Origin of the sequence: Vibrio sp. YMD68, assembly GCF_029958905.1 — a bacterium.
In the GTDB taxonomy this organism is placed as follows: Bacteria; Pseudomonadota; Gammaproteobacteria; order Enterobacterales; family Vibrionaceae; genus Vibrio.
In genome coordinates this window covers 57,672-115,342 of record NZ_CP124614.1, presented here as the reverse complement: position 1 = coordinate 115,342, position 57,671 = coordinate 57,672, and the positions used below count along the sequence as shown (strand labels likewise).

Here is a 57,671-nt window from a genome sequence, read left to right as displayed (position 1 = left end):
GATACTAGACGGATTTTCTCACGAATGCCTTTAGCCATTGTTCAATTCCTCTTAAACGTTTTCGCCACGTGCACGGACATCAACAAGTACAGCATCAATGCCTTTCTTATCGATAATACGCATGCCTTTAGCAGTTAGACGTAGTTTAACAAAACGTTTTTCGCTCTCTACCCAAAAACGGTGAGTTTGTAGGTTCGGCAGAAAACGACGCTTGGTAGCATTGCGTGCGTGTGAACGGTTGTTACCCGCTACTGGACGCTTACCAGTTACTTGACATACTCGGGACATGAATGTCTCTCCAAATCGTTTCAGCTCGATATCAACCTTGGTGGCCGAACCTCTCCATCAAAGATGAAATTAGAGGTAAAAACCAAAATGGAAAATCCATTCAAGGCTATCAAAGGTCGCGCATTATACTAACTTGACGTGCATTGCTCAAGACCCGAACAGATCCTTTTTACCGGATTTCGTGATCTTTTTTTGAACATCGCAGCTTATTGAGTAATCGAGGCTGATTTAAGGTTCTAAAATGTGGCGGGAATGATAGCAGATTTTTATCAACTAACAAGCCAAAATGTGATTCAAATCCAACCACGTTCGGCAAAGGAGACCACTTCGCCGTCACCAACCACAAAATGGTCAAGGACTCTGATGTCGACTAAAGACAGCGCATCAGTCAGTTTTCTCGTGATCCGCCTGTCCGCCTGGCTAGGCTCAGCAACGCCTGAAGGGTGATTATGGGCAAGGATTAATGCAGCGGAATTGTGCTCTAATGCTCGCTTTACGACCTCTCTTGGGTAAACCGACGCCGCATCAATGGTCCCCTCAAACAAGATTTCGTCTTTTATTACTCTGTTTTGATTATCTAAAAAGAGCACATGAAAGGCTTCTCGCTGTCGATCTCTCAATATACTCGACAAATAAAGCTTGGTTTGCTGAGGGCTACTCAGTGCATCGCCACGTTTTAACGTTTCGGCTAAGTAGCGTTGTGTCATCTCTAACACCGCTTGAAGTTGAACGAATTTGGCTTCCCCCAACCCTTTGTGATGACAAAACTGATCTTTAGTCGCTGAAAACAGCCCTCGCAGCGATCCCATGTCTTTGAGTAATACGTCAGAAAGTTCGAGAACATTCATGCCTTTGGTTCCCGTTCTGAGAAAGATAGCCAACAACTCAGCATCAGTGAGTGAGCTCGGACCGTTGGCTAATAGCTTTTCTCTTGGCATCGACTCTGCGGGTAATGCTTTAATACTCATAACGACATTCACTTCTATTTATATTGAAATTGAAACTGAAATAACGGATGTCGATACAATAAAAGCCGCGCCACTATTTATCTTGTCTAGCGATGATCGTTGAGAGTGAACGATGACAACCATGCAACTGTGATGTTCATTATTACGCAAGAACAGGACTAGTCACAAAATAGAGCTCCATGTTATCTTAGCGGCAGAATTTTCGAAGGAAAACATCATGCAAACCCTAGCAGGAAAAAAGATTCTATTGGGCATCAGTGGCGGTATTGCCGCGTATAAATGCGCAGAACTCACTCGCCGCCTTGTTGAGCGCGGAGCACAAGTTCGCGTGGTGATGACCAGTGCAGCCAAAGAGTTCATCACACCTTTAACTATGCAAGCCGTCTCGGGTAACACCGTATCAGAAAGCTTATTTGATCCTGCGGCTGAAGCCTCTATGGGCCATATCGAACAGGCGAAATGGGCTGACCTTATCTTACTTGCACCTGCTACCGCCGATCTGATCGCTCGAATAGCGGCGGGCATGGGAAATGATCTTCTCAGTACGTTAGTACTTGCTACGGATTCACCGATTGCCGTATCTCCTGCCATGAACCAGCAGATGTACCAAAATATCGCGACACAAGAGAACATTGCGACCTTAACACAGCGCGGCCTCAATATTTGGGGCCCCGGCTCTGGTGAACAAGCGTGTGGCGATGTTGGCCTTGGCAGAATGTTAGAGCCGATACAGCTCGTTGAACGCTGTGAACAATTCTTTCAGCCTCTATCTCAACCACTGGCTGGGAAATCGGTACTCATCTCGGCTGGACCTACTCGTGAAGCGATTGATCCTGTTCGTTATATTTCCAACCATAGCTCTGGAAAAATGGGCTATGCACTTGCACAAGCGGCAATAAATTTAGGCGCAAATGTGACTTTGGTCAGCGGGCCCGTTTCGCTCGCAGCGCCAGCATCGGCTTCTGTTGTTCAGGTAGAAAGCGCACAGCAAATGTACGATTCGGTGATGAAAAACGCGCCCACTCACGATGTGTTTATTAGCTGCGCAGCCGTGGCGGATTATCGCCCTGAGATCATTGCCGATCAAAAAATCAAGAAAACCACAGACAGCGATAAAATGACCATCTCGATGGTGAAAAATCCCGATATCGTTGCCTCTGTCGCAGCCCTCACTCAAAACCGACCATTTACCGTTGGCTTTGCGGCTGAAACTCAAGAAGTCGAAAAATACGCTCGCGGAAAACTCGTGAACAAAAATCTGGATATGATCTGTGCCAACGATGTGTCAATTTCAGGCCAAGGCTTCAATAGTAACGACAATGCCATTACCGTTTTTGACAAGCAAGGTGAGCATTCACTTCCATTGGCATCTAAGAAACAGCTCGCTGAATCGATTATGATGCTGATCGAGAAAAGCCTCTAATATCACTTTTTTTACTTTTAACCACTGCGTTTTTATTGAAACACTACGAACTCCATTCACTGTTGGTTACACTAAGCAATCTACCAGCAGTGAATTATCGTTACGTTCTATTTCTCAAGTTGTCATCAAAAGGAAAGGGTCATGGCCGGCACAAGAAAATCCAATCGTCGTGAAGAAATACTGCAAGCATTAGCACAAATGCTTGAGTCTACAGACGGAGCATCTCGAATCACGACCGCTAAGCTTGCTAAGCAAGTCGGAGTGTCAGAAGCGGCGCTTTATCGTCACTTCCCAAGTAAAGCCCGAATGTTTGAAGGATTGATTGAGTTTATTGAAGAATCACTGATGTCGCGCATCAACCGAATCTTAGATGAAGAAAAAGACACCCTGAACCGGATTCGATTAGTGATCCAACTCATTTTGGCCTTTTCAGAACGAAACCCTGGTTTAACCCGTATCCTGTCGGGTCATGCCCTCATGTTTGAGAACGAACGTCTACGCGATAGAATCAATCAGCTGTACGAACGCATTGAGTTGTCTCTGCGTCAAATCCTGCGTGAACGCAAGCTACGCGAAGGGAAATCTTTCCCTGTTGATGAAGCGATACTGGCGGCACAACTCCTAGGGCAAGTTGAAGGTAGCCTCAACCGTTTCGTTCGTTCTGATTTTAAATACCAACCCACCGCGAATTTTGAAGAATATTGGGCATTATTAAGTGCACAAATTCAATAACCACCTGATGAAGTCATCACTATGAATAAAAGAACCTACGACAAACCCACTTTTTCAATGGCGCTGTTGCATCCTAAGTATTGGGGCGTATGGCTAGGGTTTGGATTATTGGCCTTGATTGTCCACCTGTTGCCTTACCGACTGTTGCTTCGTTTTGGCCACTCAATGGGGCTTGTTGCGTTGCGGTTTGGCAAAAAGCGGGTTCATGTTGCCACACGAAACCTCGAGCTCGCTTTCCCAGACAAATCACCGCAAGAAATCCAATCGCTGGTCAAAGAAAACTTTAAGAATACCGGTTTAGCGCTGATTGAAACGGGTATTGCCTGGTTTTGGCCCACATGGCGCTTTAAAACACTCATTACCGATAAAGACACAGAAGCGCTAAAACAACATGAAAAAGATGGGAAAGGCGTACTGCTTTGCTGTGTTCATGCACTCAATCTTGAGATCACTTGTCGAGCCTTCGCGGTGATCGGTCTTCCAGGCTCTGGGGCGTATCGCCCACACAATAACCCAGCCTACAATTTTATTCAGTATCGAGGCAGAACCCAAAATGGCAATCGGGCGATAGACCGTAAAGACGTCAAAAGTATGATTCGCGTGCTGCGCAATGGTGAGCGATTGTTCTACCTACCTGACCATGATTACGGGCGCAACAAATCTGCGTTTGTCCCTTTCTTTGCGGTTCAAGATGCTTGTACAACCACTGGAACCAGCCTTTTCGCGTATACCAGTAAATGTGCCATTGTCGTCGGATCTGGATTTAGAAGTGAAGATGGACAATACGAGATATTGGCAAATAAGTCGGTTGAAGAACATTACCCACAAAAAGATGAAAAATCAGCGGCTGCTTATATGAACAAATACGTTGAAGAGATCATCTTACGAGCGCCAGAGCAATGGATGTGGCTGCATAAACGCTATAAAACCATGGAAGATGAAAGCGTAGAGAAAGGGATTCGATACAAATAGACGGTAGACGGTAGACACGGTTTGAAGACAAGCTGACATTCAGGTCTCGGTACGCAAAAAAGAGGCGAGAACATTCTTTGTTCTCGCCTCTTTTTTAGTCTAACTTTTAAATGCCGTACTGCGCGCGATACGCTTTTACCGCTTCTAGATTCGCGGCATCTGTCCCTTTTTCTTCAAGGAAAGTGACTAGATCCGTTAGGCTAACGATGGAAATAATCGCACAGCCAAAGTCGCGTTCAACTTCTTGAATTGCAGACAACTCACCCTTGCCTTTTTCTTGACGGTCTATCGCCACCAACACACCCGCTAAGTCTGCGCCATTCGCTTGAATGATCTCCATCGATTCACGAATCGCCGTGCCGGCTGTGATCACATCATCCACCAACATAATACGACCCGCTAGATCACTGCCAACCAGGTTGCCACCTTCACCATGGTTTTTCGCTTCTTTACGGTTAAAGCAGTATGGCGTATCGATATCATGATGATCCGCTAACGCAACCGCCGTTGTGGTTGCAATTGGAATGCCTTTGTAAGCAGGGCCAAATAGTACATCAAATTCAATACCAGAATCGGCCAGTGCCGCGGCATAGAAGCGACCAAGACGCGCTAAATCGCGGCCAGTATTAAACAATCCAGCATTGAAGAAGTAAGGGCTTGTGCGGCCTGACTTTAAAGTAAACTCACCAAATTTTAATACTTCTTTCTCTAGGGCAAACTCAATAAATTCACGTTGATATGCTTTCATGTTTCTCTCTCATCTTTCAAATAACGGTTTAAACAATGTCTCTCTTACCGCCTCTTTCATTGCAATGAATATTCAACTGCTCTTATGAAAAGGCAAAAAAATAGCCTCTATAAAATAGAAGCTATTTAAATAACTAGTCCGCCTGCGTATCGGCTAAAGCGGCTTTCTGTGCGGCGACAATTTCTCGAATGCCTTTGCTCGCCGACTCCAGTAGCGCCATTAGCTCTTCATGGCTGAACGGTTCGCCCTCAGCCGTGCCTTGAACTTCGATCATCTTGCCATCTTCGGTCATCACCACATTCATGTCGGTGTCCGCTTTTGAATCTTCGACATATTCAAGGTCGCATAAAATGTCTTTGCCCAGAATGCCTACCGAAACCGCTGAAACGTGCCCTTTCATTGGGTTCTTTTTCAGTTTGCCGCTCTCAATGAGAGATTGGAATGCATCCGCCATCGCGACGCTCGCGCCAGAGATAGCCGCAGTGCGTGTTCCGCCATCCGCTTGAATAACATCACAATCGACCGTGATCATGATTTCGCCCATCGCTTTTAAATCCACGACAGCACGTAGGCTACGAGCGATCAAACGTTGGATTTCCATCGTACGACCACCTTGCTTACCACTTGCCGCTTCACGACGTGTACGAGTGTGAGTCGCGCGTGGCAACATACCGTATTCCGCCGTTACCCAACCTTTACCTTGACCTTTTAGCCAACGAGGAACGTTTTCTTCGATCGTTGCGTTACACAAAACTTTCGTATTACCGAACTCAACCAATACAGAACCTTCTGCATATGCGGTGAAATTACGAGTAATTTTAATTGGGCGAACTTGGTCCGCTGCGCGATCGTTTGGACGCATAGGGCATATACCTTTATTTGGATGAGACGGAGTGAATTGGGGCAAGATTATATAGGAAATATGAAAGAAGGAAAAGAAAGGGTAGTAAGAGGAGGTGAAAGAGGGAGATAAGAGGAAGGCAAGAGGATCGAAGAAAAGTCGGTAGGGGGAACAAATTAAATAGAAAAACCTGCTACTATTACGCGGTTAATTTTCACCTAATATTGAGACAGGAAAATTCGATGATTTATAGTATGACAGCTTACGCACGTAAAGAAGTGAAAGGCGAATGGGGCACCGCTGTTTGGGAAATCCGCTCAGTAAACCAGCGTTACTTAGAAACTTACTTCCGCATGCCAGAACAGTTTCGCGGTCTAGAACCCGTACTTCGCGAGCGTTTTCGTAAGCGTTTAGCACGCGGAAAAGTAGAGTGTAATCTGCGTTTTGAAGCAAACCCTGCCGCTAAGGGCGATCTCTCCATCAACCAAGATTTAGCCAAACAAGTCATCAGCGCTGCAAATCAGGTGATGTCACTGACTGGCGAAGAAAGCCGCTTGAACCCGTTTCAAATCATGAACTGGCCCGGTGTGATGGAAACGCCAGAGCAAGACATGAACAGCATCAACAAAGACCTTTTGGTTGGATTTGACGAAGCCATTAAAGAGTTCATCGAAGCGCGTGCAAGCGAAGGCGCCAACATGAAGGCACTGATCGACCAACGCTTGGCTGCGATTACGGAAGAAGTGGTGAAAGTACGCGCTCGTATGCCTGAGATTCTAGAATGGCAACGTGAGCGTCTATTGAAAAAGTTTGAAGAAGCGAACATTGAGCTTGATGGCTCTCGCGTTGAACAGGAGCTTATTCTGTTAGCTCAGAAATCCGATGTGGCCGAAGAGCTGGATCGCTTAGATTCGCACGTAAAAGAAGCCAATGCGGTGATGAAGAAAGGCGGCGCTTGCGGCCGTAAACTTGACTTCATGATGCAAGAATTCAACCGTGAATCCAACACGCTAGCGTCTAAGTCTATCAGCACAGACATTACCGCGTCAGGCGTAGAGCTAAAAGTGCTCATCGAACAGATGCGTGAGCAGATCCAGAATATCGAATAGAATTAATTATTTTGAGATCAAAAAAACCAGAGCCATTTTTTGCTCTGGTTTTTTAATTCTTACTGGGCAGTTAATCGCTTAATTTATAATAGAACCAAGTAAGTCATGAACAATACACACAGCGCATAGATAACTGGGTGGACTTGCTTGCCTTTACCGGCAACCACCATAGTGAATGCGTAGCTGATAAAGCCCATTGCCATACCATTGGCTGGTGAGAAGCTTAATACCGTAAACATGATGGTAAAGAAGGCAGCGATACGTGCCTCTTTCTTTTCCCAGTTAATTTGGCCAAGGCGACCAATCATGTAGATACCAACCACCACCATCGCTGGTGCCACCATTGCGGCTGAGAAAATGGAGAACAGTGGGTATAGAAATAGCGATATTAAGAACAAGCCGGCAACCATCACCGCGGCCAAACCTGTTTTCGCGCCTTGTGAAGAAGCAATACCCGATTCAGAGAATGCGGTAATAGACGTCGTACCTAATACTGAACCAATCACGGTGCCGCCGGCATCAGCAACCAATGCTGAACGTGCATTCGGTACTTTGCCATCTTTATCGATAATACCCGCATCACGGCCAACACCCACAATCGTGCTTAGCCCATCAAAGAAATCGACAATCAAGAAAATAATAACGATGAAAAGCAGATCAAACATCTTCTCTGCGGTAAATCCTGAGAAGTTAAAGATCGCACCAAAACTGCCTTCCATGCTTGGTGGCATAGTGACAAACTGATCTGGAATCGGCGCGTGATTGGTGCCCAAGAAAATATCAGCAAGAATGGTTAAAGCGATCGCTGAAACAAACGAAATGAACGTCGCAAGTTTAATATCACGAACCATACAGCCTAGTGCAATGAAGATACTGATGAAGGCGATCAGCACTTGCGGGTTGGTAATATCACCCATACCGACAAGAACAAACGGATTCGACACAATGATGCCTGCGTTCTTTAAGCCAAGAAAAGCGATGAATAGACCAAGAGAAACGGTAATCGCCAGCTTAAGATCTTCAGGAATCGACTCAATCATCGCTTTACGCAAGCTGGTCATCGAAAGAATAAGATAAAGCACACCCGATAAGAAAATACCAAACAGCGCTTCATGCCATACCAAAGCGACAGAGCCACTGAACAATAGCCCTTTAAAAAAGCCGTTCATGCTCATCCCTGGTGCCAGCATCACAGGGTAATTACCAAACACGCCCATAATCAGCGTTGCAAGCGCAGCCGCCAATGCGGTCGCGGTAAAGATGGCACCGCGATCCATACCAGGGATATCACCTAGAATCGCTGGGTTAACCGCGAGGATGTAACTCATGGCCAAGAAAGTAATAAAGCCGGCATACAGCTCGGTGCCAATGGTGGATTTTCTTTCGGTAATCTTGAAGGTTGATTCAAGAAAAGAATCAGACGCACTATTCTTGATGCTAGTATCGATGCTCACAACGGAACCTTATTCAGTTAATTTAAAAATTCGGTGGGATTATCACGCTGAATATGGGGTTCCGTTTTACAACGACACAACCAAAAATGACTGTAGCAACCGAGTTAGGCTCAGTAGTAGAAACGTTTAGACCAAATCACTAAACATATACAGTGCGATAAAACTTTGGCGCGAATTTTAATCGCTCCGGTGAATAATTCAATGATTTTCGACATGAATGCAGCATAAAAATTACGCTAAAAAATCAAACATTTGACAAATAGGCAAACGATTGCCAGAAACACTCATTGTTCTTCCTTCTTTGCTCTTTACGAATCCGAATCTCTCACTGATACCCACTCATCAAGAGCGATGTAATTGTCCCGACCATTCTCTTGTCCAGAATAGGTAAAACATGCTACTCTTCGCCTCCATTTTTCTGGCCTAAAAAATCACCAATTCCCTCGATAAATCGACAAACGATTTACCCCTAGGTGACGATAATTTGGGTCAGTGCTATCTTTAATAGAAGACGAATCACTTTCGACTTCCATTCAACCAAACGTGGAACAGTACAAATGGGCAAAGGTACTCTATATATCGTATCTGCACCTAGCGGCGCAGGAAAGTCTAGCTTGATCTCGGCGATGCTAGAAACCAATCCAACCTATGCTATGAAAGTATCGGTTTCTCATACGACTCGTGGCATGCGTCCGGGTGAGCAAGATGGCGTTCACTACCATTTCGTACAGAAAGAACACTTTGAAGATCTGATCGGCAAAGGCCAGTTTTTAGAATACGCAGAAGTATTTGGTAATTACTACGGCACTTCTCAGGTTTGGATTGAAGAAAATTTAGAAAAAGGCATTGATGTCTTTCTTGATATTGACTGGCAAGGCGCTCGTCAAATACGCGAAAAAATGCCACTGGCTCGTAGCGTTTTCATTCTACCGCCTTCAAATGGCGAGCTTGAACGTCGCTTAAATGCTCGTGGTCAAGACAGCGATGCTGTGATTGCCAAACGCATGGCAGAAGCAAAAGCAGAGATCTCTCACTACAATGAATACGACTACGTGATCATTAATGATGACTTCGATGCCGCTCTGATGGACTTCAAAGCCATTATCCGCGCCGAAAGATTGAGACAAGATAAACAAGCCGCCAAGTATAAAGGCATGCTTGACGCACTTTTGGCTGAATAGTCAACCTGACTAGCCAAAATACGCGAAATGAATATAACGGCTCTGAGAATTAACACTCACTCTTAGCGCCTTTATTACACAAGATCCTTTAGGATCAAATCTATTTAATCGCTAGAAAGTATTGATATAAGCTTGTATACTTTCTCGTCATTAAAAATTTACGTTAACTAATTGGAGTCCTCATGGCACGCGTAACTGTTCAAGATGCTGTTGAAAAAGTAGGTAATCGTTTCGACCTAGTTCTTATTTCGGCACGCCGCGCTCGTCAAATGCAGACTGGCGGTAAAGATTCATTAGTGCCAGAAGAGAATGATAAGCCAACGGTTATCGCTCTACGCGAAATCGAAGAAGGGCTTATTACTAAAGATGTTCTAGACGCACGTGAGCGCCAAGAGCAACAAGAGCAAGAAGCAGCAGAACTCGCAGCAGTAAGTAGCATCGCTCACACTCGCTAGCTTGTCCGCAAAGAACTTGTCCGTAAAGAACTGGTTCGCGAAGAACTGGTTCGCAAGTAATTTCTTTGCAAAGTAAGTTGCTTATACAATTAAACAACCTGCCGGGCCTATAAATTTGTATCTATTTGATAGCCTCAAAGACGTTGCCCAAGAATACCTAACAGAGCCTCAAATTGAGGCTCTGCGTCAATCTTATGTGGTAGCAAGAGACGCCCATGAAGGGCAAACCCGCTCAAGCGGTGAACCATACATCATCCACCCTGTTGCTGTGTCTCGTATCTTGGCCGAAATGCGCCTGGATATTGAAACCCTACAAGCTGCTCTCCTTCACGATGTCATTGAAGATTGTGATGTCACAAAAGAAGACTTAGAAGCGCAGTTTGGCAATACAGTTGCAGAACTCGTTGATGGTGTGTCTAAGCTGGATAAGCTTAAATTTCGAGATCGCAAAGAAGCTCAAGCTGAAAACTTCCGTAAGATGGTCCTTGCGATGGTGCAAGACATCCGCGTTATTTTAATCAAGCTTGCTGACCGTACTCACAACATGCGTACATTAGGTGCATTGCGCCCCGATAAAAAACGTCGCATCGCTCGTGAGACTCTTGAAATATACTCTCCTTTGGCGCATCGCCTCGGTATCCACAACATCAAAACAGAGCTAGAAGAGCTGGGTTTTGAAGCGCTCTACCCTAATCGCTATCGAGTCCTTCGAGAAGTGGTCAAGGCGGCGCGTGGCAACCGAAAAGAGATGATTCAGCGCATTCACAGTGAGATTGAAGGCCGCCTAGAAGACGTCGGGATTAACGCTCGAGTGCTCGGACGAGAAAAGAACCTTTATTCAATCTACAACAAGATGAAAACCAAAGATCAGCGATTCCATACCATTATGGATATTTACGCGTTCCGAGTGGTCATTGACAGTGTTGACACTTGTTATCGCGTGCTTGGTCAGGTTCATAGCTTGTATAAGCCTCGCCCAGGGCGCATGAAAGATTATATTGCGGTGCCTAAAGCGAATGGCTATCAATCGTTGCACACCTCTATGATCGGTCCTCACGGGGTTCCGGTGGAAGTCCAAATTCGTACCGACGATATGGATCAAATGGCCGACAAAGGTGTCGCAGCCCACTGGTCCTATAAAACCGATGGCGACCGCACAGGCACCACCGCGCAAGTGAAAGCTCAACGCTGGATGCAAAGCCTACTCGAACTTCAGCAAAGTGCTGGTAACTCTTTTGAGTTCATTGAAAACGTGAAATCGGATCTGTTTCCAGATGAAATTTACGTCTTCACACCAAAAGGGCGAATCGTTGAACTGCCCGCAGGGGCAACCGCTGTCGACTTTGCTTACGCGGTGCATACCGATGTAGGCAATATGTGTGTCGGTGCTCGTGTCGATAGAAACCCATACCCACTGAGCAAATCGCTTAAGAACGGGCAAACCATCGAAATCATCAGTGCACCTGGCGCGCGCCCAAATGCAGCCTGGCTGAACTATGTGGTGACCTCTCGAGCCCGCACTAAGATTCGTCAAGTACTGAAAACCATGCGCCGAGAAGAATCGGTCACATTGGGTCGTCGTCTGCTGAATCATGCGCTCGGTGATCAGTCGATTTCCGATGTCAGTGAAGACAATATTCAACAAGTGCTGAGTGACCTCAAAATCCCTACACTGGAAGATTTACTGGCCGCTATTGGTCTTGGTGAACTCATGAGTATCGTCATCGCTCGACGCTTGCTAGGCGATAGCGATGAATTGACCGAGGTGGTGACCAAAGATGGAAAACCTAAGAAGAAACTGCCAATTCGTGGTGCTGAAGGAATCCTGCTGACGTTTGCTAATTGCTGTCACCCTATTCCAGATGATCACATCATTGCGCACGTCTCTCCGGGTCGTGGCTTAGTAGTTCACCGTGAAACGTGTCCGAATGTCCGTGGTTATCAGAAAGAACCGGATAAGTACATGGGCGTTGAATGGACAGAAGATTACGAGCAAGAGTTCATTACCGAGTTAACGATTGATATGCAAAATAGCCAAGGTGCTTTAGCACAATTGACCAACGTTATCTCAAAAACAGGCTCGAATATTCACGGTATTTCAACGGAAGAGCGGGATGGGCGTTTATACACCATCACCATGCTACTAACGACAAAAGATCGGGTTCATCTTGCTGGTATCATGAAAAAAATTCGAGTGATGCCTCAAGCGCTGCGAGTGCGACGCAAGAGAAACTAGCCGATTAGGTACCCAACAACTATGCGCTCTCAATGGGCGCATTTTTATATTATTCAGACCGTAAACTCTGATCATAAGAATCTAAAAACGATGAATTTAGAACGTTACCAGCGCATTCAAGAAGTGCTTAAAGCACGCCAAACCGACCTAACTTTGTGCTTGGAAGAAGTCCATAAGCCCAATAACGTTTCGGCTATTATCCGTACTGCTGATGCGACGGGTATTCACAAAATCCATGCGATTTGGCCAAGTGCTCAGATGCGCACACTCAGCCACACCTCAGCGGGTGCACGAAACTGGGTAGAAGTCGACACACACAATGACATTGTTGATGCAGTCGCCGAATTCAAAGCACAGGGTATGCAGATTCTGGTCACGAACCTATCCGATACCGCGGTTGATTTTCGCGAGATTGATTACACTAAACCAACAGCCATCATTCTTGGTAATGAAAAAGTGGGCGCTTCCAGAAAAGCTCTGGAGCTGGCCGATCAAGACATCATCATTCCAATGATGGGCATGGTGCAGTCACTCAATGTGTCTGTGGCGAGCGCGATCGTCTTATACGAAGCGCAGCGCCAGCGCCAACAGGCCGGCATGTACGATAAAGAAGAAAGCTCTATTCCCGAAGAATCGATTCACCGTACGTTATTTGAACGTGGCCACCCGGTACTTGCGAAAGTCGCGAAACGTAAAAAATTGCCTTACCCACCTCTGGATCACGAAGGACAAATCGTGGCCGATGAAGCCTGGTGGAAAGAGATGCAAAAAGCATAAAAGCTGAGTCGAAAAGAAGCAGATAAGAAGCAGATAAGAAGCAGATAAGAAGCCTAAAATAGGACAGAAATAAGTTCAATATAGGGTAGAAACCGAAGATGGGCCTCTTTTCCACCCTATTACCTAGCTTCTTTATTACCTATTTCCTGCCTTCTCTTTCCATCTTGCTTCCATTTTTGACTGTACAAAAACACAGCCCAATGGTTAACTAGGTTTATCCACCGACGGCTGCCTTATGAGCGAATTTTATGTCCCAACTTCTTTCCGCTATCCCTCTCACTTCACTGTCTGGTGTTGGCGCTAAAGTCTCAGAAAAGCTGGGGAAAGTTGGCTTAAATACGGTTCAAGATTTGCTGTTTCACCTTCCCTATCGCTACGAAGACCGTACACGTGTTTACCCGATTGCAAAGCTTCATGCTGGGTTATGGGCTGCGGTACAGGGCAAGGTAATGTCTGTCGATACCATTTTTGGTAAACGGAAAATGCTCGCCGTTAAAATCAGTGATGGTAATGGCACCATCACTCTGCGTTTTTTTAACTTTACCGCGGGTATTAAAAACAATTTTTCTGAAGGGAAATGGGTTCACGCTTACGGTGAAATAAAACGGGGAGGAATGGGCCTTGAGATCATTCACCCTGATTTTAAATTTTCATCGCCAGAACAGAGCCCAGATAGTGAGCAAACCTTAACACCAGTGTACCCCACCACCGATGGGTTAAGACAATTAACACTTAGGAACATCACCGATCAATCGTTGGCGCTGCTCGACAAAGCGGCCGTACAAGAACTGTTACCAGCAGGGCTGTACGACCACCAACAAACGCTGGCTCAGGCGCTTCATACGATTCATCGACCGCCACCGAGTATCAATCTAGAGCAATTTGATGAAGGCAAGCACCCAGCTCAGGTTCGGCTGATCATCGAAGAATTATTGGCGCAAAATTTATCCATGCTCGCAGTCCGAAGTAAAGGTCAACAAGACCATGCTATCGCGCTACCTCCCGTTGATACGCTCAAGAAACAGCTCCTCGAACAGCTTCCCTTTACCCCAACCAATGCACAATCAAGAGTGGTCAACGAGATTGAACATGACCTGACCTTAAACCACCCTATGATGCGTTTAGTGCAAGGGGATGTGGGTTCCGGTAAAACCCTAGTGGCGGCGCTGGCAGCGGTTCGAGCCATAGAACACGGGTATCAGGTGGCATTAATGGCCCCCACCGAGCTACTGGCCGAGCAGCATGCAATTAACTTTACCCAATGGTTTGAGAAAATGGGCATTCCGGTGGGGTGGCTAGCCGGAAAACTCACCGGAAAGGCCAAACAGACCGAGCTTGCCCGCATTGCCTCTGGTGAAGCAAAGATGGTGGTCGGTACACACGCCCTTTTTCAAGAACATGTTGAATTTCACAACCTGACTCTGGTGATTATTGATGAGCAGCACCGATTTGGGGTTCACCAGCGCTTAGAGCTTCGTGAAAAAGGGGCCAAGCAAGGTGCGTATCCGCATCAGTTAATCATGACGGCCACACCTATCCCTAGAACTCTGGCGATGACCGCTTATGCCGATTTAGAGACATCGATCATTGATGAACTCCCCCCTGGCAGAACCCCAATTCAGACCGTGGCCATCCCAGACACCAAACGAGACGACATTGTAGAGCGCGTTCGAAACGCCTGCCTCACTGAAGGCAAACAGGCTTATTGGGTGTGTACGCTCATTGATGAGTCCGAAGTGTTAGAAGCGCAAGCCGCCGCCGATACTGCTGAAGAGCTTCAACGCACACTGCCCGATGTCAAAATCGGTCTCGTCCATGGCCGAATGAAACCCGCGGAAAAACAAGCGGTAATGCAGGATTTTAAAGACAATAAACTGCACCTTCTGGTCGCGACCACGGTGATTGAAGTGGGTGTCGATGTCCCTAATGCGAGTTTAATGATCATTGAAAACCCAGAGCGCCTTGGATTGGCTCAACTGCATCAGCTTAGAGGTCGAGTGGGTCGAGGTGAAATCGCCAGCCACTGCGTGCTGCTGTACCACGCCCCGCTATCGAAAACAGCGCAAAAGCGTTTAGGGGTACTTCGAGAAAGTAACGATGGCTTCGTGATTGCCCAGCGGGATTTAGAGATTCGTGGGCCTGGTGAACTGTTAGGTACGAAGCAAACCGGAGTAGCTGACTTTAAAATTGCAGATTTAGTGCGAGATCAACGCCTAATTCCAGAGGTTCAACGCATGGCACGTCATATTCATGACCGTTACCCACAAAATGCCGCGGCCATCATAGAACGCTGGTTGGGTGAACGAGACATTTACGCCAAAGCATAAACCAAAGAATAAGCATAACGACGCCCTGACGACACTTTTTACCGCCCGATATTTCACCTTACCCTAGGGCGTGTTGATCTTTCGCGGTTAAATTTTGTTCGAGATAAAATCGTTTTAGGCGCGGCGAGAAGTATGATGCCTAGTTATTCTAAGCAAAGACTTCTCAACAAAGCATAAAACGAGTTTAGCCGAACCCTTCGGGCAGCACTTGTTGGGTATTGATACTGCGTTAGAGGCTTCTCAAGTAAAATAACTACATATCTAAGCCTCTGCCTTGTCTAAATACCCATCAAGTTGCTGCAAAAATCAGCTCGAAAGGTCAACACGCCCTAAAAAGAAAAAAGGCTGACCATTAACTCGTCAGCCTTTCTAAGCTCTATTCTTCAGGTTACTACTGGTTCCAACTTATTTCGTTGGGAAGCTAAGCTGAGCTTTTAACCCACCCTCACTGCGATTATTCACTACCACTGTGCCGTTGTGCTGGCTAATGATACGTTTCACGATCGCCAACCCAAGCCCCGTTCCTTCACTGCCTCTCGCGGTGTCCCCACGCGTAAACGGTTCAAACAACTTCGTCACTTGGTCGGGGTTAATCCCAGGTCCGTTATCTTCTACGCACACCCAGGCCAATTTATTATCTGCCGTCACACCGGTACTGATGCGGACCCAACCATTCCCATAACGCACCGCATTGACCACTAAATTGGTGATCGCACGTTTAATGGCGATGGCGTTGCCAATAGCGGGCTTAACGTCATCGGCCAGTATGGTTTCAATCTCAACGTTCATCTCGGTATGGGTTTCTGCCAAGGCGATCTCATTGGCTATTTCATTCAGATAAACGGCACTAAAAGTCTGTCGATCAACGGGCTTCAAATAATCCATAAACTGGCTAATGATTTCATTACACTCTTCCGTGTCACTGATGATCCCTTCAGCAAGGTAACTCTCTTGTGGCGGCATCATTTCGGTGGCTAATCGAATCCGAGTCAGTGGCGTGCGCAGATCATGGCTTATCCCCGCCATTAATAAGGCACGGTCCTCTTCAAGCGCTTGAATACCTTTGGACATCTGATTAAAAGCACGCGTTACCGAGCGAATTTCAGAAGGACCTTTTTCTGGTAAGGGTGGCGGAATATCGCCTAGTCCAACCCCTTTTGCGGCTTTTTCCAACGCAATCAAAGGGCGGTTTTGCAGTCGGATGAACAACCAGCCCCCCGCTATGACCAAAAATGCCACCATCAAGCTGTTATAAAAAAGAGGCTTAAAGTCATCTTCTTGTAACTCTGAAAGAGGGATTCGTATCAATGAATTGGGAAGAGCATCAATTTGCATCCACAGAACATAGCTGTCATTGACCAATAACATTCGAACTTCTGTCTCAGTATCCAATTCTTGAGTCATATCTTCACTCATTAAATCGATACTCATGGCCCGTTCAAATTCATCAGAAATGGGGCTATCAGAAGAGTGAATCGTCACTCCAAGCTGCTCTAAAACTCGGCGACGCAAAGGGGCATCCATCTCTAATTTTGCCAGTTCGCTGTTCGTCTCATCGAGCATCAAGCGAATTTCAAAACCAATGATTTTATTGAACTGTTGCAAACTCGGCATTAAGGCGTAGTTGAACACGGCGTAGTAAGAATAGACTTGGCTAGCAATGAGCAAGGTAAGAAATAATACGATGGTTTGAGTGAACGAGCTGCGAATGCGCATAATGAGAGCCTTTACTGATCCCTAGCAATGCACCCTAGCTTCTAGAAGAATCGCGCCTCGGTAGGCACTAAAAGCTAGGGAATGCGAGTATAGGAAATGCGATTTGAGTAACGAGGGTTAAGCTTCTTTTCCATCTGGAACAAAAACGTAGCCAAGGCCCCATACCGTTTGAATATAACGCGGCTTACTTGGATCGATTTCTAACATACGACGAAGGCGAGATATTTGCACATCAATCGAACGTTCCATGGCGGAATACTCACGGCCACGCGCCATGTTCATGAGTTTATCACGGGACATTGGCTCACGTGCATTAGTGACCAACGCTTTAAGGACCGCAAATTCACCCGAAGTTAACGGCATCGGCTCTTCACCGCGGAACATTTCACGCGTTCCTAGATTTAAGCGGAATTCACCAAACTCAACCAAAGATTCTTCTGAACTTGGTGCGCCCGGCGCTTCAATCGTTTGACGACGAAGAACCGCCTTAATGCGAGCCAGTAACTCACGCGGGTTAAACGGTTTTGGTAAATAATCGTCGGCACCCACTTCCAAACCGACAATACGATCGACTTCATCACCCTTTGCCGTCAGCATTAGGATGGGTAGCGAGTTGTTTGCGTTTCGTAGACGACGACAGATCGACAGGCCGTCTTCCCCAGGTAGCATTAAATCCAGCACCATAAGGTGAAAATTTTCGCGTGTTAATAGGCGGTCCATCTGCTCACTATTGGCAACACTGCGGACTTGAAAACCTTGCTCCGATAAATATCGCTCAAGTAATGCACGTAAACGAGCATCGTCATCGACCACTAATATTTTGAAATTTTCTTGCATGTAATAATTCCACCTATCAATAAGCTTGCACTCAAAAAGGAGTCGCAGTTAGAAATGTAACACTGTTGCGTGCAATGTGGCGCAAAGAATTGTTAACGTTTATTACTTTTTTAGCTAATGTATTAAGCATCTTCAATAATCATACGTCAAAAATATGAAAACAAACCTAATTACCCGTGAAGGCTATGACCGATTGCGTAAAGAGCTCGACTTCCTTTGGCGTGAAGACAGACCGGAAGTCACCAAAAAAGTAACCTGGGCAGCGAGTCTCGGAGACCGCTCAGAGAACGCTGACTATCAGTACAACAAGAAGCGTTTACGTGAAATTGACCGCCGAGTTCGCTATTTAAGAAAGCGTCTAGAGCAGGTAAAAGTGGTCGATTACTCGGCTCAACAAGAAGGCAAAGTTTTCTTTGGCGCCTGGGTTGAGATTGAAAATGATGCGGGTGAAATCAAATCTTTTCGCATCGTTGGGCCTGATGAAATCTATGGCGGTGTCAAAAACTATGTCTCTATCGACTCACCCATGGCGCGAGCCTTATTGAAAAAGGAAGTCGACGATGAATTTAACGTGATGACACCAGACGGTGAAAAAGAGTGGTTCATTAATTCTATTCGTTATCATCAAGCCTAAAAAATCCCTGCTTGGTCATTCAGGCAGGGAGTTTTCCTATCGGTTAAGTCAGTCAGTACTACAAGAAAAGACGCTTTAAGAAAGCAAATACTCTTGGAAAGCAAATACTCTTGGAAAGCAACTGCTCCAAGAAAGCAACGGCTCCAAGAAAGCAACGGCTCCAAGAAAGCAACGGCTCCAAGATAACAATCGCTCAAAGAATACCGCAGATCTAAGAAACGAATCGTCTAGGCAAACGAGTACTGAGCGAGCACCACTGAGGACTACTTTTTATCACCTGAGTCTTTATCGCCAGCGCTTTTCCCTAATAAATAATTTTCATCGCTGCTCACAACCGCACCATGCTTCAGAAAATTCTTACCCAAAATCATGCTGTATTCAAACCGAGAGCGGTCTTGCAGGTTCACGTTGACTGTTTTCTCAAGCTTGCCTAATTTAACGTTCATTTCAACCACAGGGCGAATATTTGGCTTTTCACCTTTTTTGGCTTTAATTCGCATCACATCAATCACAGGTTTAGTGAACTCTTGCTCATCACCTTGGCTATTTTGGTAAGTAAACGTCACCATATCATGGCCATCTTTTTTGAACTGTTTGATGTTTATGGCGTTCATCGAGCTAACATCGGCCCCCGTGTCCAGCTTCGCAGGAAACGCCATTCCTTCGACTTGGACCATCTCGATATGACCAGCTTTGAAAAGAGGCTCTGCTTGCAATAAGTGATCGGCACGGGTGTTAACAAACACACCATCCTTCGCCATTTTTTGCCCTAAGATAAAATAAGGTTGCTTTTCATCACTATCGAGCACATCAATCGCATACTCTTGCTCTCGCACTTCACCTGAGATAGACAATTGCCCAAGAACAGTGGGTCTGACGGTTTCTCCCACTCGTAAATTCTTTTCAATCTTCTTCTTCACTTTTTGCTGCTCGCCATCAGCATTGGTGAGGAAATACTCCACATAATCGTCTTTGCCTTCCTCTGTCACTTCAAAACTGACCACCTTCAACAACGGTGTTTTGACAGAAAATGAAGGTTCAGCATCCAGCTTAAAGCCATCGAGCACAATCTGCTCTTGCGGAGACACCACCATAGGCTGTTTGGATTTTGCGATATCTAAAAAGCTTGTTGCTCCTTTGCCAAGCAGGTTCTCAGCACTGGTATCAATCATAAAGGATTCGCTAATGGTGCTCGTGCCCACCCGAAGTTGAGAAGAACTGCCTGAGCGGTCTTTCAAATACACCTGCCAATATTGTGTCGTTTTGCTGTCCAATTGGACGGGTACATAAACCACTGGGCGCTGATGACCACTTATCTTGAGCATACGTACCAGTGGTAACATCATCTCTTGTTGTTCACCATTGCTGCCCAAGATATCGAACGTCACTTGATCTCGTTTTTTATCGATATCGATATTTTTTGCATGCAAAATAGTGTGGCTATTTTCGAGCGAAAAACTGACATTCAAAGGAACACCTTTAATAGCCACTTGCTCTTTTTTGCCCACAACTTTCGCATTCGGCTGCTCTTGCAGATAATCGTAACCCGCAAATACCCAAGCATGGTTAACCAAAAATGTTTTTCCGATCAAAACAGGAGCCGTGAAATTACTTCGGTCGGTTAGGTTCACATCGGTTTTCACTTCATGTCCGGCAATAGTCATGGGGATGTTGACGGTTGGGCGCAGTAACGGTGTGCTGCTGGTGCGACTTCGGATCACACTGACGCGCTCTAAAGGCTCTCTAATAACGACCGCTTCACCAGTGTAAGGATGGTGCACGGTAAACGTAACCGTCACTTTGAACGGTGAAAACGTACTGCCGTCCCAGTCAAAATAGTTGAGCATTTTATCTTTCTCGACTTCTTTCACTAAGGTTTCCATCAAGACATCATCTTTAAGATCTTGGTAATCGGGATGCTCACTGGAGACATGAATATTCTCGGCGTGCATGGACGTTGTATCAGCACCCGTATCGATTTTCCCCACAAAAGGCACACCAGCCAGGGTTTCTGAATCATTCAGGTACACATTTTCGGTGCGACCTAAGACGACTTTACCTTCTAAATCATACGCAGGGCTTTGAGTCGTGAACGGAATATCAACAGCCAAAGACGGCAGTGAAAATAAGAAAGTGCTGAGTATTACTAAGACTGAAGACATTTTTTTCATTGTTGATTTCCGTAATTCTGAGAAAAACCCGTTGTTTTATGCTTGGGTAATTTTGAACTCGTGAAAGTGGATAAGTTCGAGTTGCTTTATCTTTATGACATAACCTTAACCAAAATAGACCAAAAAACCTTCATTACTGTGATTTTTTGACAGCTTAATTGCAAAATTATTGGAAAATCCTTTAGATACCCCAATATTGAAATACTATCGAGCGGTGCTGAGACATGCGTATCAAGCCATGCATGTGCATTAATCAAAATTAGACCAGAAGAGAACTCTCAGATGAGCCAAGCTATCTGCCATGCTATTGCCCGCGAATTGAACGTTCGCCCAGAACAAGTTATTGCCGCTGTAACCCTAATTGATGACGGGAATACGGTTCCTTTTATTGCGCGTTATCGAAAAGAGGTGACAGGGGGGCTGGATGATACTCAATTGCGAAATTTAGACAGCCGATTGTCCTATTTAAGAGAGCTCAATGATCGACGTGACACCATCCTAAAATCGATCAGTGACCAAGGAAAACTTTCCCCTGAATTAGAAAAAGAGATCAACCAAGCTGAGAGTAAAACCCGATTAGAAGATCTCTATTTGCCATACAAACCTAAGCGTCGCACCAAAGGACAAATTGCCATTGAAGCCGGATTGGAGCCTCTTGCCGATACCTTATGGACAACTCCGCAAACGGAACCAGAAACCGAAGCAGCCAAATACATCCAGCCCGATAATGGCATCAACGACACCAAAGCGGCATTGGATGGTGCTCGCGCTATTATCATGGAGCGCATTGCCGAAGACGCCAATCTCCTCGAAAAGATTCGCCAATACCTGACCCGCAATGCCGAACTGGTGTCACGGGTTGTTGAGGGTAAAGAGCAACTGGGCGAGAAGTTTAAAGACTATTTTGAACACAATGAGCGACTCAGCAAAGTGCCTTCCCACCGTGCTCTGGCTATGCTTCGTGGTCGTAATGAAGGGTTTTTATCTCTGGCTATGAATGCCGATCCTAATCAAGAGGAAGGTGTCCGACAGTCTTACTGTGAAAGCATCATTAGTGATCACTATGGCATCAGCCTGAGCTGTGCACCTGCCGATGCATGGCGTAAACAAGTTATCAGCTGGGCGTGGCGTATTAAAGTATCCATGCACATGGAAACCGAACTGATGGGTGCGCTAAAAGAACGCTCAGAAGTTGAAGCGATTGAAGTGTTTGCCACCAACTTAAAAGATTTATTGATGGCCGCACCCGCAGGGCCAAAAGCAACCTTAGGCTTAGACCCAGGCCTGCGTACCGGCTCGAAAATTGCGATTGTGGATGCCACCGGTAAAGTACTCGCCACTGACACCATCTACCCGCACCCACCACAAAAGCAATATGACCAATCCGCTCATACCGTCGAACAACTGGTTAAAAAGTACCACGTGGACTTGATAGCCATTGGTAACGGCACGGCTTCTCGTGAAACGGATTCCTTCGTGGCCGATGTCATTAAACGCGGCAACTTGAAAGTGCAAAAAATCACGGTCAGCGAAGCGGGAGCCTCGGTTTATTCTGCCTCTGAGCTCGCTGCCAATGAATTTCCGAATATGGATGTGTCGCTCCGTGGCGCGGTTTCCATCGCACGCCGCTTACAAGATCCACTCGCCGAGCTGGTCAAAATCGATCCAAAATCGATTGGTGTCGGCCAGTACCAACACGATGTCAGCCAGTCGATGCTGGCGAAGCGCCTTGATGCGGTTGTCGAAGACTGTGTGAATGCGGTTGGCGTTGATGTGAATACGGCTTCAGCTGCGCTGCTGACTCGCGTTGCCGGGCTAAGTACGACCATGGCACAAAACATTGTTGATTATCGCGATACCAATGGTCGATTTGATGCGCGAACCACATTAAAAAAAGTGGCTCGTCTTGGGCCAAAAGCCTTTGAGCAGTGTGCCGGATTCTTGCGAATCATGGACGGCAAAAACCCTCTTGATGCCTCAGCGGTTCACCCAGAAGCCTACCCCGTGGTGAAAGCGATCTCAGATAAAAATAACACCGCAATTAAAGCCTTGATTGGGAATAGCGACTTTTTAGGCCAGTTGCGAGCGGCGGATTACACCAGTGACAGCTTTGGTGTGCCGACCATTACTGACATTATCAAAGAGCTGGATAAGCCGGGTCGAGACCCTCGCCCTGAGTTTAAAACCGCCAGCTTTGCAGACGGCGTAACCAAAGTCTCTGACCTAGAAATCGGCATGGTGCTTGAAGGTGTGGTTTCTAACGTGGCGAATTTTGGTGCGTTTGTCGATATTGGCGTGCATCAAGATGGTTTGGTGCATATCTCAGCGCTGACTGACCGCTTTATTGCCGACCCTAGAGACGTAGTAAAAGCCGGTGATATCGTTAAAGTAAAAGTGATGGAAGTGGATGAGCAGCGCAAACGTATCGCTCTGTCCATGCGTTTAAGTGATGAGCCGGGGCAAGATAACCGTCCACAGAGAACACCAGGGCAAAAACAAAACGCTCGCAGTAATGGTGATCGAAAGAGTAATGACCGCAACAGCCAACGTTCTCACCAGGGGAATGACACATCGTCTGGCGCAATGGGAGGCGCATTCGCAGCAGCCTTCGCCAAAGCGAAAAAATAAAATGACGGTTCTGAACTGACGGTAAGTCAATAACAGTAGCTTCATCAGAAAAAGCGAACAGCGAATTGCCAACAGCGAATAGTCAACACACGAAAGATAAAAAAATACCCACATGATTGTGGGTATTTTTATTCATAGCGATAAACACCTTAGTGCCGATGTTTACAACACCGCTATAACCTCAGACGGTACGTTAGGAGCCACTGCGTGACCGTAATGATATTTTATTACCGTTCGCCGTTTTTCCATTCGTCCCTCAGTTATCGCTGCATCAATAATGCGCTTAGGCAACCGAAACCGCATTGCATAGCCCTTGCCTTGCTTTTTGCTGTAAGTGTCTAAAGCCAATAGCCTAAAAAGATGCTCTAACACACTTTTGGGCTCTTCGGTCTGCGGCTCAGCAATTTCGCCATCAGCGTCCATCTCGTAATCTGGATGCTCTGACGGATCCCATGAGGATCGCCTTCGCCGTTTATCGTCAGCCTTTAGCTTACGCTCTGCGTTTGACTTGACTAGCTCTGCGGTTGGTACAACAGGCTCACGAATTCTATTATCTCTCGCTGCTTGTTCCGTTTGCACATTAACCGATGGGGCGATAAGCGGCACACTAACGTTAGTCGGTGACACAATCATAGCCGAAACCTCCTTGGCATCGCCCAACCCGATAATGCTGTTCGTATTGTTAGCTATATTGGGTTAATAAACTTATCGGCTAAACTGGTTAAAAATTTAGCAATTAATGTCAATTTTTTATCTAACCGACGATTATTTTTCGCCAAAAGCGACAATTTGATGACAGAAGGATTCCAGCTCGGTCATAAATGGGGCATGCGATGACTGACTAAAAATGTATTGTTCCGAATGTGGAGCCTTTGCCTGTACATCTGCGGCGACTTTGATAGGCACTAATCCGTCGAGGCGACCGTACATTCTCAACATCGGCACCGAAACCGCCGCTAAATCTTGTCGAAAATCTTCATTCGCCAACATCTTCAAACCCGCCAATAACGATTCAGGGTTCGGGGATGGCCGAGATAACACCGCTTTTTTGAGCTGCTTTACATCCAATCTTGCTGAAGGGCTGCCCATCGCTTGCAGCGCCATAAAGCGCTCAATCGTGGTTTGAAAGTCATCCACTAATTGATCCGTGAAGGCATCAAGAACCTGAGGTTGAATTCCGCGCCAAGGTCTTTCTGCAGCAAACTTTTTCTCTGCAGCAAACTTGGGCGAACTGGCGACGGTGATGAGCTTGGTGACGCGATCACTATGAGCCAGAGCCATATGCGTAGCAACTAAGCCCCCTAAAGACCAACCAAGCCAAATAGCGTGTTTCGGAGCCTGTGGCAGTAAAGATTGTGCAATTTCTTCTAAGGTGGCGGCGTGCAAGTGCGCACTGTGTCCATAACCAGGGAGATCCACGACGTGCACTCGGTAGTGCTGGCTGAGTACCTGGACGGTTTGATCCCAAACGGCCCCATTCATCCCCCAACCGTGGACTAAGACCAAATCCTCACCGTTACCGCTCACTTGCCAGTGCAAAGCTTTATCCATGATCGCATTTTCTCCTACTAAAAACAGCCTCACCACTCGCTCGGTTACACTCATGATGAAGGCAGGTTTTATCAAAATTTGGCGCTTATGTTATCCGATTGGCTACAAAAAACCATGCGCATGCATCTCGGCTGTTACTGTGACCTGTGCCAACTCCCCATCCATACTCCATTGCTTCTAAAAACACCGGATAAAGAGCACGCCAAAAGAAAAGAGACAACGCGGCAAAGGATCGGAAGCAATGATATCGAGTGGGAAAGTATCTGGTGCGATAGCTGCAAGGAACACTTTGCGCCAACCACACGCTGTTCACGGTGTGGGCTTACGACGCTCACCCCAACAGAACAATGCGGCCAGTGCTTGGCGCATCCTCCTCTTTGGTCAAAGCTTTACTGCGTGGGTGACTACAAGCTCCCCTTATCAAGTTATGTTCACCGCTTCAAATATCAGCAACAGTTTTGGCATGCAAAACCATTAGCCGCGCTATTAAGCGAACGTATTGATGCAACGCCAGACCTGATAGCGAGCGTTCCACTCCATTGGCAGCGGCAGTTAATGCGAGGGTTTAATCAAAGTGAACTGCTTGCCAAACAGCTAGGCAAACGACTCGATATAGAGATTGCACCGAACCTCTTTTCTCGAGTGAAAAGCACGCCTCAGCAGAAAGGTCTCAATAAAAAACAGCGACAACAAAACCTGAGGAATGCTTTTCGTCTGAATCGCTCTCCACAACAGAAACACATTGCGATTTTTGACGATGTGGTCACGACAGGCAGTACAATCCATCATTTATGTCAATTATTGCTTGATGCTGGGGTCGAAACCATTGATATTTATTGTATCTGCCGCACTCCTGAAACAGATAACTCAATATAAAGCGATGAGATTTTGTTTTTAGGTCTAGAAATTAGATTTATCAGGAGTAGAATGGCGTTATAATAGCCTACAAAATTACTCAGGTATTCGTCGTGTCAAACACTATTACTATCACAGAAACAGCGCAAACTCACTTCGGTGGCTTACTTAGCCAACAACCTGAAGGGACGAACATTCGCGTATTTGTTGTTAACCCTGGTACTCAAAATGCAGAGTGTGGCGTCTCTTACTGCCCGCCAGAAGCGGTTGAAGCAACAGACACCGAACTAAAATTTGAACAATTCTCAGCTTATATTGACGAGCTTAGCCTGCCATTTTTAGAAGATGCAGAAGTGGATTTCGTTACCGATAAGATGGGTTCCCAGTTAACACTCAAAGCACCAAACGCCAAAATGCGTAAGGTTGCCGATGACGCCTCATTGATTGAACGTGTTGAATACGCGATTCAAACCCAGGTTAACCCTCAGCTTGCTGGGCATGGTGGTCACGTAAGTTTGGTTGAAATTACCGAAGACGGCGCCGCTATTGTTGCCTTTGGCGGCGGTTGTAATGGTTGTTCTATGGTTGATGTCACGCTAAAAGAAGGCATCGAGAAAGAACTTCTTCAGCAATTTGAAGGCGAGCTAACGGCCGTGCGTGATGCCACCGAGCATGACCGTGGTGAGCACTCTTACTACTAAGCCTTAAATACTATCAGTAAGCCGATGTCACGACGTCGGCTTTTTCTTAATTTCAATAATTTGATCGGCCTCTAACGAATAGATTTTGAACTTGGCGAGTCATTTTATATAGTAACGCCAACCCAGCACGTATGCGCTTTATACCTAACAAACGGAATAAGCATTATGACAAAATTGAGCCCGCCTACCATTCTCTCTATTCGCTCGATTGCTCAATCTAAGCTATTCACCATCGAGTCACTTGACTTACGCTTTAGCAATGGTGTTTTACGCACCTATGAGCGAATGAAGCCCAGTGGTCGTCATGCCGTAATGATGGTGCCCGTGACCGAACAAGGTGACTTACTGTTAGTGCGCGAATACGCAGCGGGGACAGAGCGATATGAACTTGGCTTTCCAAAAGGATTGATTGACCTGGGTGAGTCGGCAACTGATGCTGCGAACCGAGAGTTAAAAGAAGAAATCGGCTTTGGTGCAAACAAGCTAACTCCGCTGAAACAGGTCGTCCTGGCTCCTTCTTATTTTTCTAGTCAAATGACCCTATTTGTTGCACAGGATCTATACTCAGAGAAACTAGAAGGTGATGAGCCAGAGCCGTTAGAAGTGGTGCGCTGGCCATTAGCTCAAGCTGAAGAGCTGGTCACTCACTTGGATTTTTGTGAAGCCCGCAGTATCACAGCCCTATTACTTGCTCTAAAGCATTTAGAAAAACAACAATAACAAAGTCTTAGGAATTATTATGTCTACTGATAAAGACTTATCTCACCTGATACCTTCCGTGGTTGAAGTGGCTCGTTCTGCTGGGCAACTTATCCTCGACATCTATGAAACAAAACAATACGAAGCCTATGTCAAAAGTGATGAAACGCCGGTCACAAGCGCGGACATTGCTGCGCATAAGCTCATCGTCAATCAACTATCGGCACTTACGCCTGATATCCCTGTTCTCTCTGAAGAAGCCGCGGACATTAGCTTAGAGAAGCGTGAGAAGTGGAGCCGCTATTGGTTAGTAGACCCACTCGACGGCACGCAAGAGTTCATTGCTCGCAGTGGAGACTTCGCAACCATCATCGCATTGATCGACAATAATCAGCCGATCATGGGAGTGGTTTACGCGCCTGTTTCTGGTGTGACTTATTACGCTTATAAAGGGAAAGGGGCTTGGAAGATTCCCGATCTGTGTGAAAAAGTCGAGATTGAGAGCCACAAGCATGAACAAGGCCAGAAGCAATCCATCGGCATGGCGATCAGCCGACGTCAGGACATTAATAGCATCACCGCTCGTTTGAGCAGCGCATGGAACTACGATCTTGTGCCACTGGGCTCTGCCGCACTGAAAGCTTGTTTGGTGGCCGAAGGAGCTGTCGATTGTTATTTAAGAATCGGTCCAACGGGCGAATGGGATACAGCGGCCACTCAATGTATCGTCGAAGAAGCGGGCGGGCGCATTTTAAGCACCCAGTTAGCCCCTCTCTCATACAACCAAAGAGAGACCCTTGAAAACCCGAATTTCTTGGTGCTTGGGGATGAGTCCCTACCTTGGGATGAAATCTTGAAAGTAAAAGACTGAGCATCATAAAAAAGCGAGCCTAGTTAAGCTCGCTTTTTTCATTTTCTGTTTTCTGTTTCGTTCGACGATTAATCGCTATGACTGAACGTTATAAATAAACGCTATAAACGGCCATTGAAATCCAATGAATAATGCCCTTTGCTATCTGGGTTACCCAGCCATTGCAACTGGCTCGATAAACTCGTCGGAAAATTAGCTTCTGGTTTAAACCAACCCTTGGCACTGTATGTCAGCTGACCATTGGTCGCTGCGTCTAATTGCCCTTCAAACTCCGCGCTGACTTGCTCACTTTCCTGCTTCGCATTAATCGAGACGACGTTATCTTGGCAATCAATGTTCGCCACAACAGAGCCAAGCGCCAGTTCAGCTAACGGGGTTGTCGCGTTGTTACCACTCCAAACCACGGTTCCTGTGCCGCTCTGACAATACGGCATCGCATGCTCAAGTTCGATAATGGAAACCTCGAGTTGGCCTTCAAGATCCACCGGCAGTGGCAAAGACAGCTGATCAATAGCAAACTGAGCCGGAACAGAAGCAATCACGTCTTTGGCATAGGCGCCAGAAAAGCCATAACCAACTACACCTCGCCCTCTCAGCCCTATCTCGCTTCCTTGCCCAAAACGAGTGGTCACTTGAACTTTACCCATCAGCAGTTGGGCGGCATTGACTGTCCAGTTAACTTGGCCCAGAGAAGTCCCCTGCCAACTGACACGCTCCGCGCTGCCTTTCCATATTGAGCCTTGCGTCCCCTGCACCACTAAACCTTGTGGCAAAGACACCGCTTGCAAAACATATTGAGCTGGCATGTGGACAATCAGGCTCACGATAAGCGTGACAATCAAAAGCAATGAAATCAGAATGATGCGCTTCATTATCCACCTCGCTTAAACTGCAAACGCTTGACATCGACCATGCCATCCTGATCGGTGCGTGCTACATCCAAATGTTCAACATCAACACCTTGTTGCTCTTTCAGGTAGGTAATCCAACCAATCAACTGATTAAACTCTATCGGTTGTACCCAAACTTGAAACATGTCATCTCTCGGCTGGATACGAATAAGCTCCACTTTAAACCGACTCGCCGAAGAAGAAATTACCTGATTAAGGGGCTCGGATGTCGTCACTAACCCACTTTGTGCTCGTAATTGAGTAATTTCATCCGCTTTATTTTTCACCCAGTTAAGCAGTTGCTGTTCACTGTTAACCTTATTTTGCGCTTGTAAGCTTCGTTGCTGTATTGGCTCTAGAATCCCCCAGTACCCAACCCCAACGACTAACAATCCCGTACAGATCATCACTAGACGTTGCTCTCGAATACTGATGCCTTGCCACCAAAGCCTAAAAGACGTGACCAGTTTACTCATCATCAATCTCACTATCTCTTCAACACAAAGCTGCCATTAACCCACTCACCCGAGCGGCTTAACTGACCTTGTTCTACTTCAAAATGCTCAGCAAACTTAATTCTAACTTGTTCAAAGCTTTGAAAATCTTTACTTTTCGCTTGAATTCTAACTTCATTTCGATTGCCATCGTAACGAATACTCAGCAACGTCATCGAGCTATTGGCTTTCAATGAATCTGGAATTTGATTCAGCCAATCCAGTATTGGAGAGCCACCACCGCCACCGGATAAACGGGTCGCTTCATCGTTCATCTGGCGTTTTAAATAGCTCACCGTCGGGATTCGGGTTTTTCCGGGTAACGCCTCACGGAATATACGTTCGCTTTCGGCTCGATAAGCTTCGGCTTTGGCTTCATCCTGAGAAATTTGCAAACCGTACTGACCGACAAACACTGCGCCAATAACCGCTGCGGCAACGGCGGTTTTTTTCCAAATAGACCAGTACTTTAACAGGGATGAATTAGGCTTAAACTCCCCGCTCAATAACGTGACTTTCGAGCCAAGTGCGCCTTCGGTAAGCAGCTGCATAATCAGTGGCCCATCGACACTTTGCCACGATTGCTCACTATCCAACTCTAGTGGCGGCAAAGGACTGTAAGAGGTTAAGGGTAAGTACTCTTGCCCCTCTTTTACCCAGTCAGATGTCGTTAAGGTTTCAAGCCAAGGTGCAGGTAAACTCAGCCCTAAACTGTCGCCTTTTCGAACTAACCAATGTTGATCAATATTCGCCGCAGTAAGCTCACCAAGTCTCGGTAATGCGAGTACATCTGGCAGCACTTTACTGACATTTATCCCAGCGAGTTTAAGCTCGTCCAAACACGCTTTTAACCAACGTTTATCGACGGCAGCGATACAGGCTTTCTTCGCTTGCTTGCTTAATACGGTAAAATGAAGCTCATCAACATCTTGGGCAATGTCATCTTCCAATAAGTAAGGAAGCATTGATTCCAATTGACGCGATGATCCTGCTGGCATGTCGACTTCAGCTAGAACGATATCATCGCTCGATAGCAACACGATTCCTTGTCTTTGCTCTGCATATCCAGACAGCTCGCCCAGCTCTTCCCATCCATTGAGTTCACCGCTGGCAATGATCTCACTTTGTGTTGTTGACCAAACTAACCACTGAATCTGTGCGTTTTTATCACTACTCAGTCGAACTGTCAGAAACTCGCTCACTGAACCCTCCAAAGCGACGGCGAATGACCGTTGCTGTTTCTCGATTATCACTAAATAATAGACTTCGAATGCGTACTCGAGAGTCATTCACTAATACTTCTGCATCCGATTCAAAATAGGCACTATCCACACTCAGATAGGCTTGAGCTTCCTTGCGAACACTTTCTTCAATAACACTAATGCTACTTTCTGCCATAAAATCCTCAACCGATGCCCAACCATCAAAAGGCCTAGACTCAATCAATGAAATCGCATCTTGTTGATTCAAATGAGGCTGAAACATCGCCACCAATAACGCCGATTGATCGGCATTGATTGTGTTGACATTTAAACGCCAATCATCACTTGGCAAAGCGCAAATATAGGGCGCAACCTTTTGCATGACATCCCCAGAAACCTGCTGTATTGATCTCAGTTCACTGGTATCAGCAATAAAACCGTTAGCCGCCATATACGCAGGTGACAGTGATTCATAATAGCTGTCACCCACACCCTGCGATGACTGTACCGAGGACTCTTGATTGATAAACTCCCATGTAGAATCCGCAATCACTTCCGCTTGGTAATTGTCCACCTCCACTTCTTCCAGCAAGGTTTGCCAAAACCGGATTAAATACGGTTTTTCTATCTGAGAAGACGAAAGCGTTACCCGAGAGAAAACATTGAGATTAAAGCAGGCTTGTTTATCCACCATTCGGCCACTCAATGTCCCATAATCTAACGGGTAGGTTTGCTCTTCTAATGCCCAAGGCTGAGACAAATTGACCGTATCGCTGTCTTGGAAACTCTGTTCAATCGCAGCTTTTGCTAAACTTTCTACGCCAATGCCATACCAATAAGCTTGCTGGTAACTGACCTGGTTGCTTCCTCGTTTATATTGTGTGAATAAACGGCTCGACATAGTGGCTGCGAGCGACACCATCACAGCCAGCAGCATGAGAACGATGATCAGTGCAACACCTCGCTGTTTATTACTCGCTTGGTTCATCGCTGTCCTCCTCACCGTTAGGATCGTCATCATCAGAAGAATCGTTATTAAAGGAGTCTCGATCTTCTTGTTTGCTCTCAGTGAGCACTATCGATCCGCTAGCAATGAGGTAAACGCGCTCTATTTTTGCGTAATCAGCCAACTCCAGCTCTAGCGCCACGGCTTCTGGCAGTGTTTGAGCCGCTTCCCACTTATCGCTCCAAGTGCCTTTTGAGTAGAATCGCATAGAGAACGATTCGACATCCGTCAGAATAGGGGTAATGATGGGTTGCTGACCTGCTGGTGTATCAGGGTAGCGCCACCATACTCGCTCTAACGTTGTCTCTTTGATTCGATAGCCAACTTTAAGAATTTCGCCGCGTGGAAACTGTTGTTGTGGGTTATGCCAACCGAGTCGAGTGAATAGCACACCTTTTCCGTCTGATTCTAAAAGATAGTCTTTCCATTGCAGTAGTTGAGCCTCATTCAGCTCACCACCCGCCTCGCCATTGGTACGAAATTGTCGCGTGGCCATTTGTCTAAAATCACTGTCCATAACCACAAGGCTGCGTTGCAATTCTTTCAAGCGATCACCGCGTTCCAGCGATATCGCATTGCTCATACGGACCTGATCCACCACTTGGTAAGCACTCACGCTTAACGCGGCAAAAATAGCCATAGCAATCAGTACCTCTAACAAGGTAAACCCTTGCTGAGCCTTGCGAGCTATCCGTTTACTGCGAAACATAGCTTTACTGAGAAACATAGCTTCTTACCGTTATAATCGCATCGCCCTGTTTGGACAAAGAGGCGCTCACATCAAACGCTTTTAGTAAATCCCCAGCAGTCTTGATAGGGGTGACGGTCCAATACCAGGTTTGTCCGGCCATTTCTGCCGTTCCTTGCTTAGCTTTCAATCCTGATGGATCCAGCATCACCATCGCCATTTGATTATCCACGACCATCGCAGCAAACGTTTTTTCTTCCAAATGGGCAATCGTATTCATGTGCTGACCCACCGAACGAATCACAGAAATAGCCGCCGTGGCAAAAATAGCCAATGCAATTAACACTTCGAGTAACGTCATACCGCGCACCGAATGTGGCCCTGTATGAGCTCCAAAAGAACGGCGAGCTCTGGTCGGCCGTTGCCGAGCTGCGATGTTATTTCTCACTATGTTATGACTAACAATATTCTTGCTCACACGACTCTTACTCATAGTGCTACTGTTCATCCTGCTCTCCCGGAGACAGTAATAGGATTTGGCCATTCTCTTTAATGACCACTTGCCAACCATCCTGTTTAGCGTCTTTATTTTGAGGGTATAGAGCAATGGATACCGGAGTCACTTCCCCACTTGAAAATAGAAATATCTGAGGTGGAAGTGGTTTGTTATCCGTTTCCAAATCAGCAAACATTTCTTCATCAAACAATGAGCCGGGTTGAAATAGACGATCTTTGTCATTCCAAGCATCGCCCCCCAACGTCATTTCAATCGACACGCCTTCTTCCGTAAGTTCAGTCTCTTCCGGGATAGTATCGAGCGCAACAGGCTTCCATTGCCCATTTTCAATGCCCATCCAAATATAGCGAGAACGCGTCTCATCGACACGAAGGCCAAAATCTTTGCCACTCAGTATCGCCTCATCATTGATTAATTGAAGGCGTTGAAATAAGGCTTGAGCCTGCTGCTTCGCATTATCTTGGCTATTGTCAGGTAAGGCTGAAAGTGTTGTCACCACACCCATTGAAATCACCACCAGAACCAATAATATTTCTAGCAAGGTAAAACCTTGTTGTTTGTATTTCATCATGCAGTGGCAACTCTTTTCGCGGTGTACAGTATGGGTGGTCGTTTTGGTAGAGCAGAGATAGCGACTATTTTTTGCGGTGCTATCTCGTCATGCTCATTAGGCTTTATTGGAAATCTTGGAGGTTCCAGTTACCAATATCCGCGTTGACGCCTTCGCCACCTTCTTGCCCATCAGCTCCCAGAGTGAAAATATCCATCACACCATGCTCACCTGGATTTAGGTACTGATAAGGATTACCCCAAGGGTCAACCGGTAAACGAGTCACATAGCCATTTTCTGGGTAGTTGCGTGGCTCAGGGTTACTAGGTTTCGTCACCAGTGCTTCTAACCCTTGATCGGTGGTTGGAAAGGAATGATGGTTCAATCGGTACTTCATCAGTTCACTTTCCAATGACGCGATATCAATCACGGCTTTTTTCTGATCAGCTTGGTCTTTACTTCCGATAAGGTTCGGTACAACAAAGCTGGCGAGCAAGCCTAAAATCACGACCACGACCATGACTTCTAAAAGCGTAAAGCCTGACTGTTTGTTCATTTTATGTTTCATGTTTTCTCCAAAAATTGACGCAAAAGAGAGTTGTTATACCCATCAAATATAAGTGGTTAAAAATAGCGTAGGAAAATGCTTGATAACAAGGCAGAACCTTTCAATAAGCAGTTGTTTTGCAATCAAAAATTCTAACGCGATTATCGAGTATTCTAACAAACTAGGATGACCCATTATTGACTACGATTGGTACTCATTAACTCATCAAATTATTCATTTCTAAAATTGGCATTAAGGTTGCCATCACGATAAACAACACTAAACCCGCCATTAAAGCGATAAGCATTGGGGTAAAAATGCCAAGAGCAATATTTACGGTTGCTTCAAACTGAGTGTCCTGGTTATCAGCAGCGCGAGTCAGCATGCTTTCAAGCTCACCACTTTGTTCACCACTGGCAATCATATGCAGCATCATCGGCGGAAAAAGTTTGGTTTGGTCCAGGGCCTTTCTTAAGCTGGTTCCTTCTCGAACATTCTCGGACGCTGCGATGACTTGCTGCTTGATGTACTGATTCGACATCACATCCACGGCCACTTTCATCCCATCCAAAATAGGAATGGCGCTCGATGTACAAATCGAGAGAGTTCGAGCAAATCGCGCCGTATTCAGCCCTTTAATGATCTTGCCAACCAAGGGGAAGGACAGCAGAGTTTTGTCCCAAGCCAATCGAATATCAGGCTTGGTCAGTAACCACTTTACCAAGACAATGAGACTAATGACGGCAATGAGTAGCACGATCCCCCACTGCTGAACAAAATCACTGGACGCGAGTAATATCCGAGTTGACTGAGGTAACTCTTGCGCCATCTGTACAAACTGATCGATGATTTTAGGCACCACCGCGGCAAGCAAAAATGCGACAATACTGACTGCAAAGACCACCAACACGATCGGATAGATCATCGCTTGCAGTAGTTTAGAGCGCATCTTTTCACGATTTTCCGCATAGTCGGCTAAACGCTCTAGCACCGAATCTAGATGACCGGATTTTTCCCCTGCCGCCACCATGGAACGAAATAGATCGTCAAATACGTGAGAGTAATCCGCCAGGCTATCAGACAGCGTGTAACCTTCGGTCACCTTAGCGCGTATTGCAGCAAGCATGTTACGAATACGCGGCTTTTCTGATTGCTCTGAAACGGCTTTTAGGCATTCTTCAAGCGGCATACCTGACTGCACAAGGGTAGATAGCTGTCGAGTAATCAAGGCCAGATCCGGCGTACTTAAACCTCGCTTGAAGCTTAAGCCACCTTGATCAGACTGCGCGTTATTTTTCGCACGCGTCTCTGTGACCTCAATCGGCACAAGACCTTGTTCTTTTAAACGAGAGCGTACCTGACGAGCACTGTCTCCATCGATAACGCCTTTTTTTTGTCGGCCTTTATCATTGAGCGCTTTATATTCAAATGAAGCCATTAGGTTTCCTTAGTGACTCGCATAACTTCTTCAATAGAGGTGACACCTTGACGAACTTTCAATAATCCATCACTTCGAATGCTTGGTGTTTGTTGACGCACCGACTTCTCGATGGCTTGTTCACCGGCTTCGCTATGAATCAGTGCCTGAACATTTTCATCCACGATTAAGAGTTCATGAATCCCGGTACGACCTCGGTAGCCTTTGTAATTACACGCTTCACAACCGCACGGTTTATACAGCGTCAATTCGTCACCAGGAACCACATCAAACAGGGCTTTTTGCTCAGACGAGGCTTGATAAGGTTGTTTACATTCACGGCACAGGGTACGCACCAATCTCTGCGCTAACACACCAAGCAGTGAAGATGAAATCAGAAACGGTTCGATTCCCATATCGCGAAGACGGGTGATCGCACCGACAGCCGTATTGGTATGCAAGGTCGACATCACCAGGTGACCAGTTAGTGAAGCTTGAACACCAATTTGCGCGGTTTCTAAATCACGAATTTCACCGACCATAACCACATCGGGATCTTGACGCAAAATAGCGCGAAGCCCTCGAGCAAAGGTCATATCCACCTTCGGGTTAACCTGCGTTTGGCCGATACCATCGATATCAAATTCAATCGGGTCTTCCACTGTTAAGATGTTTCTTTCGTTACTGTTTAGCTCTTGCAAGCCCGCATACAAGGTAGTCGACTTACCCGAACCTGTCGGCCCTGTGACCAGAATAATGCCATGTGGGCGCTCGATTAACTTGCTGAAACTGTCGTGGTTAGGTTTGGTCATTCCCAAACTGTGCAAATCCAATCGGGTTGCATTTTTGTCCAACAGACGCATAACCACACGTTCACCATGAGATGACGGCATGGTCGAGACACGAACATCAACCGCTCGGCCACCAATGCGCAGTGAAATACGACCATCTTGAGGAACGCGTTTTTCCGCAATATCGAGCTTAGCCATGACTTTCACACGCGACACGAGCAAAGGTGCCAGCTTACGACTTGGGGCTAGAACGTCACGCAGCACCCCATCCACTCGGAAACGAATAGACAACGATTTCTCAAACGTTTCAATGTGGATATCAGAAGCGCCTTCTTTGATGGCTTCCCCCAACATCGCATTAATCAATTTGATGATCGGCGCATCATCTTCCGTTTCAAGCAGATCTTCATCCTGTGGTAACTCTTCCGCTAAGGAAAAGAAATCATCGTTGTCTGCGCCGATGTCTTCCATTAACTGACGAGCTTCCGAGGAATCTCGCTGATACACTTCAGTAAGCTTTCGGTCAAACTCTTCAACGCTCTGTTCAACCGGCGTGAACATCACTTTAGCAACACGCTTTACTTCGACGAGCGCTTCAATGGCAAGTGGGGCGACATAGAATAATGTGCAGCCTTGGTCACTCTGCTCAAGCACCAGTTTGAACCGATTGGCGAAACTAAAGGGCAAGCGCGGGACAACGCTATTGTCTAGTTGTTCACTCATTTTCCAGCGTCCATCTGATCAAAAAAGGCTTGAATTTCTGCTGGATGACTGATGTCTTTACCATAGGCTGGCAACACAGGTATGTTGCTGTCTTCCATTAGCTTTAAGCCTTGGTCAGCTTTGTAGAGCTGCTCCGCACGGATAAAGTTGTATTTGCGCTGCGTAATACCATCTGCCGTCATACCGTCACGAATAATGGTCGGTTTAATGAATACCATTAGGTTCTTTTTCTCAACTTGAGTGCTGGTAGACTTAAATAAATAACCTAAGAACGGAATATCACCCAATAGTGGAACTTTAGACTCACTTTCTAGTGCTCGCTCATCAATCAAACCGCCTAACACGATCATCTGACCATCTTCAACCATGACGCTGGTATTGAGCTGACGCTTGGCAAAACGCACATCAACAGCGCCTTGAGCACCCAACACGTTGGACACTTCTTGCTCAATATCAAGCTGTACCGAATTACCTTCATTGATTTGTGGCACCACTTTAAGCTTGATACCCACTTCTTTACGTTCAACAGTCTGGAACGGATTTTCGTTATTAGATCCAGAGGTTGACCCAGTCAGTACTGGCACTTCTTCACCAACAATAAACGAGGCTTCACCATTGTCCATCACCGTGATGCTTGGTGAGGAGAGAATGTTGGAGTTTGAATCGGTTGACACCGCACTGATCAGCGCAGTCCAGTCTCCCATTGCAATACTCACCGCCGCACCATTGACACCCGCTAACGCGCCAGCCAATGCTGTGTAGTCACCTTCTTCTGTTGTTTCGCGCGACTCCCACTTATTCTCACTAGAGTTCCAGTAGCTTTCTGTCTTGGTTGAATCTTTGGCTTGTTCACGCCCAATCATGACATTACCAATTGAAGCACCCGTATTGCCATATTGAACAACAGCACCAGTATCCAAGTTGCCCCATTGAACACCAAGGTTCATACCGTCGCCTTCCGCCATTTCGACGATCAATGCTTCAATCAACACTTGAGCACGACGGATATCCAATTGAGCAACCACATCTTCAACAGCATTCATAATATCTGGCGGAGCAGTGACGACTAATGCATTGGTACCGGTATGAGCGGAAATAACCACTTGATCTCGACTGCTACTGCCTCCTTGCTTCGAGGTTTGTTTTGCTGCCTGTAGGTTATCTGACACGCCTTTAAGCACATCAACCAGTTCATCCGCTTTCGCGTATTTAAGATAAATAACGCGGTTGTTCCCTTTAGACGCCATTTCAATATCAAGCTGCTTGATGAGCTTTTTCAATCTTGCACGTACCTTAGGGTCACCCGAAATTAAGATAGAATTAGTACGGTCATCCGCAACCAATTTAGGCTGCATGAGTTCAGGGGTATTTTTAGCATCCGTACTTTTGTTTAAAGCATCAACGATACGAACCATTTCAGCGGCAGAAGCGTTATTGAGATCAACGACTTCAATATCTTTGTTACCCGCCTGATCGACACGTTTAATGATTTCCGCAAGGCGGTTAACCACCGCAGCGCGACCTGTAATCAAAATAATGTTGGCTGGGTCATAGTGCACCACATTACCCGCCCCCGCATTGTCATTAAGCTGACGCAATAGTGGTGATAACTCTCTGACCGACACATTTTTCACGGCAACGACACGCGTTACCACACTATCGCCTTGCGCACTGTCGTCGCTTACAACAGGGATTGCGGAGGTTTTAGCATCTTTCGATTTGATGACTTTAAGTACACCATTGTCCATTTCAACGGCAGCAAAACCATACACTTCAAGAACGTTTAGAAAAAAGCTGTAATACTGCTCTGAGGTCAACATGTCATAACTGCGCACATCAACTTTGCCACGCACAGAAGGATCGACAATGATGGTTTTTTCTAAGTTTCGACCCACAATATTAATAAACTCTTGAATATCAGTGCCTTTAAAGCTGGCACTGAAATCGTTCGCTGTGGCCATTGGGGCTGCTAATAAGCTTGCGACTAATAACCAAGCACTTTTGTTTAACCAATGCTTCACTTTTTTACTCCTCACGCTGGCGCATTATTGCGTCAGCATTAAAATTCAATATTAATATCATGGGTTTGACCATCTCTCTCGACCGTTAAACTCAGTTCACTTAAATCGGACATAGCACTAAATACCTTGCTCATAGATGCTGGGTCAGTCAGATCATGTCCATTGAGCTGCGTTGCGATATCACCACTTTCGAGGCCAACGGAACGAAATAGTTCCGGCTCTTTTCCTGGTGTGACTCGATAACCGATTACGCTGCCATCGCGTTTCACTTGCGACATGCGAACATACTGGAATATTTTCTGTGGGTCCTCTGAGATTTGCGCGCGAACCGTCTCCAAATCCGAAACATTATCACTCTTAACAGGGTTGTTACCCTGACGATTGACGCTAGGTCTTACCGTGGCGGTGTTTTGATCTGTATTTTGAGAAAGCTTGCTGTAATCAATCCCTGCTAACATCAAGGTTTCATCTCGACCCGAGTTATCAATAATAACGCGATCATTAAACACAGCTTTTAGTTGAACGCGCGTTCCTTCGATTTGTTCATTCAAACCATAAGTAGCCTGGCTTCCACGATTAGCAATAACGGCCAGACTCTTACCAGCATCGCTACTAGCAACCACCCCAACCAACGTCAGATTCAGGCGCGTTTTAGGGGCATCCTGAACCACTGGTTTTTCAATCGGTTTACTTTCTTGTTTATATTCACCAAATAAGTGGCTATTTGTTAAAGAAGAGGTGTCTATTGTCGATTGAGCCTTATTTTGCTTGCTGATCGGCTGCGCCACCCAAGGAGTCACTGAATCCACCGGACTTTGAATAAGCCAAAATATCTTTCCGAGCATCCAAGCAGAGAGAACCAGAAGCAGCACACAGAGTAAAAGACTGGCACGCTGTTGGATCACGACCGAATGCGCTGTCAACTTTTGCAGCCAAACATTTGAAGCAATGTTGTTAGTAAAAAAGTTCTGCTTCACTCCAAAAACCCTTAATAAATATCAATTAAAAATCGCGATTAGCCCATTACGATTAGCATTATCGATCATACAGTTATGACCGTTAAATATAACATAGCGTTATGATGCTATCGTAAATTCACCCGAATATTTGGTGCTTGCCTTGAAAAAATGGCTTCACAACACCATTGTTTATCCACATTTAGTGACTGTTGCCAACACCCAGTGACTGCGCGAAACGCTATTAGAGGTATTTTTCACTATGGGCTCTAACTCTTCAGACTCCAAATCCACATCAATCAGACTCGATAAGTGGCTTTGGGCTGCCCGCTTTTATAAAACTCGTTCCATCGCACGCAATATGGTTGACGGTGGAAAGGTGCAATATAATGGTCAGCGCAGCAAACCGAGTAAACTTGTAGAAATTGGTGCACTTATTACACTAAAGCAAGGGCATGAAGAAAAAACAGTCACTATCGAGAAGCTTTCAGATCAACGGCGTGGGGCACCAGAAGCGCAAACACTCTATATAGAGACAACGGAAAGCATCAAAAAGCGTGCAGATAATGCTGAACAACGTAGATTGCACGCGCACAACCCAAGCCCTGAACGGCGACCTGATAAGAAGCAGCGTCGAAATATTATTAAATTTAAAAATCAATAAGCTGGAGCTCCCTAGATGGCAAGTAATGTATTAAACCGCTACCTTTTTAAAGACCTTTCTGTACGCGGTGAGTTGGTACAAGTGGATGAAGCATACCAACAAATAGTTTCTAGCAAGGAATACCCTGCCGCAGTGCAAAAACTGCTGGGTGAGCTACTCGTGTCCACAACTCTTCTCACCGCAACACTTAAATTTGAAGGTTCGATCACCATGCAACTCCAAGGTGATGGCCCGGTATCACTGGTTGTTATCAATGGCGATCACGAGCAAAAAGTACGCGGCGTTGCGCGTTACGACGGTGACATAGATGAACAAGCGGGGCTGCATGACCTAATTGGTAAAGGCCATTTAGTGATCACGATCGAACCTAAGCAGGGTGAGCGCTATCAGGGTGTTGTAGGGCTAGAAGGTAACAACTTAGCGGAAGTACTTGAAGGTTACTTCGAGCGCTCTGAACAACTCAAGACTCGACTATGGATTCGTACTGGCGAATACAATGGTAAGCCTTGCGCAGCGGGCATGCTGATTCAAGTGATGCCTGATGGTACCGGCACTGAGAATGATTTCGAACATCTTGAGCAATTGACTAACACGGTTAAAAATGAAGAACTGTTTTCATTAGAAGCGAATGATCTTCTGTATCGCTTATATAATCAGGAACAAGTTCAGCTCTTTACACCACAACCGGTGACCTTCCACTGTGGTTGTTCTCGTGAACGCAGTGGTGCGGCGATTATGACCGTTGGTCAAGAAGAAGTGGCCGACATTATCGCAACAGAAGGTTCTGTTTCTCTTCATTGTGACTATTGTGGCACCAATTATTCATTCGATGAAGAACAAGTCAAAGAGCTGTTCATTGAGGCCAATTTAAACACAGGAACGCTGCATTAATTTGCTTAAAACAACAAGCACGTAAAATCCGTTATCAAGCCAGCTCTTCGCTGGCTTTTTTTGTGATCAAACCCAGATAAAACAAGGGCTTCCACCCCAAAAAATCACACTTAATTTCTTAGTATTAATAATTCTTTTGCTCTAGCGCAAAGGTTTGCTTACAGGATATTATAAGTACAGCCATTATGTGATGACACACATAAAACCACACTAGATATATGGTCATTATTTGAGCCATATCCCTGTTTTCTGGTAATTCCGTTGATAGCATGATGAGCAAACAAAAAATAATAATATTACAAATCCCTACAAAATATCCTTACAAGGAGCACCTATGACTGTTATGGAACATACAAAGGCTGCACAAATCGATCTAACTAAGCACGGAATTACTGGCGCAACTGAGATTCTTCGCAATCCTAGTTACGAACAATTATTCGAAGAAGAAACCCGTTCAAGTTTAGAAGGCTACGAAAAAGGCGTAGTGACTGAACTTGGTGCTGTTGCTGTTGATACTGGGATCTTTACTGGTCGCTCGCCAAAAGACAAATACATTGTAAAAGATGCCACGACAGAAGAGCATATGTGGTGGACATCTGACGCGGTTAAAAATGACAACAAAGCCATCGACCAAGCGGTATGGAATGACCTGAAAGCGCTGGTAACGAACCAGTTGTCCGGTAAACGTTTGTTTGTGATAGATGGCTACTGTGGTGCAAACCCTGATACTCGCCTCAGTATTCGAATTATTACAGAAGTGGCATGGCAAGCGCATTTCGTTAAGAACATGTTCATCCGCCCAACCGAAGAAGAGCTCGTGACATTTGAACCTGATTTCGTGGTCATGAATGGCGCGAAATGCACCAACCAAAAGTGGGAAGAGCATGGTCTGAACTCTGAAAACTTCACCGTCTTTAACCTGACTGAACGCATGCAGTTGATTGGTGGTACTTGGTACGGTGGCGAGATGAAGAAAGGGATGTTCGCAATGATGAACTACTTCCTTCCTCTTAAAGACATCGCATCAATGCACTGCAGTGCGAACATGGGTGAAGATGGCGATGTTGCGGTATTCTTTGGCTTGTCTGGTACCGGTAAAACCACGCTATCAACAGATCCAAAACGTGCACTGATTGGTGATGATGAGCACGGTTGGGATGATGACGGCGTGTTTAACTTCGAAGGTGGCTGCTACGCGAAAACCATCAAACTATCGAAAGAAGCTGAGCCAGATATCTACAACGCTATCCGCCGCGATGCATTGCTAGAAAACGTCACGGTTCGAAATGACGGTTCTATTGATTTTGATGACAACTCAAAAACAGAGAATACGCGAGTTTCATACCCTATCCATCACATTGATAACATCGTTAAACCTGTCTCAAAAGGCGGTCACGCGAACAAAGTGATTTTCCTATCTGCGGATGCGTTTGGTGTTCTTCCTCCAGTGTCTAAATTGACACCAGAGCAAACCAAATATCACTTCCTATCCGGCTTTACAGCGAAGCTTGCAGGTACAGAGCGCGGCATTACGGAACCAACACCAACGTTCTCTGCTTGTTTTGGCGCGGCATTCTTAACGCTGCACCCAACCAAGTATGCGGAAGTGCTGGTTAAACGTATGGAAGCCGCTGGTGCAGAAGCTTACCTTGTGAATACCGGTTGGAATGGCACAGGAAAACGTATCTCAATTCAAGATACACGCGGTATTATCGATGCCATTCTTGATGGTTCGATTGAGAAAGCAGAAACGACTTCAATCCCAGTGTTTAATTTAGAAGTGCCGACCTCTCTGCCGGGCGTTGACCCGACCATTCTAGACCCACGTAACACCTATGTGGATCCACTACAATGGGAAAGCAAGGCGCATGATCTTGCACAACGCTTTATTAATAACTTTGATAAGTACACAGACAATACCGAAGGTAAAGCTCTGGTTGCTGCTGGCCCACAGCTCGACTAAAAGCAAAAAACCTACGGGTCTGCATTAGATAAGATCAGCGATAACGTGTTTTGAAATTTATCGCATAACTTATCTTAAAAACTTATCTTTGTTTTAAAACTTAGCTACAAGCCCCTAAATTTAGGGGCTTTTCTATTGAAGCTAACACCGTTTTGTACCAATCTATAGACACTTTAAATGATACTTCTCATTCACACCGGATTAGGCCTCTCATGAAAAAGCTATTGGTTCTCTCGCTAATCCTCATTTCTTTCGTCATTTTTTGTATTGTATCTGTGTTCATCCTCTCTCAAACACATTACGCCACCAGCGCTACGAATTATTTATCTCATCAGTTTTTAGAGGATCGGATTCACGTTGAGAAATTCACTTATAACCCGCCATTTCACTTCTCCTTGGAAGGTGTCAGTTATCAACACCAGCAACAGAATCAACAGCAGAACATCATTTATATCCCTAAGGTGGATATTTGGTTTAATCGAACACCCTATCAACAAAAAAAGTGGGTAGTAGATAGCGTTCTTATTGATGGATTAAGCCTACAGGCATTCCAACCTTCATTTGATTGGCAAAAACACCTGACGGTACACCAAATTGCCTTGAATAATTTTGATGTTTCCTCACAAGAGATCATTGCTCGTGGGGTCAATGTTCAGATCAAAAATCCGCTCTGGGCAGAAAGCAATCAAACGATACCGTTCGGTGTCATCCAATTCAGCACCGAACAACTCTACTATCAAGGTGAAGCGTTCAATAACCTTTTGATTGACCTCGACTACAAGCCCAAGGACAGTACGATTTTTGGGGCTTCATTTGAGTGGCGGAATGCTGAAGTGTCTGGGCAAGCAGAGCAATTTAATCATGGCTGGTCATTAGTTAACGTTACCATCAATAAATTGAGTCTGTCAGAACAAGATAAACTGCCATCGCTGTACACCGATTTCAGCCCCATCTTTAACAAAATCAGTCATATCAATAGCCTTGATATCCTAAACAGCCATTTTGAATTTGACACATTTCAAGCCGTTAACCTAGATGCGTCCATCGAAAATGTCTCGCTATTCACATCGAGCTCAGATTCGTCTCCCGTTTGGCAACAAGAAAATGCCTACCTTTCGTTTAATGCAGAAAGCATGAGTTATTCAGATCAATGGCTCATTTCGCCGATAGCAAAATTGCAGTTTCAACCGAACAAACTCACGATTTCTGAATTTGACAGTGACTTTCTTCAAGGTCGGCTTCAACTGTCTGGGCACCTATCACCAACGACAACGAAGCTTGATTGGCTAAAAGCGTCTGGGCTGAAATTGACCGAAAGTACCGAAAATAGCTTATCGATACTCTCTGCCTATTTTTTACAGCAAGAAGCCGTAACCATTAAACAACTTGATATTGCACGCAGCCAGATCATTCAAATAGAACATGCACCTTTTTGGCAGATATCAGGCGCCAATGTTTCTGGCCGCAACTTAGAGCTTAAACGCAATAACACTGTCGGGTTATGGAGTGGGGAGTTGGAAATGTCAGCTAATAGCCTAAGTTATGATGATACCATCGCAACTCAAGCTATGTTAAATAGCAATGCTGACAACGGCTCTTGGCAATTGGAACGTTTATTCATTCCATTAGAAAGCGGTTATTTCGAAGCATCAGGGTTTAGAGAACTCAACAACCTCAGCCAGCCCTGGCAGTTGATAGCGCATGGCGATGGGCTTCCACTCAAGCTATTGAATAACATCATCCCTTTACCTATTGACCTCGATGGTCAAGTTGAACTCGAACTGAATAGCCATGGTCTGTCGGGGAACCGTGACATGTTTGAACACTCGTTAACTGGCACGCTTAAAACCCATGTTCGTGAGGGCGTCTTAATGTCTACGTCTACACCAGCCAACCGTGATAACAGCACACAAAATCAAACCCTTATTCAACCATTTACCGTGAGCAATCTTTTGGTTCAAGCGGATAGGGGGAGAGTTTCGATTATGGAGACGGAAATTAAAGGCACGGATATGACGGGGGTGATACAAGGCAACATTGATTTAGTGGAACCGACACAGGGAAATATCGGGCTTTCGATGGAGCAAGATTGCCAACAACTGAATGTTGACCTGCTCAACGGCACCGTGACATCCCATCACCAGTGCCCTTAAGCCAACAGTGTCCTTAAGCCAACAGCGCCCTCAAACCGATACAGTATTACACCGCCAATTCTGATTTATAATTCGGCATTAACATGTAGGTGCCAATGAATTCCACCGCGGCTTTCTCGCCGCTATAAATCGTCACATTGATGACAATTCTTGCTTTTCGCCCAGAGGCAAGCCTATCCAAGTCGCCACTGATGCCGTCTAGAGACGTGCTCGCAACTGGATTGAATTCAACCGGATGGCGATAACGAATTCGACTGTCTGCGAGAACAATATCCCCTTGTAATCCACGCTCTTTGAGTAGTAACCACGTCATACCCCATCCCGTTAAGGTGGCCAAGGTAAAGGCAGAACCGGCGAACATGGTGTTATGTGGATTTAGGTTCGGGTTAAGCTGAGCACTGCACTCAAATTGATACCCTGTGTATTGATTGATTTTGATGCCCATTTTGTCGCTGATCGGGATCTGATTTTCCCAACGGTCTTGCAGTTCGGTGCACCACTCTGGTTTTCTGAGAACATTCGCCATAGGATCGAGCGGTTTGACCATCTGCTGATGACGCATTGGGCCACGTTGATCGCTCAACTCACCACGGCGTTCGAAATGGTTCTTCTCATAAAATGCGATGGCGTCTTCTCGCGCATTACACACGAGTCGCTTCACCCCTTCCTGGCGCGCTAACGACTCCAGAGCCACCAACAACAACGAACCCATGCCCTTGCTGCGACGATTGCTTTTCACCGCCATATAACGCACTTGGCCTTCGTCATCAGGGGTGATATGAAGACGCCCAATCGCAATAGGTCGCCCTCGACCATCAACAATCATACGGTGGTGGCTAGTGGAATCATATTCATCACGTTCAGAACCTAGAGGCATTTGCCACGGCTCACGCAACATCTGCCAGCGAAAGTGATAATACTTATTGAGCTGGTTATCTGTTTTGGGGGTAATCAGTTTGAACATTAAATGCTTCCTAGCCTGTCTGTTTGTGCTTGTTGTTCGTCCTTGTATCGGTATCGGTGATGAACCACTAAACCTGTAACCAAAACGTCACCGGACCATCATTCACCAATGACACTTTCATGTCGGCAGCAAATTGGCCACGTTCTGTTGGCAATACCGTTGCGCAAGCATCTGAAAAATAGTCGTATAAACGCTCAGCATCACTTGGGTGAGCGCCTCGAGAAAAGCCAGCCCTTGTGCCTTTTTTGGTATCGGCAGGCAACGTAAACTGAGAAACCACCAGCACTTTACCACCGACCTGCTGAACGTTGAGGTTCATTTTTCCTTCGTCGTCACCAAAGACTCGATAGGTCGTGACTCGTTCCACCAGGCGTTTCGCCTTCGCTTCATCATCGTCTTTCTCAACGCCTAATAACACCAATAGGCCGTGGTCGATTTCTCCAACGACTTCACCGTCAACTTTGACGGCCGCCTCACTTACTCTCTGAATCAGCGCAATCACTCTTGTTGTCCTCTTCGCCCTTTTCTTCTTTAGCGCTTGATTGTAGCACTTCTGAGGCACCAGACCACAGGGCTTGTTCACCCAAAGCTGCCGTTATTTCAGCCCCAATCAAGACAATCAACCAACACAAATACACCCAAACAAAGAGAATCGGAATCGCCGCTAATGCGCCATAAATCAATTGATAAGAAGGAAAATGAGTGATGTAAGCAGCAAACCCCTTTTTGCTCAGCTCAAACAGTATAGCAGCAGCTATCGCACCCACCATGGCGTCCGTCAAACGTACTTTTTTATTAGGCACAAGTAGATACAAAACGATAAAAGCAAAAAATGACAGTAAGAATGGCAGCCATCGCAACAGCAGATTGTAAATACCGCTGATCGCTTCACTATCAATGATCTTTAGGGAGGTGATGTACGAGGTCGCGGCAATACTTGTACCCACTAAAATGGGCCCGAGAGTTAATACCATCCAATACATCGAAAATGAAAACACCGGACGACGCTTTTCTGTTACTCGCCAGATAAAATTCAAGTTTTTATCAATATTTGAAATCAGCATCAGCGCTGCGACAAACAAAAATGCACCACCAACCGCAGTCATCTTTCCGGTGTTGGCAATAAATTCAACCAATGCTCCCTTAACGGCATCACCGGCAGCCGGGACAAAATGAGTAATCACAAAATCTTGTATTACATCACCCGAGCTTGAAAACAGTGAGAAAGAAGATAACACGGAAAGCAATACGGTCAGCATTGGCACAATAGACAGGAGAGTAATGTAAGTCAGGTATCCGGCATTTACGTTGATTCTATCGTGGTTCATTCGCACCAGCAGGTAGCGAAAGAAATTCAGAGAGCTATGTCCTATTGCTTTTATATCCACGACATCTGTCCTTAGTACACCGGGTTAAACAGTAGTTAGGCCATTTGTCATCGCGATCATCGTGCTCTTTACGACTGAAAGACATCGGATCCACATCGAATTTGTACCTGAGCTTTCAACGGCTTTACTGTATTTTTTTTACAGTACTTAATGTTACAGGCTTTTGTATTACCGAGCGACAAATAGATTTTCATCTCAAAATATGACCTTTATTCTTGCACATAGTTCGACAAGATCAGACGACTGGCTTTATTTTCTTAAGTGGGGTACAACTCTTAGACTTATCATTAAAAAGGAAATTTTGATGCCTTATTTAATTATTCTATTGGTTTCATTCTTCACGTTAAGTGGTTGCCAATCCACCTATTATTCTGCGATGGAGCAAGTGGGCTACCACAAACGTGACATTATGGTTGAACGTGTTGAAGACGCAAAAGAAGCCCAGCAGGAAGCTCAACAAGAGTTCACTAGCGCACTTGAAGCTATTTCCGCTTTCACCCAATTTGACGGCGGCGAATTGGAAAAGGTGTACAACGAAATCAATGACAAGTATCAAGACAGTGAGAACGCTGCACAGGACGTCTCTGACCGCATTGCAGCAATAGAAGATGTCTCTGATGCTCTATTTGATGAATGGCAGCAAGAGCTTGACCTATATACTAGCGATAAACTTCGCCGTTCGAGCCAACAGAAGCTTCGAGAAACGAAAACATCTTACAACAGCATGCTGTCTGCGATGAAGCAAGCTGAGAAAAAAATGACGCCAGTACTCAATACGCTCAGAGACAATACGCTGTATCTAAAGCATAACCTTAATGCAAGCGCGGTCGGGTCACTTCAGGGTGAGTTTATGAGTTTAGAAAAAGATATTGGGTACGCTATTCAGCAGATGAACGCCGCTATTGAAGAATCTGATCGATTTCTTAATCAACTTAACCCGCAGTAATAAGAGTTTTTAGGGCTGTTTTTACTTGGTTTTCAATAAACTCAGCTCTTTCACTAATCTCTCCCCAAGGTACCTGAATCACATCAAAGTCCAACTCTAAATAGGTGCTCAATAACTGATCATGTATCTCTAACGCTTCTTCAAAAGGGTGAGGCCTTACGGTGTCTTGTACGTAAATCGACCGCTCAGGTTGACAAAGAAAGACGATCGGCTGATAGCCTTCACATTCCCTCATATAACGCTTCTCGATGGGCAACCTGCCTTGCTTCAAATACGCGCAAATATCTGGAACAGCTCGGTCCATAAATGCGATACGTCGACTTTTCTGCGCCGCTTGCTTTTGCTCGGTCATCAACGCCAAACACAGCTCAGCAAAAGCGCCAAGATTCGTCCACGGCAAAATACCATTATCGAAGCGACTCTGCTGCTCGATTAACATCCGTGAGGCTTCTGTTGCTGTGTAGTAGCCCATACTCGCTAAACACTCAATGATACTCGTCTTGCCCGCCCCTGGACCTCCAGAAATAATAAAAGGCTTCATCGATCTTTGTATTCCATTTTTGCCCTTCTCACAGATACAAAAAAGGGTGAGAAGATAACTTCCCACCCTTTTGATATATCGCTAATTCAGTGATTACGCTTTTGCAGGACGTGCCGCACGTTTACGCTCGTTTTCAGTAAGAAGTTTCTTACGGATACGAATGTTTTCAGGCGTTACTTCTACCAGTTCATCTTCATCGATAAACTCAAGCGCTTGCTCTAGTGTGTGCTTGATAGGTGGTGAAAGAACCTGTGCTTCATCGGTACCAGATGCACGAACGTTGGTTAATTGCTTACCTTTCAGACAGTTTACGGTTAAATCATTTGAACGGTTATGAATACCGATGATTTGGCCTTCATAAACTTCATCCGCGTGCTCAGCAAATAAACGACCACGAGCTTGAAGGAAGAACAGAGCGTAAGTCAGAGCTTTACCTGTTGCGTTCGATACTAGAACACCGTTGTTACGCTGACCAATCACACCACCTTTGTGTGGACCGTAGTGATCGTATGAGTGGTAAATAAGACCAGAACCAGACGTCATTGTTAGGAACTCAGTTTGGAAACCGATAAGACCACGAGAAGGCATCATGAAGTCCATACGTACACGGCCTTTGCCATCAGGAGCCATATCCGTTAGCTCACCTTTACGTAGACCAATGCTTTCCATGATAGCGCCTTGGTGTTCTTCAAGAACATCGATGGTCACTGTTTCAAACGGTTCCATTAACTGGCCATTTTCTTCACGAATGATAACTTCTGGACGAGATACGGCTAGCTCGAAACCTTCACGACGCATGTTTTCGATCAGGATAGATAGGTGAAGCTCACCACGGCCTGATACACGGAAACGGTCTGGACTGTCTGTTTCTTCAACGCGAAGTGCAACGTTATGAACTAATTCTTTCTCAAGACGCTCAAGGATATTACGTGAAGTAACATACTTACCTTCTTTACCCGCGAATGGCGAAGTGTTTACTTGGAAAGTCATGGTCACTGTTGGTTCATCAACAGACAATGCTTCCATCGCTTCAACATTGTTCACATCACAAATTGTGTCTGAGATTTTAAGCTCGCCAAGACCTGTGATTGCAATGATATCGCCCGCATTTGCTTGTTCTACTTCGTGACGGTCAAGACCTAGATAACCTAGAACCGTACCGACTTTACCGTTACGTTTTTGGCCTTCTGCATTCACGATGGTGACTTGCTGGTTTGGCTTAACGCTACCGCGAGTGACACGACAAACACCGATAACGCCGACGTAAGAGCTGTAATCAAGTTGAGATACTTGCATTTGTAGTGGGCCTTCAAGATCAACTTGAGGCGCTTCTACTGTGTCTACAACCGCTTGGAACAATGGTTCCATATCTTCGCCAACAACACCTTCTTCCATTGTTGCCCAGCCATTAAGTGCTGATGCGTACACAGTGGTGAAGTCTAGCTGTTCATCGGTTGCACCTAGGTTATCAAATAGGTCAAAGATTTGATCCATAACCCAATCAGGACGAGCGCCAGGGCGGTCAATCTTATTGATAACAACGATTGGCTTAAGGCCGTGTGCGAATGCTTTTTGTGTTACGAAACGAGTTTGAGGCATTGGGCCATCAACCGCGTCAACGATCAGTAGAACGGAATCTACCATTGACATAATACGCTCAACTTCGCCACCGAAGTCCGCGTGTCCAGGAGTATCTACGATGTTGATGCGGTAGTCATTCCAGTTAATTGCTGTGTTCTTAGCAAGAATGGTAATGCCACGCTCTTTTTCGATGTCGTTCGAGTCCATGACTCGCTCTTCAGCTTCACCGCGAGACTCTAGCGTACCTGACTGCTGTAGCAATTTATCAACCAGTGTTGTTTTGCCGTGGTCAACGTGCGCGATGATCGCGATATTTCTTAACTTATCAATCTGTGGAGTAGCCATGGAATATGATTCACTTATAAAAGAAGCAACCCTCTTAAATCGTGTATTTAATGAGCATTGCTTTATTTGATTAAAAAAACGTCCGTAATGTACCAGATTCTGGAGAAAATCCTAGAAATATGTGATCTATCTCAGCGATTTATTCTTCTTTAATACTAGATGACGAGTTGATTTGAGACAAACTCAACTCAGGTATCCATTATTGTCATTGACATATCAGGCAATTATTGGCTGAATAACCTCTGTTGCTTGATTCATATTGGTGCATTAACTTTATTTTGCACCAAATAAGTGCCAGTACGGATCATTTTGGTGCAACTTTCTTATTGCCCACCAACAAAAAACACATAATGCATTGAAATTAATGGATTAATTTTTTTGGCACGATTATCGCTTTATAGAAAATAGCATCGGTTAATACAATTGAAATGAAATTAATCAATGCTGGGTTTCTTACTTTTATATCGGTTTCTACTTATATAAAAGAACAACGAATCGAGCTAATACCGCTTTAATAACACTGGAGGTTATCCAAGATGTCAGTAGAAAATGTCCTATCGCTGATCCAAGAAAACGAAGTTAAGTTTGTTGACCTACGCTTTACCGATACAAAAGGCAAAGAGCAGCATATTTCCTTACCTTCTCACCAAGTTGACGCAGACTTCTTTGAAGAAGGCAAGATGTTCGACGGTTCTTCAGTTGCTGGCTGGAAAGGTATCAACGAATCAGACATGGTCATGATGCCTGACGCATCAAGTGCTGTTCTTGACCCATTCACAGAAGATTCAACACTGAATATTCGTTGTGATATTTTAGAGCCTGCAACAATGCAAGGCTACGATCGTGACCCACGTTCAATCGCTAAGCGCTCTGAAGAGTACTTGCGTTCTACAGGTATCGCAGACACTGTTCTTGTCGGTCCTGAGCCAGAATTCTTCTTATTTGATGATGTGAAATTCAACACTGACATGTCAGGTTCTTTCTTCAAGATTGACGACATCGAAGCGGCTTGGAACTCTGGTTCTGATATCGATGGTGGTAACAAAGGTCACCGTCCTGGCGTGAAAGGGGGTTACTTCCCTGTTGCTCCTGTTGATTCATCTCAAGACATCCGTTCTGCTATGTGTCTAATCATGGAAGAGATGGGCCTTGTTGTTGAAGCGCACCACCATGAAGTTGCAACAGCGGGTCAAAACGAAATCGCAACTCGCTTCAACACGCTAACAGCAAAAGCCGATGAGACTCAAATCTACAAGTACGTAGTACACAACGTTGCTCACGCGTTTGGTAAAACAGCGACATTCATGCCTAAACCACTGGTTGGTGATAACGGTTCTGGTATGCACGTTCACCAATCTCTAGCAAAAGACGGTGTAAACCTGTTTGCTGGTGATAAGTACGGCGGCCTATCTGAACTGGCTATCTACTACATTGGCGGCATCATCAAACACGCTCGCGCAATCAACGCATTTGCTAACCCATCAACTAACTCGTACAAGCGTCTTGTACCTGGCTTCGAAGCACCTGTAATGCTTGCATACTCTGCACGTAACCGTTCTGCTTCTATCCGTATCCCAGTGGTACCAAGCCCGAAAGCACGCCGTATCGAGCTACGTTTTGGTGACCCAGCAGCGAACCCTTATCTATGTTACTCAGCAATGCTGATGGCAGGTCTTGACGGAATTAAGAACAAGATCCACCCTGGCGAAGCGATGGATAAAGACTTGTACGACTTACCAGCAGAAGAAGCAGCAGAAATCCCAACGGTTGCAGAATCTCTAGAAGTCGCACTAAAAGCGCTTGATAGCGATCGTGAATTCCTGACGGCTGGTGGTGTATTCTCTGATGACTTTATCGATTCTTACATCGAACTTAAGTCTAAAGATGTTGAGCTGATTAACATGACAACTCACCCACTAGAGTTTGAACTTTACTACTCAGTATAACCTCAATTCGACATTCACACCGTCGTGTGTAATTCGTGATTGAAGTTACTATTTTATTAGGCTCACCTCTCAGGTGAGCCTTTTGTTTATTTGCCCCTTCGTCCTTCAGCTTTATCCTACTCTCTGACTGCCTCCCAAAGCACTTCCAACGAAAAAAGCCCATTCAATCAGTGGATTATGTGAAGGAAAAATGAGTGATGAAGCCCTATATTCTATTTTTTATAACACTGCTTTTTCCTGTGTTCAGCTACACGCAAACCATCTACACATGGGAAGACGACCAAGGTGTTCTTCATTTCAGCGATTCTACTAACGGGAAAAAAGGCGGGAAAACAGTAAAAACCATTACACTGCCCGATCACTTCGCAGAAGCACCCGCCCCTTCCTTTGAATCTCTTCCCAGCAGCGATCTGCCTAGCGAAGAAAAAGGAAAAGCCACCACTAAACCGGGGCCACTATCGCTCTCTTTTCAATCGCCACAACATGACCAAACCATCCGTAGTAATCAAGGCCATATCAACATCACAGTAAACTCGAATCGCAAGTTGTTAGTGGGTGAGCATTTTCAACTGATCTTAAACAACGCCACTTATTCTGCTCCAAATACAACGGGAAAATGGCAGCTAAAAAACATCGATCGGGGCTCTCATACTATTTCAATTCAAGCCTTTAGAGACGGCAAGCTTATTGCATCATCTATGTCTATAACGGTGCATTTACATCGGGCTTCGATAAAGTAGCGAGAAACAGACTCAAAAAGACCTCACACGGTCCAAATCTACTTTCGATTCCTGATGCTATGCGCCATACTGGAATAACCACGCACCATATTGGTGCAGGGGTAATTTTCAGAGTAACAAGGATGATCCTGTGAGCGCAGAATTAAGCACCGCCATTTTAGATAATGTTGTAACCGCGACGTTGATGCTGGATGAATCTCTCATTGTGAGATATGCCAACCCTTCAGCGGAACAGCTATTTACGCAAAGTGCCAAGCGCATCGTCGATCAACCTCTCTCTAAACTCATTCAGCACGCCTCTATGGACTTAGCTTTGCTTTCTCAGCCACTGCAAAGTGGTCAAAGTATTACCGATAGCGATGTGACATTTGTTGTCGACGGTAAACCACTAATGCTTGAAGTTACGGTAAGCCCTCTGTCGTGGAAAAAGGAGCTGATGCTGTTGGTTGAAATGCGAAAAATCGGCCAGCAACGTCGTTTATCGCAAGAGCTCAATCAACATGCACAGCAACAAGCCGCTAAGCTATTGGTTCGAGGCTTAGCCCACGAAATAAAAAACCCTCTGGGTGGTCTACGTGGTGCCGCACAACTACTGGAAAGAATGCTGCCCGATCCAAACTTAACGGAATACACTCAGATTATTATAGAGCAAGCGGATCGACTCAGAGCCTTGGTTGATCGACTTCTTGGTCCACAAAAGCCCGGTAAAAAACGACCTGAAAACTTGCACTCGATTATAGAAAAAGCCCGTCAATTGGTGGAACTTGAATCCCAATACACCATTGCGATTGAACGCGATTACGATCCAAGCTTACCTGATATATTGGTCGATTCAGACCAGATAGAGCAAGCACTGCTTAATATCATCAGTAACGCGGCACAAATATTAACGGAGCACCAACAGGTGCACCCCACCATCACTATTCGCACCAGAACAGTGCACCAAGCGAATATTCATGGCCAAAGACACAAACTTTCCGCTCGCATTGAAATCATAGATAACGGGCCGGGTATTTCACCCGAATTACTCGACACTCTATTTTATCCAATGATCACCGGTCGTGAAGGAGGAACGGGCTTAGGCCTTTCGATATCTCAAAATTTAATCGATCAGCACAACGGAAAAATTGACGTTGAAAGCTGGCCAGGTAAAACCACATTTACCATTTATTTACCTATATAACTTTTTAAATGCTTGCAACGGAATGTCTATGAGGAATACGCACTATGAGTAAAGGATATGTTTGGGTTGTCGATGACGATAGCTCCATTCGCTGGGTGATGGAGAAAACACTCTCATCAGCCAACATAAAATGCGAAACATTTTCCGATGCAGAAAGTGTCTTACTTGCCTTAGAGCGAGAAACGCCGGATGTTCTCGTCTCTGATATTCGCATGCCAGGCATTGATGGCATTCAACTACTGGAACAAATTCACACTCGCTCACCAGAACTTCCTGTGATCATAATGACGGCTCACTCCGATCTTGATGCCGCCGTGAACGCTTATCAAAAAGGGGCGTTCGAGTACCTTCCCAAACCTTTCGACGTCGACGAAACGCTCACGTTGGTTGAACGAGCCATTGCTCACAATCAAGAGCAACGTAAATCACAAAGTACTGAAGAAACCTCGTCGAGTGAAACACCTGAAATTATTGGGGAAGCGCCTGCAATGCAAGAGGTGTTTCGCGCAATTGGTCGATTATCTCGTTCCTCTATCTCAGTTCTCATTAACGGTGAATCAGGCACAGGTAAAGAACTGGTTGCCCACGCCCTGCATCGACACAGCCCTAGAGCAAAAAAACCCTTTATTGCACTAAACATGGCCGCGATTCCCAAAGATCTAATTGAGTCTGAGCTATTTGGCCATGAAAAAGGCGCATTTACTGGAGCAAATAGTGTTAGGCAAGGTCGCTTTGAACAAGCTAATGGAGGGACTTTATTTTTAGATGAAATCGGCGATATGCCACTCGATATCCAAACACGACTTCTACGTGTATTGTCTGATGGACAGTTTTACCGTGTCGGTGGGCATTCAGCCATTAAAGTGGATGTGCGAATTGTTGCTGCTACCCATCAAAACCTTGAAAGCCTAGTACATAAAGGGGAATTTCGTGAAGATTTATTCCACCGCCTTAATGTCATTCGCATCCACATTCCAGCACTAAGAGAAAGACGACAAGACATCGAAAAACTGACCCTACACTTTTTGTCTTTGGCGGCCGATGAGTTAGAGGTTGACATGAAGACCCTTCATCCAAAGACAGTAGATGTGCTTAATCACCTTGATTGGCCAGGAAATGTCCGCCAGCTTGAAAATATTTGTCGCTGGTTAACCGTTATGGCCAGTGGTAATGAGATTCTTCCTAACGATCTTCCTGGTGAGTTGATCGATGAAAAGCCATCACTCACCCTCGGTGAAGGTGACAACTGGCAAGGGTTACTTTCTTCCTGGGCCAAGAAAGCTCTGTCATCCGGTGAAACGGAACTGCTGACGTTCGCACAGCCAGAATTTGAACGAATTTTACTAGAGGCTGCTCTTAATCATACCAATGGACACAAACAAGATGCTGCTAAGGTTCTAGGTTGGGGAAGAAATACCCTGACGAGAAAGCTAAAAGAGCTATACTGATTGAATATATGGAAATAAAACGCGTTGATGAGGCGCTTAATGGTGTTGGTTTGTACTTTTTGTGCCTCATCCTCACTCTTTTGTAGTAAATAAACGCGTAAATCAGATATTCGATGGAAGTTAATGACTCAAATAACACTAAGAACAGCGGTTGTTCTGCCTTTTATCCTCATCTTCTTGGTGACCATGGGCTGTATTATTGCGGTGCAAAAATACAGCTATGAAGAGATGGTTAATGAGGTTACTGATAAACACCTGACATCGCTGACCACAAATGTAGTTCAAAAGCTTGATCACTACCTTGAAGAATCCTTCCAAGCCAGTTTGTCCATTAGCCACAACATCGGGCAAAATAAGCTCTACCGTTCGGGTAACCTCGAACTGATTGAAGACTATATCCTGAGTAGTTTTCACTCTCTTTACGAACCAATTTCTCAAATTGGGGTCATCAGTTTTGGTAGCGAAGCCGCTGAATATATAGGCTTTAGAAAAGAAGCGGATGACGCCTACACCTTAATGCTTCAAGACAATCGTTCGAATGATAATCTGGTCATCTACCAAGGTGATGCGATAAGCGATAACACCAGAGCTGTGATTGAAAACTACGATCCGCGAATTCGCCCGTGGTACACACCGGTTTCGAGTAATTTGAAGCCCGTTTGGTCATCAATCTATACGGATGCCGATGAAAGACAAACGATAACCATCTCAGCACTGGCTCCGGTTATAGACAATGATGAATTTATGGGCGTTGTTGCGACAGATATTAAACTCCATACTTTCAATGCGTTTTTAGCCGAGCTTAAACAGCGCACCAAAGCGACCATTTATATCTTCGACAATGATCAGCAACTCATCACTCACTCAAGTGATAAAAGTGTTGTCTCCTGGGGAACCCCCATCACAGACAAAGGCGATCGTTTGCTCGCCATTGAAAGTGCT

The 57,671-nt window shown here is 45.5% G+C and carries 53 protein-coding genes and 1 riboswitch (2 of these 54 cut by a window edge); of the genes, 25 read left to right on the top strand and 28 right to left on the bottom strand.

Going from position 1 to position 57,671, the window contains the following annotated elements; genetic code table 11:
- The 3 genes from rpmG to radC form a co-directional block, all read right to left on the bottom strand.
- Positions 1 to 38, bottom strand: the 5' end (the start) of a protein-coding gene (gene rpmG / locus QF117_RS06470; protein ID WP_002535344.1) for a 50S ribosomal protein L33. The gene continues 130 nt to the left of window position 1, outside the view; the window shows 38 of its 168 coding nt (coding positions 1–38); it begins with the start codon at positions 36 to 38; the stop codon falls past the left edge of the window.
- Positions 39 to 51: 13 nt separating this feature from the next.
- Positions 52 to 288: a 50S ribosomal protein L28 gene (gene rpmB, locus QF117_RS06465; protein WP_017036316.1), complete on the bottom strand. Its 237-nt coding sequence runs from the start codon at positions 286 to 288 to the stop codon at positions 52 to 54.
- A 293-nt stretch (positions 289 to 581) separates the two neighbouring features.
- On the bottom strand, positions 582 to 1,256 hold the full coding sequence (gene radC, locus QF117_RS06460) for a DNA repair protein RadC (protein WP_282388261.1): 675 nt from the start codon (positions 1,254 to 1,256) through the stop codon (positions 582 to 584).
- A 217-nt stretch (positions 1,257 to 1,473) separates the two neighbouring features.
- Between radC and coaBC the strand changes: the two genes are divergently transcribed.
- The 3 genes from coaBC (at position 1,474) to lpxL (ending at position 4,383) form a co-directional block, all read left to right on the top strand.
- Positions 1,474 to 2,679 (top strand): bifunctional phosphopantothenoylcysteine decarboxylase/phosphopantothenate--cysteine ligase CoaBC, encoded by a 1,206-nt coding sequence (gene coaBC / locus QF117_RS06455; protein ID WP_282388260.1) that lies wholly within the window; start codon positions 1,474 to 1,476, stop codon positions 2,677 to 2,679.
- Between the two features lie 141 nt (positions 2,680 to 2,820).
- The gene (gene slmA, locus QF117_RS06450; RefSeq protein WP_017036313.1) at positions 2,821 to 3,411 is read left to right on the top strand and encodes a nucleoid occlusion factor SlmA; all 591 of its coding nucleotides are present in this window, start codon (positions 2,821 to 2,823) and stop codon (positions 3,409 to 3,411) included.
- A 21-nt stretch (positions 3,412 to 3,432) separates the two neighbouring features.
- Positions 3,433 to 4,383 (top strand): LpxL/LpxP family Kdo(2)-lipid IV(A) lauroyl/palmitoleoyl acyltransferase, encoded by a 951-nt coding sequence (gene lpxL / locus QF117_RS06445; RefSeq protein ID WP_282388259.1) that lies wholly within the window; start codon positions 3,433 to 3,435, stop codon positions 4,381 to 4,383.
- A gap of 106 nt (positions 4,384 to 4,489) precedes the next feature.
- Here lpxL and pyrE read toward each other — a convergent pair whose 3' ends face one another.
- Positions 4,490 to 5,131, bottom strand: a complete 642-nt coding sequence (gene pyrE, locus QF117_RS06440) for an orotate phosphoribosyltransferase (protein ID WP_017036311.1) — start codon at positions 5,129 to 5,131, stop codon at positions 4,490 to 4,492.
- A gap of 133 nt (positions 5,132 to 5,264) precedes the next feature.
- Positions 5,265 to 5,993 (bottom strand): ribonuclease PH, encoded by a 729-nt coding sequence (gene rph / locus QF117_RS06435; protein WP_282388258.1) that lies wholly within the window; start codon positions 5,991 to 5,993, stop codon positions 5,265 to 5,267.
- 221 nt (positions 5,994 to 6,214) lie between these two features.
- Between rph and QF117_RS06430 the strand changes: the two genes are divergently transcribed.
- Entirely contained in the window at positions 6,215 to 7,081 is an 867-nt protein-coding gene (locus QF117_RS06430) for a YicC/YloC family endoribonuclease (RefSeq protein WP_282388257.1), read from the top strand.
- 83 nt (positions 7,082 to 7,164) lie between these two features.
- Here QF117_RS06430 and QF117_RS06425 read toward each other — a convergent pair whose 3' ends face one another.
- Positions 7,165 to 8,535 (bottom strand): NCS2 family permease, encoded by a 1,371-nt coding sequence (locus QF117_RS06425; protein WP_282388256.1) that lies wholly within the window; start codon positions 8,533 to 8,535, stop codon positions 7,165 to 7,167.
- A 73-nt stretch (positions 8,536 to 8,608) separates the two neighbouring features.
- Positions 8,609 to 8,708, bottom strand: a riboswitch (purine riboswitch).
- 384 nt (positions 8,709 to 9,092) lie between these two features.
- Here QF117_RS06425 and gmk point away from each other — a divergent pair.
- The 5 genes from gmk (at position 9,093) to recG (ending at position 15,511) form a co-directional block, all read left to right on the top strand.
- The gene (gmk, locus tag QF117_RS06420) at positions 9,093 to 9,716 is read left to right on the top strand and encodes a guanylate kinase (RefSeq protein ID WP_282388255.1); all 624 of its coding nucleotides are present in this window, start codon (positions 9,093 to 9,095) and stop codon (positions 9,714 to 9,716) included.
- 182 nt (positions 9,717 to 9,898) lie between these two features.
- Positions 9,899 to 10,171 carry a DNA-directed RNA polymerase subunit omega gene (gene rpoZ, locus QF117_RS06415; RefSeq protein ID WP_004735648.1) on the top strand — a complete coding sequence of 91 codons (273 nt, stop codon included), beginning with the start codon at positions 9,899 to 9,901 and terminating at the stop codon, positions 10,169 to 10,171.
- A 115-nt stretch (positions 10,172 to 10,286) separates the two neighbouring features.
- Complete coding sequence (spoT, locus tag QF117_RS06410; RefSeq protein WP_282388253.1) at positions 10,287 to 12,407, top strand: bifunctional GTP diphosphokinase/guanosine-3',5'-bis pyrophosphate 3'-pyrophosphohydrolase; 2,121 nt, start codon at positions 10,287 to 10,289, stop codon at positions 12,405 to 12,407.
- Positions 12,408 to 12,497: 90 nt separating this feature from the next.
- On the top strand, positions 12,498 to 13,184 hold the full coding sequence (gene trmH / locus QF117_RS06405) for a tRNA (guanosine(18)-2'-O)-methyltransferase TrmH (protein ID WP_282388252.1): 687 nt from the start codon (positions 12,498 to 12,500) through the stop codon (positions 13,182 to 13,184).
- A 248-nt stretch (positions 13,185 to 13,432) separates the two neighbouring features.
- The gene (gene recG / locus QF117_RS06400; protein ID WP_282388251.1) at positions 13,433 to 15,511 is read left to right on the top strand and encodes an ATP-dependent DNA helicase RecG; all 2,079 of its coding nucleotides are present in this window, start codon (positions 13,433 to 13,435) and stop codon (positions 15,509 to 15,511) included.
- Positions 15,512 to 15,916: 405 nt separating this feature from the next.
- Here recG and envZ read toward each other — a convergent pair whose 3' ends face one another.
- A complete protein-coding gene (gene envZ, locus QF117_RS06395) occupies positions 15,917 to 17,227 on the bottom strand; it encodes a two-component system sensor histidine kinase EnvZ (protein ID WP_282388250.1) in 1,311 nt (436 codons plus the stop codon).
- A 117-nt stretch (positions 17,228 to 17,344) separates the two neighbouring features.
- Positions 17,345 to 18,064 carry a two-component system response regulator OmpR gene (gene ompR, locus QF117_RS06390; protein WP_017036302.1) on the bottom strand — a complete coding sequence of 240 codons (720 nt, stop codon included), beginning with the start codon at positions 18,062 to 18,064 and terminating at the stop codon, positions 17,345 to 17,347.
- Between the two features lie 154 nt (positions 18,065 to 18,218).
- On the opposite strand from ompR, the gene greB reads away from it, so the two are divergent.
- Entirely contained in the window at positions 18,219 to 18,698 is a 480-nt protein-coding gene (gene greB, locus QF117_RS06385; RefSeq protein WP_282388249.1) for a transcription elongation factor GreB, read from the top strand.
- A gap of 263 nt (positions 18,699 to 18,961) precedes the next feature.
- On the opposite strand, the gene QF117_RS06380 is transcribed toward greB, so the two are convergent.
- Positions 18,962 to 20,869, bottom strand: coding sequence for a RimK/LysX family protein (locus tag QF117_RS06380; protein ID WP_282388248.1), 1,908 nt, complete (start codon positions 20,867 to 20,869; stop codon positions 18,962 to 18,964).
- Positions 20,870 to 21,151: 282 nt separating this feature from the next.
- Between QF117_RS06380 and QF117_RS06375 the strand changes: the two genes are divergently transcribed.
- Entirely contained in the window at positions 21,152 to 23,497 is a 2,346-nt protein-coding gene (locus QF117_RS06375; RefSeq protein WP_282388247.1) for a Tex family protein, read from the top strand.
- Between the two features lie 162 nt (positions 23,498 to 23,659).
- On the opposite strand, the gene QF117_RS06370 is transcribed toward QF117_RS06375, so the two are convergent.
- Both QF117_RS06370 and bioH read right to left on the bottom strand, forming a co-directional pair.
- Complete coding sequence (locus tag QF117_RS06370; protein ID WP_282388246.1) at positions 23,660 to 24,130, bottom strand: ATP-dependent Lon protease; 471 nt, start codon at positions 24,128 to 24,130, stop codon at positions 23,660 to 23,662.
- A gap of 132 nt (positions 24,131 to 24,262) precedes the next feature.
- Positions 24,263 to 25,048 (bottom strand): pimeloyl-ACP methyl ester esterase BioH, encoded by a 786-nt coding sequence (gene bioH, locus QF117_RS06365; protein WP_282388245.1) that lies wholly within the window; start codon positions 25,046 to 25,048, stop codon positions 24,263 to 24,265.
- A 114-nt stretch (positions 25,049 to 25,162) separates the two neighbouring features.
- Here bioH and QF117_RS06360 point away from each other — a divergent pair, with 114 nt between their 5' ends.
- The 4 genes from QF117_RS06360 to cysQ all read left to right on the top strand — a co-directional run bounded on the left by QF117_RS06360 (position 25,163) and on the right by cysQ (position 28,174).
- Complete coding sequence (locus QF117_RS06360; protein WP_282388244.1) at positions 25,163 to 25,924, top strand: ComF family protein; 762 nt, start codon at positions 25,163 to 25,165, stop codon at positions 25,922 to 25,924.
- A 92-nt stretch (positions 25,925 to 26,016) separates the two neighbouring features.
- A complete protein-coding gene (nfuA, locus tag QF117_RS06355; protein ID WP_282388243.1) occupies positions 26,017 to 26,604 on the top strand; it encodes a Fe-S biogenesis protein NfuA in 588 nt (195 codons plus the stop codon).
- A gap of 165 nt (positions 26,605 to 26,769) precedes the next feature.
- Complete coding sequence (gene nudE / locus QF117_RS06350; RefSeq protein ID WP_282388242.1) at positions 26,770 to 27,324, top strand: ADP compounds hydrolase NudE; 555 nt, start codon at positions 26,770 to 26,772, stop codon at positions 27,322 to 27,324.
- A 19-nt stretch (positions 27,325 to 27,343) separates the two neighbouring features.
- On the top strand, positions 27,344 to 28,174 hold the full coding sequence (gene cysQ / locus QF117_RS06345; RefSeq protein ID WP_282388241.1) for a 3'(2'),5'-bisphosphate nucleotidase CysQ: 831 nt from the start codon (positions 27,344 to 27,346) through the stop codon (positions 28,172 to 28,174).
- Positions 28,175 to 28,275: 101 nt separating this feature from the next.
- Here cysQ and QF117_RS06340 read toward each other — a convergent pair whose 3' ends face one another.
- From QF117_RS06340 to gspC, 12 genes are all read right to left on the bottom strand, one after another.
- On the bottom strand, positions 28,276 to 29,046 hold the full coding sequence (locus QF117_RS06340) for a type II secretion system protein N (RefSeq protein ID WP_282388240.1): 771 nt from the start codon (positions 29,044 to 29,046) through the stop codon (positions 28,276 to 28,278).
- Positions 29,046 to 29,543, bottom strand: coding sequence for a type II secretion system protein M (locus QF117_RS06335; protein ID WP_282388239.1), 498 nt, complete (start codon positions 29,541 to 29,543; stop codon positions 29,046 to 29,048). The genes QF117_RS06340 and QF117_RS06335 overlap by 1 nt, the downstream gene beginning before the upstream one ends.
- 8 nt (positions 29,544 to 29,551) lie before the next feature.
- Positions 29,552 to 30,760 carry a type II secretion system protein GspL gene (gene gspL, locus QF117_RS06330; RefSeq protein WP_282388238.1) on the bottom strand — a complete coding sequence of 403 codons (1,209 nt, stop codon included), beginning with the start codon at positions 30,758 to 30,760 and terminating at the stop codon, positions 29,552 to 29,554.
- Complete coding sequence (gspK, locus tag QF117_RS06325) at positions 30,729 to 31,748, bottom strand: type II secretion system minor pseudopilin GspK (RefSeq protein WP_282388237.1); 1,020 nt, start codon at positions 31,746 to 31,748, stop codon at positions 30,729 to 30,731. The genes gspL and gspK overlap by 32 nt, the downstream gene beginning before the upstream one ends.
- The gene (gene gspJ / locus QF117_RS06320) at positions 31,732 to 32,493 is read right to left on the bottom strand and encodes a type II secretion system minor pseudopilin GspJ (RefSeq protein ID WP_282388236.1); all 762 of its coding nucleotides are present in this window, start codon (positions 32,491 to 32,493) and stop codon (positions 31,732 to 31,734) included. Before gspJ ends, gspK begins: the two co-directional genes overlap by 17 nt.
- The gene (gene gspI, locus QF117_RS06315) at positions 32,480 to 32,824 is read right to left on the bottom strand and encodes a type II secretion system minor pseudopilin GspI (protein ID WP_282389432.1); all 345 of its coding nucleotides are present in this window, start codon (positions 32,822 to 32,824) and stop codon (positions 32,480 to 32,482) included. The genes gspJ and gspI overlap by 14 nt, the downstream gene beginning before the upstream one ends.
- 127 nt (positions 32,825 to 32,951) lie before the next feature.
- On the bottom strand, positions 32,952 to 33,539 hold the full coding sequence (gene gspH, locus QF117_RS06310; protein WP_282389431.1) for a type II secretion system minor pseudopilin GspH: 588 nt from the start codon (positions 33,537 to 33,539) through the stop codon (positions 32,952 to 32,954).
- A gap of 106 nt (positions 33,540 to 33,645) precedes the next feature.
- Positions 33,646 to 34,089 (bottom strand): type II secretion system major pseudopilin GspG, encoded by a 444-nt coding sequence (gene gspG / locus QF117_RS06305; RefSeq protein WP_282388235.1) that lies wholly within the window; start codon positions 34,087 to 34,089, stop codon positions 33,646 to 33,648.
- 196 nt (positions 34,090 to 34,285) lie between these two features.
- Positions 34,286 to 35,506 carry a type II secretion system inner membrane protein GspF gene (gene gspF / locus QF117_RS06300; protein ID WP_282388234.1) on the bottom strand — a complete coding sequence of 407 codons (1,221 nt, stop codon included), beginning with the start codon at positions 35,504 to 35,506 and terminating at the stop codon, positions 34,286 to 34,288.
- On the bottom strand, positions 35,506 to 36,999 hold the full coding sequence (gspE, locus tag QF117_RS06295; protein ID WP_282388233.1) for a type II secretion system ATPase GspE: 1,494 nt from the start codon (positions 36,997 to 36,999) through the stop codon (positions 35,506 to 35,508). The genes gspF and gspE overlap by 1 nt, the downstream gene beginning before the upstream one ends.
- Entirely contained in the window at positions 36,996 to 39,020 is a 2,025-nt protein-coding gene (gspD, locus tag QF117_RS06290; RefSeq protein ID WP_282388232.1) for a type II secretion system secretin GspD, read from the bottom strand. The genes gspE and gspD overlap by 4 nt, the downstream gene beginning before the upstream one ends.
- Before the next feature lie 38 nt (positions 39,021 to 39,058).
- Positions 39,059 to 39,970: a type II secretion system protein GspC gene (gene gspC / locus QF117_RS06285; RefSeq protein WP_282389430.1), complete on the bottom strand. Its 912-nt coding sequence runs from the start codon at positions 39,968 to 39,970 to the stop codon at positions 39,059 to 39,061.
- Positions 39,971 to 40,238: 268 nt separating this feature from the next.
- Between gspC and hslR the strand changes: the two genes are divergently transcribed.
- From hslR to QF117_RS06265, 4 genes are all read left to right on the top strand, one after another.
- The gene (gene hslR, locus QF117_RS06280) at positions 40,239 to 40,640 is read left to right on the top strand and encodes a ribosome-associated heat shock protein Hsp15 (RefSeq protein ID WP_282388231.1); all 402 of its coding nucleotides are present in this window, start codon (positions 40,239 to 40,241) and stop codon (positions 40,638 to 40,640) included.
- 15 nt (positions 40,641 to 40,655) lie between these two features.
- A complete protein-coding gene (gene hslO / locus QF117_RS06275; RefSeq protein WP_282388230.1) occupies positions 40,656 to 41,531 on the top strand; it encodes an Hsp33 family molecular chaperone HslO in 876 nt (291 codons plus the stop codon).
- Positions 41,532 to 41,865: 334 nt separating this feature from the next.
- Positions 41,866 to 43,494 (top strand): phosphoenolpyruvate carboxykinase (ATP), encoded by a 1,629-nt coding sequence (pckA, locus tag QF117_RS06270; RefSeq protein WP_282388229.1) that lies wholly within the window; start codon positions 41,866 to 41,868, stop codon positions 43,492 to 43,494.
- Between the two features lie 212 nt (positions 43,495 to 43,706).
- Positions 43,707 to 45,647, top strand: a complete 1,941-nt coding sequence (locus tag QF117_RS06265; protein WP_282388228.1) for an AsmA family protein — start codon at positions 43,707 to 43,709, stop codon at positions 45,645 to 45,647.
- A 46-nt stretch (positions 45,648 to 45,693) separates the two neighbouring features.
- Here QF117_RS06265 and QF117_RS06260 read toward each other — a convergent pair whose 3' ends face one another.
- The 3 genes from QF117_RS06260 to QF117_RS06250 form a co-directional block, all read right to left on the bottom strand.
- Positions 45,694 to 46,611 (bottom strand): bifunctional GNAT family N-acetyltransferase/hotdog fold thioesterase, encoded by a 918-nt coding sequence (locus tag QF117_RS06260; RefSeq protein WP_282388227.1) that lies wholly within the window; start codon positions 46,609 to 46,611, stop codon positions 45,694 to 45,696.
- A 67-nt stretch (positions 46,612 to 46,678) separates the two neighbouring features.
- Positions 46,679 to 47,113 (bottom strand): D-aminoacyl-tRNA deacylase, encoded by a 435-nt coding sequence (dtd, locus tag QF117_RS06255; protein ID WP_282388226.1) that lies wholly within the window; start codon positions 47,111 to 47,113, stop codon positions 46,679 to 46,681.
- Positions 47,085 to 47,999 carry a virulence factor BrkB family protein gene (locus QF117_RS06250; protein ID WP_282388225.1) on the bottom strand — a complete coding sequence of 305 codons (915 nt, stop codon included), beginning with the start codon at positions 47,997 to 47,999 and terminating at the stop codon, positions 47,085 to 47,087. The genes dtd and QF117_RS06250 overlap by 29 nt, the downstream gene beginning before the upstream one ends.
- 304 nt (positions 48,000 to 48,303) lie before the next feature.
- Between QF117_RS06250 and QF117_RS06245 the strand changes: the two genes are divergently transcribed.
- On the top strand, positions 48,304 to 48,945 hold the full coding sequence (locus QF117_RS06245; RefSeq protein WP_282388224.1) for a DUF2959 domain-containing protein: 642 nt from the start codon (positions 48,304 to 48,306) through the stop codon (positions 48,943 to 48,945).
- Here QF117_RS06245 and QF117_RS06240 read toward each other — a convergent pair.
- Together QF117_RS06240 and typA are read right to left on the bottom strand one after the other, a co-directional pair.
- Entirely contained in the window at positions 48,932 to 49,486 is a 555-nt protein-coding gene (locus QF117_RS06240; protein WP_282388223.1) for an AAA family ATPase, read from the bottom strand. The genes QF117_RS06245 and QF117_RS06240 overlap by 14 nt on opposite strands.
- A 93-nt stretch (positions 49,487 to 49,579) precedes the next feature.
- Positions 49,580 to 51,412, bottom strand: coding sequence for a translational GTPase TypA (gene typA, locus QF117_RS06235; protein WP_017036271.1), 1,833 nt, complete (start codon positions 51,410 to 51,412; stop codon positions 49,580 to 49,582).
- Positions 51,413 to 51,948: 536 nt separating this feature from the next.
- Here typA and glnA point away from each other — a divergent pair.
- The 5 genes from glnA to QF117_RS06210 form a co-directional block, all read left to right on the top strand.
- Positions 51,949 to 53,358 carry a glutamate--ammonia ligase gene (gene glnA, locus QF117_RS06230; RefSeq protein ID WP_282388222.1) on the top strand — a complete coding sequence of 470 codons (1,410 nt, stop codon included), beginning with the start codon at positions 51,949 to 51,951 and terminating at the stop codon, positions 53,356 to 53,358.
- Between the two features lie 197 nt (positions 53,359 to 53,555).
- The gene (locus QF117_RS06225; protein ID WP_282388221.1) at positions 53,556 to 54,098 is read left to right on the top strand and encodes a DUF4124 domain-containing protein; all 543 of its coding nucleotides are present in this window, start codon (positions 53,556 to 53,558) and stop codon (positions 54,096 to 54,098) included.
- Between the two features lie 130 nt (positions 54,099 to 54,228).
- Positions 54,229 to 55,281, top strand: coding sequence for a nitrogen regulation protein NR(II) (gene glnL, locus QF117_RS06220; RefSeq protein WP_282388220.1), 1,053 nt, complete (start codon positions 54,229 to 54,231; stop codon positions 55,279 to 55,281).
- A 44-nt stretch (positions 55,282 to 55,325) separates the two neighbouring features.
- Positions 55,326 to 56,729 carry a nitrogen regulation protein NR(I) gene (glnG, locus tag QF117_RS06215; RefSeq protein ID WP_282388219.1) on the top strand — a complete coding sequence of 468 codons (1,404 nt, stop codon included), beginning with the start codon at positions 55,326 to 55,328 and terminating at the stop codon, positions 56,727 to 56,729.
- Positions 56,730 to 56,852: 123 nt separating this feature from the next.
- On the top strand, positions 56,853 to 57,671 hold the beginning of the coding sequence (locus QF117_RS06210) for an EAL domain-containing protein (protein WP_282388218.1). The gene runs 1,716 nt beyond the window's last position; the window shows 819 of its 2,535 coding nt (coding positions 1–819); it begins with the start codon at positions 56,853 to 56,855; its stop codon lies off the right edge, out of view.

Coding starts and splice junctions, on each gene's coding strand:
- pckA (WP_282388229.1), top strand. CDS start 41,866: ATGACTGTTATGGAACATACAAAGGCTGCACAAATCGATCTAACTAAG.
- QF117_RS06340 (WP_282388240.1), bottom strand. CDS start 29,046: ATGAAGCGCATCATTCTGATTTCATTGCTTTTGATTGTCACGCTTATC.
- QF117_RS06260 (WP_282388227.1), bottom strand. CDS start 46,611: ATGTTCAAACTGATTACCCCCAAAACAGATAACCAGCTCAATAAGTAT.
- QF117_RS06240 (WP_282388223.1), bottom strand. CDS start 49,486: ATGAAGCCTTTTATTATTTCTGGAGGTCCAGGGGCGGGCAAGACGAGT.
- cysQ (WP_282388241.1), top strand. CDS start 27,344: ATGTCTACTGATAAAGACTTATCTCACCTGATACCTTCCGTGGTTGAA.
- QF117_RS06380 (WP_282388248.1), bottom strand. CDS start 20,869: ATGAAAAAAATGTCTTCAGTCTTAGTAATACTCAGCACTTTCTTATTT.
- gmk (WP_282388255.1), top strand. CDS start 9,093: ATGGGCAAAGGTACTCTATATATCGTATCTGCACCTAGCGGCGCAGGA.
- QF117_RS06430 (WP_282388257.1), top strand. CDS start 6,215: ATGATTTATAGTATGACAGCTTACGCACGTAAAGAAGTGAAAGGCGAA.
- trmH (WP_282388252.1), top strand. CDS start 12,498: ATGAATTTAGAACGTTACCAGCGCATTCAAGAAGTGCTTAAAGCACGC.
- recG (WP_282388251.1), top strand. CDS start 13,433: ATGTCCCAACTTCTTTCCGCTATCCCTCTCACTTCACTGTCTGGTGTT.
- QF117_RS06360 (WP_282388244.1), top strand. CDS start 25,163: ATGCGCATGCATCTCGGCTGTTACTGTGACCTGTGCCAACTCCCCATC.
- hslR (WP_282388231.1), top strand. CDS start 40,239: ATGGGCTCTAACTCTTCAGACTCCAAATCCACATCAATCAGACTCGAT.
- QF117_RS06225 (WP_282388221.1), top strand. CDS start 53,556: ATGAAGCCCTATATTCTATTTTTTATAACACTGCTTTTTCCTGTGTTC.
- greB (WP_282388249.1), top strand. CDS start 18,219: ATGAAAACAAACCTAATTACCCGTGAAGGCTATGACCGATTGCGTAAA.
- pyrE (WP_017036311.1), bottom strand. CDS start 5,131: ATGAAAGCATATCAACGTGAATTTATTGAGTTTGCCCTAGAGAAAGAA.
- bioH (WP_282388245.1), bottom strand. CDS start 25,048: ATGGATAAAGCTTTGCACTGGCAAGTGAGCGGTAACGGTGAGGATTTG.
- ompR (WP_017036302.1), bottom strand. CDS start 18,064: ATGCAAGAAAATTTCAAAATATTAGTGGTCGATGACGATGCTCGTTTA.
- gspF (WP_282388234.1), bottom strand. CDS start 35,506: ATGGCTTCATTTGAATATAAAGCGCTCAATGATAAAGGCCGACAAAAA.
- typA (WP_017036271.1), bottom strand. CDS start 51,412: ATGGCTACTCCACAGATTGATAAGTTAAGAAATATCGCGATCATCGCG.
- gspH (WP_282389431.1), bottom strand. CDS start 33,539: ATGAAATACAAACAACAAGGTTTTACCTTGCTAGAAATATTATTGGTT.
- lpxL (WP_282388259.1), top strand. CDS start 3,433: ATGAATAAAAGAACCTACGACAAACCCACTTTTTCAATGGCGCTGTTG.
- radC (WP_282388261.1), bottom strand. CDS start 1,256: ATGAGTATTAAAGCATTACCCGCAGAGTCGATGCCAAGAGAAAAGCTA.
- glnA (WP_282388222.1), top strand. CDS start 51,949: ATGTCAGTAGAAAATGTCCTATCGCTGATCCAAGAAAACGAAGTTAAG.
- QF117_RS06375 (WP_282388247.1), top strand. CDS start 21,152: ATGAGCCAAGCTATCTGCCATGCTATTGCCCGCGAATTGAACGTTCGC.
- glnG (WP_282388219.1), top strand. CDS start 55,326: ATGAGTAAAGGATATGTTTGGGTTGTCGATGACGATAGCTCCATTCGC.
- QF117_RS06265 (WP_282388228.1), top strand. CDS start 43,707: ATGAAAAAGCTATTGGTTCTCTCGCTAATCCTCATTTCTTTCGTCATT.
- rpoZ (WP_004735648.1), top strand. CDS start 9,899: ATGGCACGCGTAACTGTTCAAGATGCTGTTGAAAAAGTAGGTAATCGT.
- hslO (WP_282388230.1), top strand. CDS start 40,656: ATGGCAAGTAATGTATTAAACCGCTACCTTTTTAAAGACCTTTCTGTA.
- gspE (WP_282388233.1), bottom strand. CDS start 36,999: ATGAGTGAACAACTAGACAATAGCGTTGTCCCGCGCTTGCCCTTTAGT.
- gspG (WP_282388235.1), bottom strand. CDS start 34,089: ATGAAACATAAAATGAACAAACAGTCAGGCTTTACGCTTTTAGAAGTC.
- rpmB (WP_017036316.1), bottom strand. CDS start 288: ATGTCCCGAGTATGTCAAGTAACTGGTAAGCGTCCAGTAGCGGGTAAC.
- slmA (WP_017036313.1), top strand. CDS start 2,821: ATGGCCGGCACAAGAAAATCCAATCGTCGTGAAGAAATACTGCAAGCA.
- nudE (WP_282388242.1), top strand. CDS start 26,770: ATGACAAAATTGAGCCCGCCTACCATTCTCTCTATTCGCTCGATTGCT.
- rph (WP_282388258.1), bottom strand. CDS start 5,993: ATGCGTCCAAACGATCGCGCAGCGGACCAAGTTCGCCCAATTAAAATT.
- envZ (WP_282388250.1), bottom strand. CDS start 17,227: ATGCGCATTCGCAGCTCGTTCACTCAAACCATCGTATTATTTCTTACC.
- QF117_RS06245 (WP_282388224.1), top strand. CDS start 48,304: ATGCCTTATTTAATTATTCTATTGGTTTCATTCTTCACGTTAAGTGGT.
- QF117_RS06335 (WP_282388239.1), bottom strand. CDS start 29,543: ATGATGAGTAAACTGGTCACGTCTTTTAGGCTTTGGTGGCAAGGCATC.
- coaBC (WP_282388260.1), top strand. CDS start 1,474: ATGCAAACCCTAGCAGGAAAAAAGATTCTATTGGGCATCAGTGGCGGT.
- gspK (WP_282388237.1), bottom strand. CDS start 31,748: ATGAACCAAGCGAGTAATAAACAGCGAGGTGTTGCACTGATCATCGTT.
- gspJ (WP_282388236.1), bottom strand. CDS start 32,493: ATGTTTCTCAGTAAAGCTATGTTTCGCAGTAAACGGATAGCTCGCAAG.
- QF117_RS06370 (WP_282388246.1), bottom strand. CDS start 24,130: ATGATTGTGTCACCGACTAACGTTAGTGTGCCGCTTATCGCCCCATCG.